This is a genomic window from Corynebacterium sp. MSK297 (genome assembly GCF_030232885.1).
In the GTDB taxonomy this organism is placed as follows: domain Bacteria; phylum Actinomycetota; class Actinomycetes; order Mycobacteriales; family Mycobacteriaceae; genus Corynebacterium.
Genome location: NZ_JASPGD010000014.1, coordinates 1 through 44,801, shown reverse-complemented (window position 1 = coordinate 44,801; position 44,801 = coordinate 1). Strand labels below are relative to the sequence as shown.

Below are 44,801 nucleotides of genomic sequence, written 5' to 3'. Positions count from 1 at the left end.
ATCGGCCCTATAAAATTATGATCATCACCACCAGACAAACAAGAAACACAACCACCAGAACCAACATCCTGTGAAGTCATTTTCCCTGTCAGCCCCTCGCGGCGACTTGGATAAGCTTAAGCGATAACAAAAGTTAACGCAAATCGATTGTTCAACGCTTTCGTTAGTGCCGGTCAAGAGCTTATTTTCCCGATGCCATCACTTCGACTTAACCGACTTATAAGTCGCTTATAACCGCGCCTATACCCGGTGTTTAAATCTTAATTCCAACTAAACCTTGCTACGCGTCTTTCCTGCGCAACCTTCCTACGCGCTACTGTGTTCCACGCCCCACTCACGGCACCTCTACGCCAGATTTTCTCAGTGTCTTACTGGCTTTCTCCTTGAATGTCCCTGTTAACGGACCGGTTTAATCGACTCATTGCCCGTATTCAGGCAAACTAGGTAGAGAAACTTATTTAGATCTATTCGAGAAACGGACTTAGGAGACATGCTTGAACGCACAGTTGTGTACGTCGATACCTCTTATTTGCTTGCGAGCTTTTATAACTCGTGGGAGATCGGCGCCCGCGCTCAATTAGAAATCGATTTACCTGAGGTTGTCGCCATCCTTGATGGCATGATCTCCAACCAGCTAGGCCAACGCGTCCACCGTCAGAACTGGTACGACGGCATCCCCGATACCGGGCCGCACCGCTACCAACGTGCCTTAAGAACCTGCGAAGGGGTGCAGCTTCGCACCGGCCAATTAATCGAATGGGGAGAACGACGCACGCAAAAAGCCGTCGACACGCGCTTAGTAGCAGACATGGTGACCACCGCCTGCAAACAACAATTCACCGATATAGTGCTGGTTTCTGGCGACGCCGACATGATCCCAGGCGTACAGGAAGCAACCAACGCCGGAATCCGGGTGCACCTCTACGGCTTTGGCTGGGATTCTATGTCCGCCGCCCTGCGTCATGCCTGCGACACGACCACGATCTTGGACCCCCGGGAGGATTTCACCGGGGCCATGGAACTTCAGGTGTTGGAAGGTCCCCTGCCGCCTACCGTGCGAGAAACCCAGTGCGCGCCCCCAACAGCAGACAACGCCGAATCAGAAGCTGGCACCGATGCGGAACCAGGTTCTGCACAACCTGCAGTCGACGACACCGAACCGACAACATGTGAATCAACTACACCCGAAACTGGGGGCGCTGGCGCCACTGCCAAAGCCTCCAAACCGGGAACTTCAGATACCGCGACCGACCGCGCTGCATCGATTGCTCCGGGTACCCCGGCTTCCCCTTCCGCTCCGGCGACGAGCGGGTCAACGAAATTGTCTGAAAACAAGCACTCGGCGTCGGCAAGCGGCGCAAAACCCGGCGAAAACCTACGTAAACCAGACAGCGACGAATTCGCCGAGACCGTCGCGCCTGCTCCGAAACCAAGCGAACTGTCCACGACAAAGGACGCACCTGTAGCGTCTGACGATGTGGCGCCAACCCCACCCACTACTCCCGGTGGGGAAAACCCTGCACCAAAAATCATCCCGGCAGCGCCTACTACCAAGCCCGATACTTCGCCAGGCGAACAACTTGACGACGACAACGATCCGTCCGAAGTCGAGGCCGAATTGCATGCGCAGAGCCGCGCAACCCCGGGCACGCACCAGGCTGAATCGCCTGCCGACGCTAAAAACAACGAAGGCTCCCAGCCCGCAGCATCGGCATCCGCCGCGAAACCAGCCACGCCGCGCCCATCCCCATCCATGATGGCGCCGCGCCGCAAACTTCGTTCCCGCTATGTGCCATTGCCGGAAGAAGTCTGGACCTCGGCGGGATTCCAAACCCCTTACGACGTCGGCCAGCAGTACGCTCGTTGGTGGTACGACAACGCAGCGTCGACTGAACAACGCGACCAGGCGCACCTGCTTTCCGGTGGTGGATTACCTCCGGAGGTAGACCGGCCACTTTTGCAGTTCGCGTGCGAAACGCTCCACGAATACACCTTGAGCGAAACCCAACGCGTAAAACTGCGTGACGGGTTCCACTCCGGAATCCGCGGTGTCTTGCTCAACGCTGCGCGCGATAACTAAAGGGGCAGAGACGACCGGATAAACAGTCGATATCCGCGAAACACAAAGCGCGGGCCACCTCAACGTGGTCCGCGCTTTTCGTTGTGCAAAAGCGCAGAAGCTGGCCTTGACGGCTGATAACCGTCGGCTACTCGATTACGACTGCGAACAAGAACCGGCATACTCTTGCCGATCTGAGCCTGCTTACTGCTGCCGATCTGAACTTGCGAACTAGTTACCGACAAGCGTCTGCGGATTTGCCATCGTCTGTGGAATCAGCGCTGTCAACGTCGCCGTTGCCGCCAGCGTTGTCAGCAGCAGAGTCAATAGCTTTGTTGTGCGATCCCGCACCAGCACCCATCGAGGCGCGAATCTCGTCTAATTTCGCACTGGCCTTGATATCACGGGTCGAAGTTCCAGAAGAGATTTCCGCCATGGCATCGCTGGCAGAACTACGTGAAAGTTCCTGCGCTCCCAGCGCATTCGCATAACGACGCTCGATCTTATCGCGAACCCCATCCAACGTTGGGGCGGAATCATTACTGCCGATCTGTTCATTCATCGAGTCCATCGCCGCGCTGGTCTTTTCCTGCATCTTGGTCTGATCGACCTGCTGCTCCAGGCGACGAACTTCATTGAGCTGTTCTTCTAACCGCGCCTCGGATTTTTGCAGCTCCGCTTTCGCCTGTTCCGAAGAACGTTTCGCGGAACTATACATTTCCTTGGTCTGTTCCAGCTCTTTTTCCACGCCGACTAACTGGGAAGCGATCAGCTCTGCAGTCTCAGTGAATCGCTGGGCCTTCGCTGTTTCACCGTCGCGCTCAGCCTTATCTGCCGCCTGCAAAGCTTCTCGAGCTTGTGACTGATATTCCTCTTGGCTTTGCAACAAGCGGTTCAGCTGCATCTCCAGCTGTTTCTGGTTACCAATCACCTTGGATGCTTGCTCAGAAATTTCCCGGTGCTGTTGTTTCGCAGCGTCGGCTGCTTGCTTGATCTGTACCTTCGGGTCTGCGTGCTCGTCGATCTTGTTGTCAAACGACGCCATAAGGTATTTCCAGCCCTTGCTAATCGGGTTAGCCATGTTCGCTTCACTCCTTGGTTGCAACAATCTGCTTTGCAATAGGCTGCTTTGCAATAGCATTCGCTGCGTAGCTTAATTGCATTCTTGCAGCCCATAATACGGAATCTGTGTGCGAGGCTCCGGAATGCGCAGACAGACAAAACCGGCCCGCCGATCCAGATTCTGTGGATCAGCGGGCCGGTAACCGCAAGCTTATGCGTTCTACCCTGCATCACTGGCCAGCCAGCGTCAAAGCTGCCTGACAGTGACGGCAGGATTTAGGCACCAATGATTTCGCGCATCAGGTTGGCAGCATCGGTTGGAGTCTTGCCGACCTTGACGCCAGCAGCTTCCAAAGCTTGCTTCTTAGCTTCTGCGGTTCCGGAAGAACCAGAAACAATAGCGCCAGCATGGCCCATGGTCTTGCCTTCTGGAGCGGTGAAGCCCGCGATATAACCGACAACTGGCTTGGTGACGTTTTCCTTGATGTATTCCGCTGCGTTTTCCTCAGCGTCGCCACCGATCTCACCGATCATAATGATGGCTTCAGTCTCAGGATCATTCTCGAATGCCTCAATAGCATCGATATGCGTAGTACCAATAACTGGGTCACCACCGATACCAACGCACGAGGTGAATCCGATGTCACGCAACTCGTACATCATCTGGTAGGTCAAGGTACCGGATTTAGAAACCAAGCCGATCTTGCCTGGGTTTGGAGCAGTCTCTGCCGGAATGATGCCTGCATTGGACTTGCCTGGGGAGATCAAACCAGGGCAGTTTGGTCCAATAATGCGGGTCTTGCCGCTCTTTTGTGCAGCAGCGTGGAATTCCGCGGTGTCCTTCACTGGTACACCTTCGGTGATCACGACGACGAGTGGCATCTCGGCATCAATGGCTTCTTCCGCAGCGGCCTTGGTGAACTTCGCTGGAACGAAAAGTACAGAGACGTTAGCTCCGGTCTCGTTCTTAGCATCTTCCACGGAGCCAAACACTGGGACGGTCTTACCGCCCTCGAATTCCACCTGTTCGCCGGCTTTCTTTGGGTTGACACCACCAACGATATTGGCACCCGAGTGCAGCATGCGCTGGGTGTGCTTCATACCTTCAGAGCCGGTCATGCCCTGAACGATGATCTTCGAATCTGAGTCGAGAAAAATAGACACTGTTTTTATGCCCCTTCCTTAAGCCTGGTCAGCCAGTTCGGCTGCACGGCGTGCTGCTTCGTCCATGGTGGTTACCTGTTCAACGTGTGCCAAGCCAGCCTCGCTGAGGATCTTGCGTCCTAACTCTGCATTGTTGCCGTCCAAACGGACGACCATTGGCTTCGCCTGCACGCCCTGATCAGCCAGGATCTTGTTGGCCTGCACAATGCCATTCGCTACTTCGTCACAAGCGGTGATACCACCGAAAACATTAACGAATACGGATTTCACCTGTTCATCGCTGAAGATGACCTCGAGGCCATTAGCCATGACAGAGGCATTGGCACCGCCACCGATGTCCAGGAAGTTCGCTGGCTTTGGCTTCGAGCCGAATTCTTCACCGGCGTAAGCGGTAACGTCCAGCGTGGACATAACCAGACCAGCACCGTTACCAATCACACCGACGCTGCCGTCGAGCTTGACGTAGTTCAGATCCAGTTCCTTGGCGCGACGCTCCAAAGGATCAGCCGCGGCGGCGTCCTCCAGGTTCGCGTGGTCTTCATGACGGAACACTGCGTTGTCGTCGAGAGACACCTTGCCGTCGAGAGCAATGATGCGACCGTCATCGGTCTTGACCAGCGGGTTAACCTCAACCAACTGGGCGTCTTCCTGCTCATAAACCTCGTAAAGTTTACGGAAAACAGGAACCAGCTGCTCAGTTTCCTCGTCGCTAAAGCCGGCTTCCTTGGCGATATCCCGAGCGATATCCTCGGTCAACCCCTCCAGTGGCGAGAAGTTCTTGCGCACCAGCTTTTCTGGCTGCTCTGCGGCGAGCGTTTCAATCTCCACGCCGCCTTCTTTGGAGCACATGGCCAGGTAGCGGCGCTTGGTGCGGTCCAGCAGGATCGAGAAATAGTACTCTTCTGCGATGTCTGCACCCTCGGCAACCATGATGGTCTTAACGGTGTGGCCCTTAATATCCAAGCCGAGGATTTCCTCAGCTTTTTCCGCAACCTCTGCTGGGCTCTTGGCCAGCTTGACGCCACCGGCTTTACCACGGCCACCGGTTTTCACCTGTGCTTTAACCACGAAAAGATCGGAGTTGATCTTCTCGGCTGCCTGCTTTGCCTGCTCTGGGTTCGTTGCGACAATGCCCTGCAGCACAGGGACATCGTGTGCGCTGAACAAGTCACGAGCTTGGTACTCGTATAGATCCACGTTTGCTCCATTCCGAAATCGAATTTCGTCTATCGCCGTACTCCAAAAATAATACGGAATTCTGGGCGGCTTTTCAGTGATCTATTGCATAGTAGCCAGGCACGGGCGCTTCTGTGCCGTCTCATGTCGGCATTATGTCGGCATTGCTGTGTCCGCCGACCCAGAAAGATATCGCTGAATCCGCTGCAAAACCCCAGGAATGGACAAAACCGGCGAAATAAACGGAACGTCGCATTGGCTTCGTTCTATTTATTCCACCGGTCGAAATCCGGGCAAGAATCACACAAGAAACTCGTAGAGATCTAGGGCCGAAATCTAGGAATTGTCCTGCTGCGCGTTCTGTTCTGCAAGCTGCTTGCGTACATCATCCATGTCAAGCCCCTTCACCTGCTGAATAACATCTTCCAGCGCTGCAGGTGGCAAAGCACCGGCCTCACGGAAGACCATGATCGAATCACGGAAGATCATCAGAGTAGGGATCGACTGAATGTGCAATGCTGCAGCAATGCCCTGGTTGTTATCAACGTCCAACTTGGCATGCACGACGTCGTCATGCTTTTCCGATGACTTTTCGAAAGTAGGCGCAAACTGGCGGCAAGGACCGCACCAGTCAGCCCAGGAGTCAACGATAACGATGTCGTTATCCGCGACAGTGCTTTCGAAGGTGTCTTCAGTAATGTCCACGGTTGCCATGGTGGCATTCTCCTCTAATTGATCGCATAGGGTCTACGTGCTTTTATCGACAGCTTCCCACGGTACGCGCACATGCTCGCCTTCGCGTCGACGGGCTGCCTAGACGCCGTAGCGATGCGCACCGAAAATATGCCGCACATATGACACAACAACTAACTTGCCGACGCTATTCCATCGGTTGTTTCCCAGTTGATTATCTCGGCTGATTAGCTAGGGAGAAGGGACCAACCCCGCGCTTCTTGCTCCTGGATTCAGACCTGCTGCATGGCCCAAATCTGTTATACGGTCTAAATGCTCTGCACGTAGTTGTCGAAACGCGAAAAACGCAACCGGTGTGCCACGGTAACGGTATCGATCGGGCCGCCACGGTGTTTCGCAAGAATAATATCGGCCTCACCCGCACGTGAATCGTCGCGGTCTTGCGAATCCGGCCGGTACAACAGCATGACCATATCCGCGTCCTGCTCCAACGAACCCGACTCACGTAGGTCCGCCAGCTGTGGCTTCTTATCCGTACGAGCTTCCGGGCCACGGTTCAGCTGGGAAATAGCTACCACGGGTACCTCCAGTTCTTTCGCCAACAGCTTCAGCTGCCGCGAAAACTCCGACACTTCCTGTTGCCGCGACTCAACTCGTTTACCGGAGCTCATCAACTGCAAATAGTCCAACACCAGCAAATCTAAACCATGCTGCTGTTTCAACTTGCGGGCTTTCGACCGAATCTCCATCATCGTCAAGTTTGGCGAGTCATCGATGAAGATCGGCGCGTTTTGCACCGTGTTGAGTTTGTCAGTGAGTTTTTCCCACGCCCGCTCATCCATCTTTCCGGCACGCATATCCGTCAGCTGAATTTCTGCCTCGGCCGAAAGCAAACGCATCACGATCTCCGAAGCAGACATCTCGAGTGAGAAAATCACCGAAGTCTTGCCGTTCTCAATCGAACACGAGCGCATGAAATCCATCGCAAGCGTCGATTTACCCACGCCCGGACGGGCCGCGACAATAATCATCTGGCCTGAATGCAAACCATTGGTGATCTTGTCGAGGTCGATAAATCCCGTCGGCACTCCGGATTCCAAACCACCCACGCGCTCCAACGCCGCCAACTCGTCGACCGTCGGCTTAATCAGGTCACTCAACGCCTGATAATCTTCTGTTTTGCGCTTTTGCGCAACCGCGAATACTTCCTGCTGGGCACGGTCGATCACCGACGCAACCTCCGCGTCTTCCGTTCCGGAATACCCCAACTGCACCACCCGGGTACCGGCGTCGACAAGCTTGCGCAATACGGCCTTCTCCGCGACAATTTCCGCGTAATACAACGCATTCGCGGCCGTGGGAACCGTCGAAATCAGGGTGTGCAAATATACCGGACCGCCGGCCCGCTCCTGATTGTTGAACCTGTTGAGCCGATCGGAAACGATCACCGGGTCAATATTTTCGCCATTGGCATACAGATCCAGCATGGCCTCATAAATCAGGCTGTGCGCAGGGTAATAGAAATCCTCGGGATCTAATTCCTCGATGACTTCCATCACGGTGTTCGGGCTCATTAGCATCGCTCCCAGCACACCTTGCTCTGCGTCGCGGTCGTGCGGCGGCTGACGCAATTCCGCATACTCATCGCCCTGATCCTGGCGGAATTTACCGCGCCTGCCTCTGTTCCGGGAGCGGAACTGCGCGTCATTACCGGAGAAAGTATTTGCGGAAAAACTGCTGTCGGAGACGCTGAAGCCCGCATCGTGCGGATCAGGAACCGCGAAGTTATCGAAGCTTGGCTCCTCCGGCGGTGGTTCCGGAAGCTGATAGTCGTCGTCGAAGTTCGCATTGGCTTCCGGACTCATGGGGTCTCCTTAACGTGGTGGGTTATTCTGTGGAGTTTATTTTAACGACCCGACCGCAACCACAGCCACGACCGCAACCAAAAGTTATCCACAGGCTTATCCACATGCGTTGCGGGAGGTCCGTGGAGACTGCCACCGTGAGTGATTGCGACCTGCTAGTTTTCCGTAGCTTGTGAAATTCTTGTGGATAACCGTGCAAGTATTTTTGCCAATCTTTGCAAAACCCCAGCTCGACGGTGGTATAGAGAATTGAACAGCTTGTGCACAAACTCTGAATAATCGTTGTACCAGCAAAAAGTTCTCTGCCCACAATGTTGGATTGTTCGCAAATCGCACATCACCAGCACCATCGGACGCGGAAAAATTCTCACAAATCCCACAAGTTATCCACAAGCACGCTCGTCACTGTGTGCAGCTCTGGCGCGAGAGTGTGGTGCAGAGGTGTGGTTTGCGCGGGGTGTGGTGTTCGCCGAAAGAGTTGTCTGTGTGGTCGGAGCGGAGGTTTCGGGGGCAGATGGTGTCATACTGGGAGGCAGGTCGGCGTGCATTGTCCACTTTTACAAATAAGCACCGATTTAGGCCCTGTTTTGAGCCACTATTTGTAAAAAAGCGCCACTTTGCCCTTCCCTCCCCAAACGCCCCTGGAATCCAAGCAGCTAAGTAATCGTCATCGGTGCAACGACCCTTAGAATCCAAGAGCAGGCATAGCTACGACAAAACTCCCCGCCCAGGTGGTCCCCTCACAGACCACCCGAACAGGGAGTGTTATTAATGCTGTTGTCGTTAACTTAAAGAGCTTCTCTAGGACTCTCTAGGAAGCAGAGACGACAGAGAAGTTGATCTTGCCCTTGATATCGGAGTGCAATTCAACCTCAGCCTGGTAGTTACCAGTCTTTTTCACCAAGGCCTTTGGCAGGTCAATGATGCGCTTGTCCAACTTCGGACCGCCGGCTTTAGCAACGGCCTGGGCGACGTCTTCTGCGGTAACCGAACCGAAGAGCTTACCCTTCGAGGAGGTTTTAACCTTGACGACGACGTCGTTCAGGGACAGCTTGTCCAGAGCTTCGCGGACCTCAACAGCGTGATCCAGGTCGCGGATCTCGCGCTGTTGCTGAGCACGGCGAATGCCTTCGATGTTCTTCTCTGCTCCGGCGGTGGCTGGGATAGCCAGGCCACGCGGCAGCAAGTAATTGCGTCCGTAGCCGTTTTTAACCTCTACGACTTCGCCTGCGGCGCCGAGGTTCTCAACGGCAGCGGTGAGGATCAGTTTCATGATCCCTGCCTTTCGTTGTTTGTGTGCTTTGGCCCCGCCAGTGATATGGGTAATATGGCGCGGTGTAGCAGTTTTGCGGTGAATAAACGAGCTAAATCTTAGAACGGAGGTTCGCTGTCTCCGCCGAATCCACCAGCAGGTGGGGCAGAATTCCACGGGTCGTTATCCGGGCCGTTGTTGTTCGACTGACTGGATTGGTTTCCACCAAATTCGCCCTGAGAACCGCCAGCAGGTGCGCCTCCGCTGAAACCGCCCTGATTGGACTGGTTGTTTCCGCCACCGCCGAAGTTACCGGACCCGCCCTCACGCGAGTTGCGGTTCACTTGTGCGGAAGCGTATTTCAGCGATGGGCCTACTTCATCCACTTCGATTTCAAAGACAGTGCGGTTTTCGCCTTCTTTGGTTTGGAAGGAACGCTGGCGCAACCGGCCGGTCACGATCAGCCGCATGCCCTTGGACACTGATTCTGCAACGTTTTCGGCCATGTTGCGCCATGCGTTGCAGGTCAAAAACAGGGCCTCACCGTCTTCCCACTGCTGCGTTTGCGCGTTGTAGCGCCGCGGCGTGGAAGCGATGCGGAAGTTAGCCACCGCTGCACCCGAGGGGGTGAAGCGCAATTCCGGGTCCGCAACCGCGTTGCCGACCACCGTGATGTTGGTATCTCCCTGTGCCATGTTTTCTCCTCAGTACTTTCCGGGATGCAGGTTCGTGGTCTACGACCTCCAGTATCCGGATTTAGCTGTCGGTACGCAGAACCTTGGTACGCAGTACGGTATCGGAAAGGTTCAAACGCCGATCAAGCTCTTTAACCGAATCCGGTTCGCATTCCAGGTTGATGACGGCGTAGATGCCTTCGGAACTCTTCTTGATTGGGTAAGCCAAGCTGCGCTTGCCCACCACATCAACGTTTTCCACCTTGCCGTTATCCTTGCGGACAGTTTCCAGGAACTTATCCAGGGATGGGGCAACGGTGCGTTCATCCTGCTTAGCATCCAGAATGATCATTACTTCGTAGCGACGCACGGACCTCATCACCTCCTATGGTCTTGTTGTTTCGGCCATATCACCTTCGCGGATATGGCAGGAGGGTTCGTTGCGTCAAGCAACCCTCAAAGACTAGCGCACCCAGGGTCTTTCCGCAATCATCCGAGGCGCCGCCGTGGCAGACACCGCACAACCACATCGGGTGTCGGCGGCAACTGTGACTATCCGGCGTTGGTGGTGGCGAAAAATATTGCCAGCACTGTCGGGATCACGGTCAAAAACAGCAGCGCAACTAGCCCGAGTACCACAGCCGGGCGCCGCGTAGGTTTGCGATGGATTGCCCAATACGCAGCACCTATGCAGGACAGCCCGATAATGATAGAGATAACTCCGAGGATCACGATGACGTTCATGCAGTCTCCTTAGCTGGGTGTCCTTGCCTGGTTTCAGGGGCTTGTTGTTCGCCTACGTGTTGTCCGCCTGCGTGTTGTGCGGCTATGCGCTGTCCGCGCCTGCGCGGTGTTCGCCTATGTGTTGTGCGGCTTTCACGGGTGGCACTTGCAACGGCCCCGCCAGTGGGTCATACCCATTATGTGCACGGTAAACGGGATCTGCTTGATTCCGGTCTCCCGATATCTGTTTCCCCGCTAGATTTTTTCCGAGCATTTGCCGCACCACGCATACCACCAGCACGACGAGCAATCCGGTGCGGGTGAGCACAACGACATCCAAAAATTCTGAAGGCAAGCCGTTGTTATCCGCGCCGTGCATATGCCACATGAGCACCGGCCAGACCAGCATGTCGACGGCCATCCAGGTCAGCAGCAGCCGCCACCGTGGCAACGCAAGTACCGCTGGAATAACCAGCCACAACGAATATTGCGGCGACCAGACCTTATTAAACAGCAAAAATGCGGCAATAATCAGGAATACTAGTTCCGCGATACGTGGTTGCCGCTTGACGACGAGCCCGAGGACCGCAATCGCGACGCAACTGGCGATAAACAGTGCTAGGCTCACCATATTCAGAATCTGTGGCACCTCCACACCGTCCGGGTCAAAGCCGTCGAAAAGCGTCAACCGTGCGGCCACTGCATAAATGGTGGTCCATTCCCAGCTGCGGGTGCTGTTTAAACGACTGAACTCGTTCCAGGCTTCGGGGTATGCCAGCATCACTGGCAAGTTGACTACAAGCCACGTCACCGCGGTGGTCACTGCCACGATGATGAGCGCGCGGAATCTACGCAGACGCAGCGCTAAGACGATAATCGCGCCCAGCAAAAATAGCGGCCAGAGTTTCGCCGCCGTGCCCAAGCCAATGGCGACGCCCGCCCACGCGGGCCGACCGCGAGCAAACAGCAGCAACCCAGCGACCGCAAAAAAGATCGCCAGAATATCCCAGTTGGTAAATGCGTGCACCAGCACCAACGGGCTGGCGGCAACCAACATGATGTCCCAGATTCGTCGTCCAGCAAGGGCGCACGCCATGCGCACGGTTGCTACCCAGAACAGGGAAAGCACCAGGACGGTCAGTATGAAATACCAGCCAGCCAGAGGCACTGGTACCAGATATTTGCTCACAGCCTCCACTGGCGTATAGCTAACCCGGGCTAACCATCCCATGATTCCTTGGAAATAGCCGGTGAGCACGGGATATTCCAGGTAGCGCGTGAGGTCGTCTTCTTGCCAAGAGTAGGCATACGGAAATCCCCCGGTATCCAGCCCGCGCCCGGCAAACAAGGGAACTATATCGTTGTAGCAAGCAGAAACATATGCCCGGTTACCGGACCAGTCCAGATCGATCGCGCCGGTATCGGGGTTGATGCTGCCCCTGGTGCAGTGTGCTTTGGTGAGAAATCCACCAGCCAAAAACAGCATCGCCACCGAGACGATCGCCTGCACTGGGTTGAACCACCGCGACTGCGCCAACCTGCCGTGCTTGTCGACGGGACCGCCCAGGAAATCGATGAATTTCCGGGCCGCCGGTTCGGTCTCAGCAGGCGCGACCCAGCCAGCCCGGTTGGTCATTACAGCAGGTCCTCCAGTTCGTTGATGGCGTCTTCGATAACCTCACCAGGCGCTGGTGCCGCAGGTGGGGCCTGTCCGCCGCCTTGTTGACCGCCCTGACCACCCTGCTGGCCGCTTTGTTGACCACCTTGGCCGCCTTGTTGTCCTCCCTGGCTGCCCTGCTGACCGCTCTGTTGTCCACCCCGGCCACCGCCTTGAACGCCTTGGCCGCCCTGTCCACCTGGGCGTCCGCTCGGCGCTGATGTTTCGTCGCCCTCGTTTGGCTCGCCGTCGTCCTCATTTTCCGGCGTTTCTGGGCTCTCAGATGGGGTTGCAGCACCGCTCTGCGAACCTCCACTGGAACGTCCCGAACCACTGGATGCCGGTGGAACGTAGCTTTCGATCAGGTTGGAGCCGCTGCCGCCGTAGGTTCGCCAGCGCACCGGAGCTGCGCTTTCGAAGGACCTCTGCTCGCGGCCTTCCAGCGCGCGGTCCAGGGAATCCTTCCAGATCGATCCCGGTGTGTTAGCGCCGTACATATTGCCGCCGTATTGGTTGAAGATCGCGGAGGTGTTATCAGCGGTACCGACCCACACTGCGGTGGACAATTCTGGGGTGCCGCCAACCATCCAAGCATCCTTGTTCAATCCGGTATCACCCAATTGCGCGGTGCCGGTCTTGCTTGCCGACGGGCGTCCGCCGGCGAGCACCTGACCAGCGTGGGCTGCCACCGGTTGCATGGCCTGGATGACGTTGTCTGCCACGGTTTCGGAAACGCGTCGTTCCGGCTTGCGGTCGTTGTGCTCGTAGAGCACCTCGCCGCGAGAGGTTTCTACGCGGGAGACGAAGTGCGGTTGGTTGTAGACGCCGTGGTTGGTCAGGGTGGCCATCACGGTTGCCATATCGATCACGCGCGACTGGTACTGGCCCAGCACGATGCCTTCATAAGGTTGTTCGCCGTGTTCGGTCAGGGTTTTTTCCACCCCTGGGAATGACTTGGCGACGCCGAGCGCATGCCCCATATCGGCGGTGTCTTGTGTGCCGTTGACCAAATCGTCCTGCAGCCGGATGAACGACGTGTTGTAGGAGTATTCCAATGCAGTGGCGATCGAACACACACCGCAGCCGTTGCCGTCCCAGTTGGTGACTTCAATGCCACCTGGCAGCGTTACTGGTGTCGATGCGTAGTTCGCGCCCAGCGGGATGCCCTGTTGCAGGGCGGCGGCCAGTCCGACGATCTTGAAGGTCGAACCGGTTTGCAGCCCGGCGGAAGCGTAATCCCAGCCGGAGGCCTCGTCGCCGCCGTAGTAACCACGCACGGCGCCCGTGCTCGGCTCGATGGTGGCCACGGCAGAGCGCGCGTCTTCCTGCAGCCCGGCCATGTTTTCTTCTACCGATTGCAGCACGGAATCCTGCACATGCTGGTCAATGGTGGTGGTGATCTGTAGGCCGCGGTTGGTCACATCATCTTCGGTAATACCCAAGGTTTCAAGCTCTTCGATGACCTTGTTTTTGATGTGCCCGTTCGGCCCGGTTGCCTCGGTGTATGCCGAGTATTCTGCCGGGTCGCGGGTTTCTGGGTAGACCATTCCGGCGCGTTGTTCGCCGGGCAGCAATTCCATTTCCACCATGCCGTCCAGCACGTAATTCCAGCGGCCTTCGGCTTGCTCTGGGTTATTCCACGGATCCAGCTGGTTCGGTACCTGGATAGTCGCGGCCAGCACGGCTGCTTCTTCAATGGTCAGCTCGGTGGCCGGTTTGTTGAAGTACGCAGTCGAGGCGGCTTCAATGCCATAAGCGTTGCGCCCGAAATACACGGTGTTGAGGTAGGACTCCAGGATCTGCGCCTTGTCCCACTCATTGGTCATTTTGATGGAGTGGACAAGTTCATTCCATTTGCGGGCATAGGAGTGATCGTCACCCACGATGACGTTTTTCACGTACTGCTGGGTGATCGTAGAACCACCACCCGCGCTGGTGTTGCCGGTGACTTGCCCCCAGGCAGCACGCAAAAACCCAGACAAGGAGAATCCGCTGTTGTCCCAGAAGTCGCGGTCCTCGGCAGCTAGTACTGCATTAGAGACGTAGTCCGGGAGATCATCTAATGAGACGAATGTGCGGTTGCCTTCCGGTGGCACCAACCGTGCCAGTTCTGTAGTGCCATCGGCGGCATAAATATGGGACACCTGTGCGGTGGTGACCTCCCCGGGTTCTGGGGTATCAGCTCGCACATAGGCGACCGCAAAAATCATGCCGGGGATCGCCAACATGGCCACGAAGATGATCGCGAGCGTGATCCATATCTTCTGCCGCCGTGTGCGCGGCTGCCGGGCATCATCGGTGCGGGAATCGTCGGTGTCAATCTGGGATTTCTGAGTCACCGTCAAACCTCTGTCATTGCCTTGTAGAAATATCTCCTCAAAGAATACGGGGTGTGTCCAATTCGGGGAAACCACCGCGGGCCCCTGATGGTCGATCTTGATCGATTCACCTGGTTCTTCTTGATCGATACACCATCCATCGGGTGCGGTTTCTGCGTCCTGCCGGATTTATGCTGGGCTGGCTAACGAAAGGAGCTCACCATAATGTCTAAAGTTCGTGTGGCCATCGCCGGTGTCGGTAACTGCGCTACTTCCCTGGTGCAAGGCGTGGAGTTTTACCGCGATGCCGCCGTCGACAAGAAAATCCCAGGCCTGATGCACACCCAGTTGGGTGATTATCACGTCGGCGATGTGGAATTCGTCGCGGCGTTTGATGTGGATGCTGCAAAGGTCGGCACTGATCTTGCCGACGCCCTCGACGCTTCGCTAAACTGCACGATCCGCATCGCTGATGTCCCGCACACCGGGGTGACCGTGCAGCGCGGGCCGACTTTGGATGGTTTGGGTATGCATTATCTTGCCTCTATCAAGGAATCTGCGGAAGAGCCTGTTGATGTCGCCCAAGCGCTGCGTGATGCCGAAGTTGATGTATTGGTTTCTTATCTGCCGGTTGGCTCGGAAGAAGCCGATAAGTTTTACGCGCAGGCCGCTATAGATGCTGGCTGTGCTTTTGTTAACGCGCTACCGGTGTTTATCGCATCCGATCCTGAGTGGGCACAGAAATTCGTCGATGCCGGACTACCGATTGTCGGCGACGATATTAAATCACAGGTGGGAGCCACAATCACCCACCGTGTGATGGCGAAGCTCTTTGAGGATCGTGGCGTACGTTTGGACCGCACTATGCAGTTGAACGTCGGTGGAAACATGGATTTCAAAAACATGCTGGACCGCGACCGTTTGGAATCGAAGAAGTTATCCAAGACGCAAGCGGTAACCTCGAATCTGCACAATGGCCCGTTGGCGGGTTTGAAATCCGGCCGCGACGTGCACATCGGACCATCGGATTATGTCGAATGGCTCGATGACCGCAAGTGGGCGTATGTTCGTTTGGAAGGTTCCGCGTTTGGCGAGGTTCCGCTGAATCTGGAGTACAAGCTTGAGGTCTGGGATTCACCCAATTCTGCGGGTATCATCATCGACGCCGTACGTGTGGCCAAAATCGCTTTGGATAGGAAAGTAGCTGGTCCCGTGGATTCCGCGTCATCCTATCTCATGAAATCACCACCGATTCAGCTTTCCGACGACGAAGCTTCGGCCAAGCTAGAAGCATTCATTACAAAAGGTGACTAAGCTATCAGTCATGAGCAAAACAGCGGAAGAAGCGGCAGCGAAACTCCAGGAACCAATGACTCGCTTGCGAGTATTATACGACCGCATCGCTAGTCACTATTCGTTGACCCCCGCACAGATGACCATCATGGAGTTTCTGTACAAAAATGGCGCTAGCCGTATTAGTGCAGTCTCTGAAGCCGAAGGCATCCGGATGCCCACCGCGTCCAATGCCTTGGTGCAGTTGGAGCGCCGGGAGTTAATTCGTCGTGTACGCGACAGCGTTGATCGTCGTGGAGTGAAAGTCGCCCTGACTAACTTGGGCAAGACTGAATATGAAGAAGCGCGCGAGGCACGCCGAAAGACGTTGGCGCAGCTTCTGGATACTTTGGATGAAGATACTTTAACCAACGCGCTTGAGCTTGCCGACGTCATCGTCGAGTTAGCGGAGCGTTATACCCCCGCGAAACACAACGAACTACACTAGGGTTCATGGCCCCTGATTCTGCCGGCGCTGTCTCGTCGACAAGCACGCGCCAACCCGCACGTATCCTCGTCGCTTGGAACCCCTCTTCTTCTGGGCACGAGGCCATTGCTTATGCCGCCTGGCTCACCCGCGCCATGCCCGTCAGAATCCGGATCGTATCCATTCTGTTACGCCCATGGCCAGCGACTTCTTTGGCGAAACTCGGTGGGAAATACAAAAAGTCCTTCAAAAAAGAAGCCAAAGCGTGCAGGGAAGCCGTCGAACAAGTTTTGTCTGAGGCTGGGGTGGACCAGCAGTACTGGGATGATGAAGTCTCGGTGCTTGTCGACGGCTCGTCGCCTGCCCCGATCCTGACCGACGCAGCGAAAGAATTTAACGCTGACCTCGTGATCGTCGGATCGAGCACGTCCACACCCAAGGGCCGTTTCAATACGTCCTCGACAACATCCGCGCTGCTGCACTCGTCGCCAAGCCCACTGGGGTTGGCGCCGCGGGCAACGAAGCTGTCGAAAAACGGCATCACCCGCCTGAATTACGCGTTCTTAGAATCCGGTGAAGACACCTCACAGGCAGGTTTGTTATATGCCGCGAATTTAGCGGACAAGCTGTCGGTTCCTCTGCGCATCATGGCATTTTCCCCGACCGGGCTGGTGGATATCCCGGTGATGATCAAGAAATCTTTGGTGCAAGACCTCACTGATCAGTGGCACGAAAATGCGCTGGCGATGCTGGATCGGGCGCGCGATCGCATCATGGACTGCTTCCCCGACATCACAGTAGAAACGGGCATCGGTTCCGGCGACGGTTGGAGTGGTGCCATTGATGCCTTGAAGTGGAAGAAAGGCGATCTGTTGTGCCTGGATTCCAGCAACGCCGGCCCTGCCCCTCGGGTGTTTATTGGCTCCCCGACTTCCGAGTTCTTGCAGCATATCCGGGTTCCCACCGTTGTGCTGCCTGTGGATTACCAGCAGCCAGAATTCACACACCCCGAATCCGTTGCACCGCAGCAGCATTAGGCCGACAACATTAGGTCGACAGCATTAGGCTGAGAGAATCCGGCTGGGCAAAAGTGTGGCCGGGCGATGTGTGACCGGACGAATATGGTCACGGCCAAATTAGTCCCAGGCCCCTAGACTGGTGACATGTCTGCTACACCGAATTTTTCGCACCCAGAAAACGATCTCTATGATGACGATCCGTCTCGGTTGACGCAGAATCCCCGCAGCCTCGACGAGCTCGCTCACAGCCCAGACCCGTATATGCGGGCGGGCAAAGACGAAGAATCCTCCCGGCAGGCCTTGCGTTTTCTCATTTGGGCGATGGCGGGATCGTTCATCGTCGGTCTGGGTTCGCTGGTGATCATCCGGCTGCTGGGCGGCAAGTTGTGCGAATCTGGCGAAGCGGCCTGGTTATGTACCGAAGCCTCGCACATCTGGTGGCCGATCCTCGCGTGGACGATTCCATTTTTCAGCATGGTGATCTGCGCGATCATCATGGTGCGCAAACTCCGCGCCGGTGTACGGTGGCGCACCTGGATGGGCGTGTTTTGGGTGCTAGTACCCAACGCCATGTTTTGGGGTCTCGGCGCCGTGCAGATTTTAGCGCTATAAAACTACAGAAGCTACGCGCCCTGCTTTTGCGCGTCTGCTTTTTGTGCTTCCTCTTTTTGCGCGATAGCTTCGGCAACTTCCTGGCAGTCCTCGCGTCCACAATGCGCGGTGCGAGGGTTGGCGTAGCAGTCATCACAAATCAGCACTTGCCTGCGGCAGGTGTCTTCATTAATGCAGTTATTGAACTTATTATTGCCCACTCCACAGTGGATGCAGTGCCCTAATTGCACAAAATTGGGATCATTGTCCTGCCCAAATTCCATGTGCATGCGCTCATCAAACACGTACAACGAGCCTTCCCACAGGCCCTTGTTGCCATATTTTTCGCCGTAGCGCACGATGCCGCCGTCGACCTGATAGACCTCGTTGAAGCCGCGGTTCTTCATCAACGAAGACAAAATTTCGCAGCGGATGCCGCCAGTGCAATAGGAAATCACCGGCTTGTCCTTCATCCAGTCATACTTGCCGGATTCGATTTCTTTGATGAAGTCATGCGTGGTTTCCACATCCGGCACCACCGCATTTTTAAACTTGCCGATCTCGGCTTCCATGGCGTTGCGGCCATCGAAGAAGACCACGTCGTCGCCACGCTCTTCGACGAGTTTATTCACTTCTTCCGGTTTCAGGTGCACGCCGCCGCCGATCACGCCGTTGTCATCAACCTTCAACTCATCAGCAGCGTTGAAAGCAACAACTTCATCGCGGACTTTCACCGACAAGCGCGGGAAATCGTCAGCGCTGCCATTGGACCATTTGAAGGACATGGAATGGAAGCCATCATATTCGCGGGTGCGCTTGCGATACTGCTTACAGGCAGCGACCGTGCCGCCGACGGTGCCGTTGATGCCATGCTTGGAAATGAGAATGCGGCCCTTCAGCCCCAGCGATTCACACAAAGCCTTTTGCCACAGCATCACCGCCTGCGGGTCTGCGATAGGGGTGAACTGGTAATACAGCAGGATTTTGGATTCAAGCGATTCGCTGCGGCTAGTCATAAGCCGCATTGTAATAACCAGCTGGAAGTTTTCCTAAACGCTCGTGTTTCTACCCCATACATCTATACCTTGCAGGGCTGGGGCCGAAGTACCGGGCACGCCGGGGCCGGTGCTAAAACACCGGGCACGCCAGGGCTGGGTGGAAGAAGCCGCAGGCTTAAACCTTGTGGTACAAGCCTTTACGCCAGAACACCGGATCGCTGCTCACGCGCACGCCAAGGTTGCGGAAAATGCCTTCGTCGACTGGTCCCAGAATCGTGGTGGTGTGCACGTCACAATCGCGCAGGTTCTTCAACTCCGCCAGTGCCGCGCGGGCATCGGCGGAATTCGCCGCGGACACCGACAACGCAATCAATACTTCATCGGTGTGCAAACGCGGGTTCTTCGAACCCAAGTGCTGGGTTTTCAACGTTTGGATCGGTTCGATGGCTTCCGGAGCCAGCAACAAGACGTCGTCAGGAATACCAGCCAAGTGCTTCAAAGCATTCAACAGCATTGCCGCCGAACAGCCCAGCAGGCTGGAGGTTTTTCCGGTGATCATGGTGCCGTCGGCAAGCTCAATGGCCGAACCCGGCTGCCCACTTTCCTCAGCCACCCGGCGCGCCGGAGCAAGTACCGCGCGATCGTCGACGGCAACACCGGCTTTGTTCAGCACCACGGCCACGCGCCCAGATAACGTGCTGTCGAGTTCCTCGGTGCGCTCGGTAACCAGGGCTTTGAAATAACGGCGGATGATTTCCTGGCGGGCGGCTTCCTGGCAGGCTTCATCGTCGCTGATGCAGTAGCCGACCATGTTCACGCCCATGTCTGTTGGCGACTGATACGGCGATTCCCCCACCAGCTTTTCCAACAGGCGCTTGAGCAGCGGGAAGGCTTCGACGTCGCGGTTGTAATTCGAGGCCTTTTTGTCATAGGCCGACAGGTGGTATGGGTCGATGACGTTGGCGTCGTCCAGATCTGCGGTGGCTGCCTCATAGGCCAGGTTGACGGGGTGCTCGAGCGGCAGGTTCCAAATGGGGAAGGTTTCAAATTTTGCGTAACCAGCGTTCACGCCGCGCTGGTGTTCGTGGTAAATCTGCGATAGGCAGGTCGCCATCTTGCCGGAACCCGGCCCCGGCGCGGTCATGATGATCAGATCGCGGGAGGTTTCTGCAAAATCATTGCGACCAAATCCATCTTCGGACACGATGCGGTCGGCATCCGTGGGGTATCCCGGGATCGTGCGGTGGCGAGAAACCTTCAGCCCCATGCGGTGCAGACGCTGGATGAAGGCTTCTGCCTGGTGGTTGCCGTCTTCCAGCTGGGTGATAACGATGTTTTCTACCAAAAATCCCCGTTCACGGAAGACGTCGACAAGCCGCAGCACGTCGTCTTCGTAGGTAATGCCGAGGTCCGCACGAATTTTATTGCGCAGCAGGTCCTTGGAGTTCACGCAGATCATGATCTCCAGGTCATCTTTCAACTGTTCCAGCATCGCGATTTTATTATCCGGGGTAAATCCCGGCAGGACGCGTGATGCGTGCAGGTCGTCGAAAAGCTTGCCCCCCATTTCGAGATAAAGCTTGCCGCCGATTTCTTTCCGTCGCGCGTTGATGTGCTCCGATTGGAGTTGAATGTATTTCTCGCGATCAAACCCGATCTTATGCGCCATTGTGCCTTACTTTCTCTCGCGAGGATCCCCGCGTGCAGCCTCGAAAAATCTATGACGCATGACTATTATACGCGTCCAGCACGAACACAGCGCAAGCACAGCGCTAGGCTAGAGACATGCCTGAAGGACACGTCATCCACCGTCTTGCCGACGAATTCACCCGCATTTTTGGCACCCAGCGCCTGCATATCACCAGCCCACAGGGCCGTTTTGCCACGGAAGCAGCGCTTGTCGACGGCTCCCGGCTCGAGCGCGCGGAAGCTTTTGGCAAACACTTATTTTTGCACTTCGACGCCGCGTCCGACGAGCACATCATCTATATCCACTTGGGCCTGATTGGGCACTTGCGTTTTGAGGATCGCGAGAAGGTCTGGGGGCAGATCCGATTGCGCATCGAAGCACTTGCCGACGACAGTGCGAGTGATTCTGGCACCAAAACCAGAAGCAGCTCTGCCGCCGAAAACAACTCTGCCACCGAAGGCAGCTCCGACAGCAGGAACTCGCACCACCTGGCGGCGAATCTGCGCGGCCCGCAGTGGTGTCGGCTGATCACGGACGAGGAATACGCCATCGCCGTCGGCAAGATCGGGGAAGATCCTATCCGCGATGATGCCGATCCGAAGCAGGTGTGGACGAAGGTGCAGCGTTCGAAGCGCAGCATCGGCTCGTTGTTGATGGACCAGAAACTGTTTGCGGGGGTGGGCAATATTTATCGCGCGGAGGTATTGTTCCGGCATCAGCAGTCGCCGTTTACTCCGGGGAATGCGATTGATCGCAGCGTGTTTTTCGCTATGTGGGAAGACCTGGTGGCTCTGATGCGCCAGGGCGTGGTCGACGGCGAGATTAATACGGTGCGCGACGAGCACACCCCAGAGGTGATGCACCGCCCGGCGCGTGACGACGAGCACGGCGGCGAAGTCTATGTTTACCGGCGCGCGGGAGATGATTGTTATGTCTGCGGTTCAGATATTGCGATGAAAGCTTACGAGGGGCGCAATCTGTTTTGGTGCCCGACTTGCCAGGCTTGATCATTGGGGCGTAGCTTGCCACCACAGGCTTAGGCCGGGGTGGTTAAGCTGGGTTTATGTTCGCTTATTCTGCTGATCAGATCCGCGCTGCGGAAAAAGCACTCCTGGCCCATGAGGTGGCCGACGACGAGATGATGAAGCTCGCCGCCGCTGCCGTGGCCGATACCGCCCTGGATATGTTGCGGGCGCAATCTCGGCGCACCCCCGCGCACCAGGAAACGGCTAAGCAGGCTACAGGCGGGCGCGACATGCAAGCGCCGGGGACGGCAGACGTCGTGGTTGCAGTCGGCCCCGGCGGTAATGGCGGCGATGGTCTGTTTGCCGCCACGCATTTGTTGTTGGCGGGTTACCGAGTGCAGGCAGTGCCGGTAGCTACGCGTGCCGACGGCTCCCCGAAGGTGCACTCCGCTGCGTGGCAGGCCTTTTGCGCCGCCGGTGGTGAGCAGGTAAGTGCCCGGGAACTAGTTGCCGCGGCGAAGGCGGCAGCTGCAGCGACGACACCGGGAGCTGTGACAGCGCCGGGGGCAGCGACAGCACCAGCACTGATTATCGACGCGATCGCTGGTTTATCTGCAGGCCGCGGCCTTGACGGCGAACTCGCCGAGTTCTTTTCCGCGCAGCGGCGCGCAGGCACCGATGTTCTTGCCATTGATGTACCTACCGGGGTGCACTGCGATACTGGCGCCACTGCTCCGGAAGCACCAGCAGGTGAGCGCCGCTCTGGCGATAGCTATGTGCGTGCGACGGTCACGATCTCCTTTGGTGCTGGCCGCTTAGCGCACGCAGTAGCACCGGCGTGCGGGAAAGTCGTGATCGCCGATCTGCGATTGCCGCAGGGTCCGCGTTCGTTTTCAGAAGAACTTGCACACCAAAACCTTGCAGAAAACAACAGCGCCGGTGCCAGCACAGGCACCAGCACCAGCTTCAAGCAGGGCACCGTCGAGTTTTTCCAGGTTCCAGCAATCGCAACCAAGGTTCGGGCGTCGGCAAGCGGCAGCGCAGCGGAACCACCACAAGCACCAGGTGTGCCGGAATTCCAGCATGGCACGGTCGGCGTCGGCAACGGCCCCGGAAACCTAGAACCGCAGCCAGCTGGGGACAAATATTCCTCGGGCGTGGTTGGTCTGTGCGCTGGCTCGGCGGCGTATCCCGGCGCGGGCATTTTATCTGCGGCCGGTGCAATCGCCGCTACGCCATCGATGGTGCGGGTGCTTGGGCCTGCTGAACTCACGCGTGATGTGGTGCGCGCGCACCCGGAAGCAGTCACACATACCAGTGTGCGCACCGCCGGGCGGGTGCAAGCATTGGTTGTTGGGCCGGGGCGTGGAACAGATATTTCCGCAGCGTTGGAATTGGAATATGCGTTGCGGGGCGCTCAGCCTCTGGTGTTGGATGCCGACGCCATCACGTTGTTAGCGACCAGCGCGCAGTTGCGGGAGCTCCTGCGCGACCGGGCAAGCGCTAGCCCGGTGCTGCTGACCCCGCATGATGGAGAGTTCCAGCGTTTAGCAGGCGTGCTGCCTGCGCCGGATCAGGATGCTTCTACAGCCGACGCCACTACGGCTAGTACCGCTGGCACCTCTGGTTTTTCTGGCACCACCGACCGTTTGCACACTACCCGCGCCCTGGCGGCACAACTCAATGCGTGGGTGCTGCGAAAAGGGCGGATCACTCTGATTGCCAGCCCTGACGGCAGGTTGGTGTCGGTGAATACGGGTTCTTCGTGGGCTGCCACGCCTGGTTCCGGTGATGTGCTCTCCGGAATTCTGGGAGCTTTCCTCGCCGAGTGGAATGCACCAGCAGCCGCTCCGGAGACTAAACACAACGAGGCAGCCCAAGCGGGTCTTGCCGACGTTTTCCGGCGCGCTGTCGTCGTGCATTCTTGGGCCGCGCAGCTTGCTGCACAAACAGAATTTGGGATGGCGCCGACGTCGGCAAGCGCGATTGCTACCACGATACCCCGGGCGCTGGCATACTTCTCCAGGAAGTAAGACCAGTAAGGCGAGTAAGGCGAAAACAAGCACCGCTCCCTGCAGGGGCTGGGGCAATCACCGCTGCACCGGTGGCCTTGTTAGCCCAGGATCAACAGTGTGACCACCGCCGGGGCATCGGCATGCAAGGCGTGAATTTTGCCTTCGTCGACGTGTACGGCTTTACCCGGAGCGAGTGTGATTTCATCGACGGGTTCACCAGCATCCGCGTCACCGATGGTGAACGTGACTGAACCCGTTTGCCCCAGCACCAGGATCGGGCGCGGGGCCTTGTGGTTCGCCATAGTGTCACCGGCACGGAAGGATAACCGCACCACGGTGGCGCCTTCTAGCTCGGCGACCTTGGTTACTTGTGGCACCGCACGGGCTTGGCGCGACTGCGCATGGGTGGAGTCCGCACCCTCCTGGTATGGCAGATTGAGACCTTCTACCAGTTCCCATTCGTGCTCATTAATGCGCATGACAGTTCCTTTGCTTACGAGGGGCATTTAGCACCAGTTTACTGCGAAAAATGACTGCCCCGATTTTCCGGAAGTTATGATCAGATTAACTTAAATTATGAAAGGTAGGGCCAGTATGGTGGCTAGTTCGCAGGTAAATCTTGCCGACTGGACGCAGAAGGCTAAAGACTACGTCGATTCAAAACAGCACCTTCTACTCCCTGGAATAAAACAAAGCACCCCGTGGAGCCAAGAATCATTAAAGGCCTGCGAAAAATGGTTCCTTGCGAACGCAAAAACGATTCCTGTCCCTCGCCGAATTGAATACGAGATGTTCCTTGGAGAAGGTCTACGCAGGCAGTTTTCAGGGCAATGGGCGCATGCTTGTATCTTGGACAAGAAAATTAGCCATGAGCATAACCTACTTGGAATTTATTATCCTCAGCTAGAGCAATTTGATGTAACCGGATCCCTGCTTGCTAATGCGCTTGCCGCAAAAACAGGAGTTTTCTGGGCCTCAGTTTTCCAATTAAACGAAAGCCTTCGTTTGGCGGGCCTTGCAAATAGTGGTGAATAGTGGCTCTGCGCATACGCCACACCACACACTGAAGTGTCCTGGGTTTTTCCTAAGAATCTACTTTGATTTCGATTATTTTCCTAGGACTCATCTTGTTGCCACAAGGCGTCTTCGACCTCGGCCGGGCTCAGTATCCCAAGCTTTGATGGAGCTGATAACTTTTTGAGCTGCCAAGTCTTCTTCGGTACCAGTAGCGCTGCCTTCCCAGCAGGCTTGTAAAACCCATTAGCGGGCGGTGTGCCTTGAGCCCCCGAGCTTTGGGTCTACTACCTGACGACCCATTACAGATCGCTAGGCAGTGCAATTTTAGACAAGACCAACTCGCCAAAGTCACACGTCTCGTCCCAGAAGACCTCAACAAAACCGACCTAGAAACAGGACGACCAGCCCTCTACGACAACGCTATCTCAACCGAATGCTCACACTGCATGGGAATCAGAAGAGGCTCATGAAATAGCAACAGTGCCCAACCAGCGACACGCCGATCAGACGGGTTGCGCCCTTTAGTGTGGTGTATCTGTAGCCCGCAGTAAGTCTCGTGCCGGTGCATAATGTCAAAGTGGGCATAGTCCCTTTGGTGAGCAGACCAGCGTGGCAATGCAGGCACTTAGCGGCGGCATGACGGACGCCGCCCACTACTCCCTTCTTGCTGCGACCGCATTCCTGGCGTTGGGGTTTATTGGTGCGCTACAGGTTCACCGGGCCGCAGAAAATCAAGAACAGGCCGAGCATAGTCTCGAATTGGTCATTCAAGGACCAAGGCGAGCAGCTGCAGCGTAAGACGAAGACTCAGAACGGAGAACTAATGGTCGCCCCTCGCCCTGAAACCTGTAACGATATTGAGTCCGTCCACCGGGGGATTGAAGTGGTCTTTCGCCCGGTCAAGCATTCGGATCGTACGGAACAAGATATTGTCGCTAGACTGCGCGATGATAACGCACTAACCGTGTCCCTAGTAGCAGAGAAGAATAATCAAGTCATAGGCCATATCGCGGCGCCCCAGTCACGGTTAGTTCCACGGCTGGATGGTTCGGCCTTGACCCTGTATCAGCACTGCAGGATCAGCAGGGAAATGGCATCAGCAGTGCGCTCATCAAAGCCGCTCTAAACCAGTTAAAAAGGCTGGTGCTGCCGGCGCAGTTGCTTTAGGGGATCCGGAATTACTGCCGCTTCGGCTTCAAGCAAGTACCAGGAGTATATTTTCCAGGCGCGTCGGCGGAGTATTTTACTTTCCTGCCTTTTGGCCAAGCGGCCCCCACGGGGCCGCTCGCTATCATGACGCGTTTGGTTAGCGTGAAAAAATTGCGCGCTGAAAGTATTGATGCGCAAAGAAGACGATGCTTCGGGGATTTCGGAAAACTCTCTGGCTACTATCAACGCGGACAGGTTCTATATCTACTTAGCTCCAAATTAATCCTAGCCGGTGCCCACAAGCCGCGCTCAAGCAGCGGAAACCGAAACGACCGCCGCCACGGAAACCCGCTCCGCCCGCCGCTGCGAAACCCAGAGCGGCACGCCGCGCCGGAGCGAGTCCACGAATCGTCTGTAGAACCGTTTACCCCAACCCGGCCCCTGCCCGTCACTCAACCCACAGTTTCGAACTGCCGACTGAGTGGGTAACGTCTGCTGGCATGAAGAAAACTATTGCCGCCCTCGCGTCGTGCTCCGGCACGGAACCAGGCACTTCCCAGCCGCATAAAACGACATAAGCCGGTTACAAGGTTGGCAACTTTGTGATCACTGTCGTGGACGTCGCCGACCGGTCTATCGTCACGGAAGTCGAAATGCCGGACCACGAAGGCCGCGAGCAGGTCTCCATTACGGCAGAAGTGACGAATAACTCCTCAGAAGGCGTTGACCTAGCATGCAGTATAGACCTTGGCATCCAGATCGTCTCCAATGGCTCTGCGTGGGGCAACGTCGGCTACCTAGAACGCGTACCCGGCAACCGGCAGTGCGGTGACCTGATCACTTCCGGCGAGATGAAGCAGATGGTTTGGGGCTCACTCATGCCGGAAAAAGCCCAGCCGACGGACTTGTTGGTTCAACTTGCCTCCGACCCGAATTTCTTCGAGGAAGTTCCGCTCCGGTAGCAGGGGCGGGGGTGCGGTGCTCGCCTCGCACTGCAAGGATCCTTTCTGCTGCTCGGAACTCAGATCAAGTACTTGCAGCTAGGGCAAGCGCTGGATTTTATAGAATCGGAACATCTACGTGACCGCGCGCAATTAGATTTCCATCTTTGATGGCGTAGCTCTCGACATAGTGATGACCTTTGAACAGGGTGGATTCTCTGTGTTTCCCTTTCCCGGAATCTTTGAAGATTTGGCCGCGGATTTGGTTCCGCCGCTTAGCCTCGTCCCCGCGGTTGAGGACTTTCCACCAGAGTTCAGTATTGGGCGGTAGTGATCTCGTGTCCACCTCAAAGTCAAGTTGCTTGTCGGGACGCAGGAAATTGTAGTTTCTTAGTATTCGGCTCAAAGATTCAGGCCGAAACCCCCTCTGCGTTACCTTGCACTCCACACTTAATTCGCTGACGGAAGCTGCCCGCGGAAACCGCTCTTCGATGAACTGTTCTGTGTCAATATAATTGGAGGCTTCCAACCGGGCGGCCCGTGCTTGATCGCGTGTGTCGAGGGGAACACACGTTCCGAAAATGGCTCGCCATTTTTGATTCATCGTTGACTTCGTATTGGCCGCGATTGCGTCCTCACAAAGCGAAAGTGCCTTTTTAGCTTTGCTCTGGAAGTTCGATTCGTTAGTTATCTTCTGCCCGCTGCCGAGCGCATACCAGGTGTCCTGCTTTGGGAGTTCAGATAGGTAAGCGAAGAAATCTTTTACCAGCACAGGAAGCGTCGGAAGAACTGCATCATCAGCCTGCTGCGAGGTTATGTAGCGATGCACAAGCGTGTCGATGAGGAGGCCGTTAATCGGGACGGTGTGTTGCTTCTTCCACGCGCGTGTTAGCCGGCAGAGCTTTCGGGCTTTACCTCCTGTTGATCCATCAAGTTCACTGATAGCTTTAATTTCTTCTCGTGGCTTTGTTATTCTCCATCGGTCTTTGAGGGTATCGGGGTATTCGAAATGACCATCGTCGGTTTCGAAAACCGGCTGCACTTCGAACTTGAAATCGCCAAACTGGACCTTAACGACTAGTCTGTCCACGCGAATTAAGGTTTTAGGATAACGACGGTTTAGAGCTGTTCGAACCTGGTTTAGAGCCTTGTAAGCGCCTTCAGTCGTGACGAACTTATCCTTGATAGTCGCGGGTAGACGGTAAAGCATGTCGAGGTCGGAGATACCACGGATAGCGGTGTGACGGCCCCAAGACCCGACCATTAACCGGTTGGCTGAGTTGGATTCTGAACCGGTAAATTCTTTGTTCAGGGACTTGGTGATTTCATCGCGACGCTGCTCGATGATACCCGCATTGTCGATCTTCAGGTTGTTTAATGTTTCACTGAGAAGTTCGTTCTGGTCCAATTTGGTTACTTCCTCCGCCATAGCGTGCGTGCGTCGATTTCCTTTTGCGTGGATTGCGGTTTTTCGTTACCTTTAATCGCCTCATCAGCCTCGTTGTAATCACCTCTTGTTGTGCGCGGTGATGTCGAAAGCAGTTTCCTTTCGTCCCTTTCCAGTTCGTCTCTTTTGACTAGAGCATCCTCAAAAGAGATTGCATCGTTTTCAATATCCCAGGTGAGTGACTCGTACCGATTGTGAATGGCGCGTAGGTCCACTGCTGCCGCCCTATGGGCTTCTACAGACATCTTCCAGTCAACAGACTCTCCCAAAAATGTAAGCATCGTGGCCAACGCTGCCGCTCCGGAAACCAGAGCTGCGTTCACCTCGGGATCGAAAAACAGGCCCCCCAAGCTCGCGAGAAAAGCACCCGCAGTTAAGGCTGTCAAAATGATCGAAGTGGTCTTGCGACATTTTTCCCATTGCTGATAGCGGTCAGCCGCCTTCTCTTGAGTACGGTATGTGTAGAGCATCCGGTCTCTCCTCGCGTCGAGAAGTTCGGTTAGCGCTGCTACCGAATCTGGATTTCGCCTTTTGTCCAAGCCTTTAGACCTTCCTTCATCCAAAATCTTTCGCTATCTATCGCCCTACAAGCCAGGATTTGACTTCCGCTTCAAGTCCTCCCACGACTCGGAGGATCGAATATCGGACTCGTAGGCAATGACGTAGCCCCATTTCTGGCCAACGAAATCCTCTTCACCGAGCAGTTCCCGGACGAGCACCCGGGCCGCGGCTCGTTTCGCCTGTACCGTTTCGTCGTCTCGGCCCTTGTCGGCCTTGCCCTCGATAATCCACATCGTGCCGTCGGAGTCCTGGGCGACAAAGTCGGGGTAGTAGGTGTCTCGGGTGGTGTACATGATCGACGCGCCATCGGCTGAGTAGAGGCGCTTCCACCACACGATGTCCGAGGTGTAGTTCAGCAAAAGCGCGAGGAGGTACTCGCCGCCCCACGAGTCGAAACTCGCTGCGGGGAACAGGCCGCGATTCCAGCCGTCGTAGAACTCGCGGGGCTTGAACTTCGCCTGTTGGTCTTTAGAGAGCTGCTGGAGCACTTCTTTGCCAAACGGCAAGGTCACGACCTGGTCAATTGGCAGTTCGACCGGAACGATAGTCGTTTCGGTTTGCAGGCTGCTGGCGTGTTCCTTGGCCTTGTCGTTGACTAAAGCGACGAGCTCGTCCACCGCAGACTGCTTGGCCTTTTCGGTCCAGTGGTCGATACCGGCGTTCGCCATGAATGTCGGAAGGACGTATTGGGCTAGTCTGATCGCGTTCTTTTTGTCCTGGGTAACAACCCCGAGACCGAATACGCGGCGTGTGAGTTCGCCGATCACGGCGTCTTCCGCTACGGGAGCCGATTCGACTTCCGCGTCGGTGGTGCGTTTCGTGTCGAGCTTGGTTTTTCGCACCACGATTTCTTCGCGGGTGAGCGCTTCCTTTGAGTCGGCGACGCGGCGTGCTGCCCGGACAATGTCTTCTTCGTCAATGTGGGTGAGAAGGAACGGTGTGGTTGATTTCGCCATGACCGTGGACGGAAACAGGAAGGTCTTTCCGGCGAACTGTTCGTTAACCCTGATTTCCGTTGCCGGAATGTAGTCGACCCGCTGCATGATCTCGTTGTCACCGACTCGTCGGAATGAGACACCTCCGGTGTGCCCACCAGTGACCTGGGTAGTTTCGCCGGCCTTGGTGCCGATGTCGCTCGAGCCGTCCGTCGCTTCGCCTGCCGAAGTGCTAGACCACGCGGTCGAGGCGGAAACCGAACTCGTATCAGCCTCAGACGAAAGATCGTTCGTGTTTGGCTGCACCTGCCCTTCGCCCTGGCGGAAGCTTTCTTCGACGTCCATGCCCGAGATTGCGCCCTCAGCGGCATCTGAGAGACCGAAGGAGCGGAGCACGTCCTCGTCCTTGAGGAGGGACTTGAACGACTTGTGGCTCAAGATGTCGAGTTGGTCAAGTTCGGCTACGCCAGTACGCGCCCCAAAGGGCAGGCGCAGGCCACGGCCCATGGTCTGCTGGGTGAGAATGTCCGACGACATGGCGCGCAGCGCACACATCACCGCGACTCGTTTGGTGTCCCAACCTTCTTTGAGTCGGTCAACAGAGACAATGGCACGAACCATCGAGGCTGGGCTGTCGAGTTCATCGAGGCGGCGCAGCGTGACCGCGTCGTTGTGTTTGTTATCGAACTGGAGTACCGCCTCAGGGGCACCGAAATAGCCCGGCCCCTGGAGGATCTTGGTGACGTCTCCTGCATGTGCGACGCTTTCGCAAACGACAAACAGAAGCGGCTTCGTCCGCTTTTTCTCGCCTGCTTCTCCAGGGAAGTTCGCCTGGCCGAAAGCGGCGTAGGCCGCCTCTTTGTTTCGCAACAGCGAGACCGCGTCGAGCAGTTGCCTTTCCTCGGCTGAGTCCTTGGGGTAGCCGTTCTCGCGGTAGACCAGCATTGGCGACTTCACGTAGCCATCCTCGATGGCGCTGTACAGCGGGTAGTGGAAGATGACGTGGTCCGTATCGGATGCCGAAGCGGTCAGCCCAATCGTTGCTGCGGGACGCAAGTCCTTTAGCGCCTTGTTAAAGGCCTTGGCTGACGCCCCGAACAGGTGAGATTCGTCTGCGATAACCACGAGATCATCGAGGTTGACCAGGTAGTCGTAAAGCGAGCCAGACTCCTCCTGGTGGTCTCGAATCTTGCGACGCATGCCGTCATCGGATTCTGCGCTTGCATTTGCACGTTTCGGCTCGATGAGCTGGGAAACGTTGAAGACGTAGACCATCGGGCCGTCTGCGGCATTGCGGAACAGCTCCGGCTGGCCGGCACGCCACGCGCCGTAGTTGCCAGGCGAAACCACCTGGGGAGCGGAGGAGAAGCCGTCGACGTAGCGACGCGAACCCTGAGTGAAGTTTTGGACGGTCTTGTTCTCCAGCACCGTCGAAGGCGGGACGACCACCATGACGTTTTTCACCCCGAAGCGCGACAGATACTCAATTAACGCCGCCATGAGGTAGGTCTTGCCCGCGCCGGTGGCCATGTGCATGACCATGGGCTCTAACGGGTCAAAGTCTCCAGTGAGGTGGTAGATGAGCTTGCGCAGCGCACGCTTATTGGGGCCTCGTAGCTGGAACTCTGTCGCAATGCTGTCGATGAGTCCTTGGTCAAGTGCGATCGGAAGTGCCATGTCTACTTGCCCTCCTGCGTAGCCGAGTAAGTGAAAATGTCGTTCGGGATGTGGACAATCTGACACGGCTTGTCCGTTGTCCTCGCGAACTGCCTAATTCCCGGTTCGAGTTCCGGCGCGGCGAGCGTGACGCCTTCCCCTTCATTGAGGTGGGCGAGAAGCTCTTAGGCCTTGTCTCTGTCGAGTCGGCCTTAGACCACTTTGAGGAACATAGAGCCTCGTTTGCCGTCGAAATGGCGGCTTTCCGGGATAAGCGAGAAATTCAGGTTCGCGGCGACAGAGTTGACGAACGTCGCGCCGGTTGCCGCTTCGGTAAGCGTGACGAGGCCCAATTCGGGGACGTAGTCGAAACACTGCGGTGCAAGGTGGGCGACTGTAAAACCGCCGCCTCCGCGCCAGTTGACGACGCCTTTCTGGTTCTTGGTCTTCGTCGCAGTCTTGAGCGCTTTGACTACCGCTTCGGTTTTCAATTCGGCGTTCGCTGCGAGCACCTTATTGAGAGCGCTGTTGAACTTCTGGGCGTCTTCCGGTGAGAGCCCCTCGGGCAGACCTTCCTCGGTCGCGTCAACGCGCTCTTGCTTCTGGATGGTGATTCCGCCCTGGTCTTCGTTATTGATGACCTTCTCTAGACGTGGACGAGTGAAGCGGTTGAACGTGTCCTCCACGAGCTCGCACGTCACCCAGCGACGTCCCATCTTCTGGGCTACCGCGGCGGTCGTTCCCGAACCGGCGAACACATCGAGGACGATGTCGCCGGGTTTCGTGGCAAGTCGAATCACGCGCTCCAACAGGCGCTCCGGTTTAGGAGTAGAAAAAGGCGATTCTCCGGGGAAAAGAGTCTTGATTTCACTGTTGGCCTCGCGCGTCCCTCCGACTTCATCTTGCAGCCAAACGTCTTCAGGAGTTCGGCCTGGTTGGTCCGCAAGATAGATCTTCCGGATGATTCGTGTTTGGTCGTCGCTGAAAATAATTTCACCTGAGGCAATTTTCTGCTGGAGTGTCTCCTGACTCCATCTCCAGCCGTTTTCGGGCGGTTCGATGATATGACCCGATGGTGTTTCCAGTGGATACTTAAGTGTTGGCCGGTAACCGGGGTTGCGAACGTCACCACTCCTCCAGGGTCCCTTGGGGTCACCATCCGGATTGCGGTACGCGCGGTTATGCCAGTCCTCTCTAGGTAAATGCAGTTTCGGTATCTGGGATTTGCTTCGTGCATACACCGTAATGGTGTTGTGGTTATTCGAGATTAGGGACGTGTTGTTAGTGGCCTGTGCGGTGTGCTTCCACATGACCTCCGCCACAAAGTTCCCACTCCCAAACACCTCGTCCATGAGCGCTCGCATGCGGTGGTTTTCAACATCATCAAGATGGACCCAAATCGACCCGTCATCGCTAAGAAGCTTGCGTAGGTGAACGAGGCGGTCACGCATCATGGTGAGCCATACAGAGTGTTCGAGGTTGTCCTCGTAGTTGGCGAAGGTTTGTGCGGTGTTAAACGGCGGGTCAATGTAAATGCACTTCACCTTGCCGAGGTACTTCTCGCGCAACTCCGGTACACGAGTAAGGGCTTCGAGCACGTCGCCGGACTCACCGAGGATGAGCAGGTTTTCATCGGTCGGGTCCAGGTCTGCCCGCTCTGAGTATTTCGTGTCTTGGTCCTTTGACGATTTTTTGCCGGTGACCACTTCGTCAATAACGAGCGCCCGAGTCTCGCAATACCGAGGGTCTTTCGGGTCGACCCATTCGTATGCGTAGCGTCCCTCTTCACTAGGAATGAGCGCCTTGTCTTTGTTGAACCAGGTCAATTCAAGTAGTTGTTTCGCGCCGGCCACCGTCTCGCTGCCTCGTTTCGTCTGTCGGGGCTTTCAAATAATGCACACTTTATGGTAGCCGAGACAGCGACAGGCACGGAAGAAAAAACACCCCGAGGGAAACGCGTATTTGGTTTGCGAGTAGGGTGGGCGCGCCAGTGCTCGTAACGGTGTACCGGATTATTTCGCTAAAGCGGTCTAAGGCGACTCGCCGTCCCGTTACGATGCAGTGAATTAACCCACTATTTTCTACTGGTGTTTGTTCCCTCCCGCGACACGGTGGAGATTTGCAAAACGAACTACGTATCCCGTCGGGTGGTCTTTACCCCCGTCCACAGGCAAACGCTGAGGCCAGCTTCGAATTTGGCCATGGTCTCCAACGTCGGCAACGAGTTTCCAGTAAGGTCGCCCGAGATAGTCGAAGAGCGACCCCCGATTTTCCGGCAACCTTGGATTCTAGAGGTCGACGCAACGATGACGGTTACTTTGGTTCGATGCTCCAGTTTGTTTCAGTGCGTTAGTCATAACTTCGGCTTGGGTACGCCAGTTAAGTGCTTGCGTGGTTTGTTGAAGTGCCCCAGGTTCTGTTCCGTCTGACTAGGTGGCAAAATCTGAGCACGTCAGATAGCCAAGAATGCCATGCTAGGAATTACGCTAAAGAACACTGAATACCCCCTGCCGAACCACTTCCACTAAATTGGTTGTCATGACAACACAAGCTGTGCTTTACGACGGCGCCGTCCACCCACTACCCGACGACCTGCAACAGGCCCTAGTCCACGAAAATCTCGCAGAACTGTGGAACGGACTCACCCTACTAGCTCGCAATGAATTCATCTGCTGGGTATCAGATGCGAAAAAGGAAGGAACCCGCGCCCGCCGCATCCGACGCACCTGCGAAGAACTCCACGAAGGCAAACGTCGCCCGTGCTGTTGGCCCGGATGCACACACCGCGAGAGAAATGGCAAATAAAGAATAATTGGTATGCGCAGATTCGGCTTTAAGAATCCGCGAACTTGTCAAGGTCATTGATCCGCCCGGCAGCAATCACTAGGTCACCGGAGCGGAGCACGTAACCAGCAGGTGGAGTAGAAAAGTGCGCATCTGCCGAGCGTACTGCAACAATGGCGATCCCCTGCGGGGTCTGTTCTACTTTCCGCCCATGCATCCACAGCGGTGGGGCTAGCTTAGCCATGGCGAAATCGGAATCGAACTCGATATATTCCTGCACGTGCCCAGCGATCAAGTGTGCCACGCGTCGGCCAGTATCCCGCTCTGGGCGCACAACGTGGTGCACGCCAATTTGTGTCAGGATCTTGGCCTGTTGCTGGTTGTCTGCTTTCGCCCAAACATTAGGCACACCCAGGTCCATCACGGCAGATGCCGTTAGTAGCGACGCCCCCATATCGGATCCGATGCCGATCACCACTCGGTGTGCATCGTGTACACCGAGTTGGCGTAGTGCTTCTTGGTCGGTGGTTTCGGCGACGACGGCGTGTGTGAGTAGCGAGGCGGCTTTGGTTACTACCGCTTCGTCTACATCGATGCCCAGTACTTCTACACCGGATTGGACTAGTTCCTCACCCAACGCCATGCCAAATCGGCCAAGGCCAATGATGACGACGGGTTGTTTAGCGTGGTGGAATGGCAGCTTAGCCAATGAAAGGCCTTTCTACGGGGAATGAATAGCGGCGTTGGTTGGTGCGGGCAGCTAGGGCGGCGACAACCGTGATCGGGCCGATACGCCCGGCATACATCAGCACTACCAGCCATACACGCGCGAATTCCGGCAGATCCGGAGTAATACCGGTGGTCAGACCAACGGTAGCGAATGCAGAGATGGTTTCAAAGGTGATCTGGTGGGAGTTGAACTGCGGTAGCAGCATTTGTAGCCCCATGATGGAGCCAGCAATCAGAATGAAAGCCATCATGAATACTGCCATCGACTGACGCACGATACGCCCGGGTATGCGCCGACCAGCAACCAGTAGTTCGTCGTCACCGCGCACTTCGGCGATCAACACTGCCACTAGTACGGCAGCGGTGGTTACTTTCACTCCGCCTGCGGTACCGCCGGATCCGCCACCGATGAACATCAAAAAATCCGTCAACATCAGCGAAGAAGGCCGCAGGTTCGATAGATCAACCGAGTTGAATCCGGCAGTGCGGGTGGATACAGAATGAAAAAATGCCGCTTGCACCGCCGACCACGGGCTCAGCTCGCGCAAGCTGTTCGTCCATTCCATGATCCCAAACCCGATGGTGCCGATAATCAGCAAAATCGCGGTGCCAACCAGGGTAAACAACAAAGTCAACGACCGCGGGCGTTGAACTTTCGAACAACGCCGCTCCTTGATCTCTAGCAGTACCGGAAACCCCAAACCACCGACGATCACGCCCGCGGCGACCGGCAAGATAATTCCAGAATCGTTGACGTAGGGAATCAAGTTGTTGGACTGAAGTCCGAATCCTGCATTGTTGAATGCAGAAATGGCGTGAAAGGCCCCCTGCCATACTGCGGGCAGGAAGGCATGTCCGTATGTCGTGGCAAAACGGATAGTGAGTACTACGGTGATCACGAATTCCACGGCTAAGGAAAAACCAATTGTGCCGAGGATGACGGTGCGCACCTCACCGAGGTTTCTTCCGCGTTGTTCTGCAACGGCACGAAGCCGCCCCTTGACGCCCATCTGCCCGGCCAGCACAAAACTCACCACCGTGGCCAAGGTCATGATGCCAAGACCACCGATCTGGACAAGCACCAAGATGATTATCTGTCCGAAATGAGACCAGTACGTCGCTGTATCTACAACTGTTAAGCCGGTGAGGCACACCGCGGACGTAGCGGTGAATAGTGCAGTGGTGAACTCCGGGTTGTCCACCCCACTGCGGGATACGGGCAGCAACAAAAGGACTGTGCCCGCGAGAATGAGCAGCAGGAAGCTCACGGAGACCAGCTGCGCGGGGCTAAAACCCCGTCGGTGGCGTGCGCCTGAATGGAAAATCACAAATCGATACTTTAAACCTCGTGCGGCTATCAGCGATACCCATATGTGAAATTTTTACTTGATTTTGCCATCAATTACTTCCACCACTTCATCCACGTATTTCAGCATTCCCCGGTCATGGGTGACAACGCACGTAGCGATCCCCAAATCGCGTGATACCTGCTGCAATAGTTGCATGATCTCTTGCGACAATTCCTGATCCAGCGCGGAAGTAGGTTCGTCGGCAAGCAAAACATCCGGATCATTCATCACTGCGCGTGCAATATTCACCCGCTGCCGTTGACCACCGGATAGCTTGCCGACGCTGCGGCTGCCAAGCCCCTCCAAACCCACCTTAACCAACAGCTCTTCTGCCCGCTCCCGGCGCGGGGTGTGTCCACGCAGATGGTCGGTGATCAGCAACTGCTCGGCAACAGACAACGATTCCAACAAGTTCGGCTGTTGGAAAATCATCCCGATGTGTTGGCGCCGTAATTCGCTGCGCTTTTCCTCCGAGCCGACGCTCATCAGTTCACCGGCGATACGCACCTCACCTTCCGTGGGCTGCAACAACCCCGCCATAGATGAAAGCAAAGTGGATTTGCCGGATCCTGATTCGCCCACGATGGCGGTCACCGTCCCCGGAAGAACCTGCAAGGACACCTGATCCAAAGCGCGCACGGTGCCGGTGCCATCTGGGAAATCAACGGTGACGTTGTGGCAAGCGACCACTGGATTTTTATTTTCTAGGTTTTTATTTTCACCATTTTTAACTTGCGCGTTTTTATATTCAGTATTCATTAGGATTTGCCCTCCAAAGCCGATGCCGGATCAATCTTTTTCACTCGTCGGGTTGCTACCAATGCGCCACACATACCGAGCACCCAGATGCCCGCGGCGGGCACCACGATGGTGGTCCACCGCAAATCAAACGGGACAGAGTTGCCAGCCCACACGCCTGCTGCCCAGCCGACGCCGGCGCCAAGCACAACGCCGATGCCAACCACCACAGCGGCTTGTCCCAGCGCATCCTTCCACACATACGCCGGGCTGGCACCGAGTGCGCGGAGCACAGAAAGATCGCGGCTGCGCTGGATTGTCCACACGCTCAAAAACGCCACGGTCACCAAAGCACTAATGGCATACAACAACACCTGAATCAACTGGAGCGATGCCTGCTCCGACTGGTAGGCAGCCAAGCCAGAAGAAGAATCCTCGACTGTTGCAACACTATCCCCAGTCTGGTTTTCGGCATCCTGCCATTCCTCATCGCGCAAGGCACCTGCGTGCCGGTCCCGGGTATCCACCGCCAGGACAGTGCCGACGACGTCGTCATGCGCGCGCGAAATCTGCTGCCACACCTGTGTGCTTGCCCAGACGACGGGCTGGTGCGAATAGTGCTCGTCTTCTACGACGGCAGTCACGGGCTGTTCGGCGCCACCGATTTCTACCATCTCACCTGGTTGCACACCGGCTTCGCTAACAATTTCGCGGCTAAGGACAATCCCGTCTTCGCCTAGCACCGCCTCCTGCGCCTCCTGCTGCTCCTGCGAGGCGGCCGAATCTGCTTCTGCTGCTGCATCTGCGGCTGTGGCACCAGCTATTTCTGATCCTGCGGCACCCGCACCGGATACCACAGGCGCCGGAACCTTAGTCCCCGCAGGCAGGCCCAGCACGGCAACACCCATCGCAGAACCAGCTTCCAACCGAGTTTGCACGGTACCAAGCGGGATAACCTGGCTATCGGCGTCGACAAGCTCCTGCCATTCCTGCACATCAGAGGTGGTGACTTGTGATTCCTGAAAAGACGGCTCGTCACTAGTGAACACGTATCGCTCAGGGGCCAGGGCCTCCAAAGCAGAGGTGTTGTGCTTAGCCAACCCACCGGTCAGGCCAGTGAGCATCACCAACAGTACGGTTATCAGCCCGACGACGAAGCTAATCAAGCTGAAGCGTCCGCGGGCGGAGACGATATCTCTGAGTGCCAAAAACATAATACCTATTGTTGTTTTTGCAGCTCAGTGCGGCATCGGGGTGCTAGTTGATTCTGCTATCAACCAGATGGTTGATCGCGGCCACTCAGCCTTCCGCACTAACCTAGGCTGGGTGACTACGCCGAGAAATCTCGCCGCTTCTGCCGCATCCAGCCCCGCAAACACAACAAGCCCTGCGAGCCCAGCAGGCCCCGGCCTGTCCACGGTATTGCGCAACCTGCGGGTGGGTTTACACGTGATGTTTTGCGCGCTGCTCATTCTTGGGGCAGTGCGGGTCTGGCTTGCCGACGACGCAGCGCACGCCCAGCTTCCGGTCGTTTTGCTGGTCGCGGCCGCGCTAGGGCTGGTTTATGCGGGTGGCATCGTTGTGGAATACCGAGCCCGGCGCGGTGTGGGCAGTTTTTCCAGCCCGACTGTGAATCAGCAACGGAGCGCGCGCTGGTGGTGGGCCGCCGTCGTCGTGCTGTGGCTGGGTGCACTCGTGTTGGCGAATGATTTTCTTTGGGTGTTGTTCCCGCTGGTTTTTGTCACGCTTGCCGTATTGCCCCGTTCGGCGAACTTGCTGGCCGCTGCGGTGTTGTGGGCTGCTGGGGTGGTCGTGGTTGCATGGTTGCACCCGCAGCATTGGCATATTGCGGTGGCGATTGGCCCGGGCATCGGCACGGTTTTTGCCGTAGCGATTTATGTGAGTTATCGCGCGTTGCACCGTGAGGCACTGACCCAGCGGCGTATCGCGGAAGAATTAGCCGCAACCCAGCGGGAACTAGCAGCCACCGAGCACCAGGCCGGGCGTTTGGAAGAGCGTGAGCGCCTGGCCCGCGATATTCACGACACGCTCGCGCAGGGGTTGAGTTCCATCGTGTTGTTGGCGCGTGCTGGACGGGCGAGCGCTAGCACCGGGGATGCGGAATCTGCTGAATCCCATAATGAGTCCCACAATAAGTCCAAAAATGCAGCAACGGACGTGTTTTCTACCATCGAGGACACCGCCCGTGACAACCTGGCGGAGGCACGCCGTTTCGTGCAGGATCTGACCGCACCATCTGCGCAAGCAGATCTGCCAGATGCCATCACTGAGATTCTCCAGCGCATGCGTCGCCGCGGTAGCGGCTTGGGCGAATCCACCGAATTCCGGGCGAATTTCTCTGGTGATACACACCGTCGGCTGCCCGAGTCCGTGGTCACCGCGGTGGTGCGATGCGTGCAAGAGGCATTGAATAACGTCGCCAAGCATGCCCATGCTGATCATGCGGTGGTGTCGGTCGCGGTGCTTGGCGATGAATTAACCGTCGATATTTTTGACGACGGCCGTGGTTTTGACCCGACGCAAGCACCCCAGCAAGAGTCCAGCCACGGCTACGGGCTTGGTGGTATTCAGCAACGCATTGCTGCATTATCTGGCACAGTAAATATTGAATCGGCCCCGGGTGAAGGCACGGTTGTTGCGGCCCGCATCCCGCTGACTTCGCAGCACACACCAGCTAGCTAGTTCCAGGAGACCACCATGATCCGCGTTATGCTTCTCGACGACCACCCCGTTGTCCGCGCTGGCCTGCGCGCAATCCTGAATAGCTTCGACGGGGTGCAGGTCACCCACGAGGCCGCCGATGGTAGCGCGGTGGATGGGCTTGTCGACGGCAGCATCACTGATGTGGATGTGGTGGTATGCGATATCCAGATGCCAGGGGTTGATGGCATCACCGCGACCAGCAAATTAGCGAAGGCAGGCGGTCCACCAGTGTTGATCTTGACGACGTACGACACCGAAGCCGATATCGTCGCTGCTCTTGAGGCCGGTGCGTTGGGTTATCTGCTGAAGGATTCGCCGGAGACAAGTTTATTCGACGCCATCATCGCCACCCATGAACGCAAGCGCACGTTGTCGCCGGATGTGGCGGCAGCACTGGCGCAGCGGACTTCACAACCGCAGCAGAGCCTTTCGCAGCGTGAAATTGAAATTCTGCGGGAACTCGCCACCGGTGCGAGCAATAAGGCCTTGGCAAAGAAGCTTTTTATTTCTGAGGCGACAGTGAAAACGCACCTGATTCATATTTTTCAGAAATTGGGTGCGGAATCGCGCACCGCCGCCGTCACCGCTGCCCGGGATCGCCGATTAATTTAGACCGCCCCGGGGCGCCGTAGTCGAAATCTGGGGCACTTCACTTAGGCAAGAGATTCCTTTTCGGCTATTTCCTCGATCCCAAAGCGGCTTGGATCTCTTTGCCCTTTACACCCGAGAATCCCAGATACAGGAGCGGCACAAAAATCATGACGAGAATAAACACAGATATTAGTGGCTGCCAATACAACTCACTCAACATTTCAATCAAACTGATATTCCAGACGAACATCATGAGTAGTCCCAGAAAAAACACACAAGCAAGCACTAACGCCTGCGCCGAAAAAGCTATTGAAGCAAGTGTGAGCAGTAATGCGAAATGGTATTCACGACGCATAATCCCTAGTTTGAGGAATTTATGGAGACTACGGTTGAGCAATTGGCTAAGTATGAGACTTGCGGAGATAATCGCTAGTAGCGTAAAGGCTAGAGGAACGGCCATGAGGACCCAGAAATCCCACTGCGCAATACCGCCTTCTCCCATGGCGCGGGCTTGCATACCAGATGCGCTGAAAAGTAACGCAGGGATGCTTGCAATGAGGAACAGGAATAACGAGATGCCTGAAAAACGTGACCGATATTCGGAAGTCACAGATTTACTCAAAACGGGGCTGGGACGGTACGAGGATAACCTTGCAACGAGTGTCGTAAGATTGAGTGCAATACGCGGAGCCGCCTGGGGAACAAGAGTAGAACCAACAAGCAGTATCCCTACCGTAAAGAGAATTCCACCTTGTTGTCCGTTTTCATAAACTATTCCGAATATAATTAATGCGGTCCCGCCTAAAGCGAAAATCCCTCGCAAGAGCCAGCGTTTGATGGAGCGTAACCTTCTGAAGCTATTGTTCACCCTCGTCACTAAATTCGTGCTCAAAAACAATACCGAGATGGTTAGTGGAATGAAGAGGCTGATTATTGCGAGAACAATGCCGAAAAAAGTAGGAACGCCAAATCCACTGACCCTGATTAATGAAGTTCCATTATCATCAGGAAGCCATTCTAAGAGTGCAGAAAATGGTAAATAAAGCACGACTGCGAGGAGTAAGGCGCCGAGGAACGGCTTCCACATTTGCCCAAGCATTACGCGGATAAAGTGACGCCGACCTAGTCCAAAGCGTATAAGCGTTATGGATTGTTCCCGAAGGAGTAAAGAACCGAGAACTGCAAGCGGAATGTTCATGGCGATGGCGACAAATGTCGCCCAAAAGAGCATATTGCCACCAATAAACTTGAATTGGTCATCCGGAAACTCGTCAATCAATCGCGACCAGACTGAACCTAAAACAAGAACAAAGCTGGTGGTGATTCCGAGGGCTAGTGCGAGGACAAAGAAATATATTTTGGCCTCGCCGACGATCGACGCCCCAATTTTTTGCAAATTCTTATTCATGGTTTGCATCGTCCTTTTCCATAGTGATTACAGAATCAACGAAGCTTTCGACGACTGGGTCGTGTGACACCATGAGAACTCCCGTTCCCTCGTGCACCGCATCGTCAACGACACTGAATAAGTTGTCCCGCGAGTCGCTATCTAATGCACTGCTCGGCTCATCAAGTAGCAGTAATTTAGGTTGTCGTATGAGTCCACCAGTGATCATGACTCTCTGTAATTGCCCCTTTGAAAGTTCGGTCAGCATCTGGTTTACAGTGTGTTCTACACCTAATGATTCGAGAATTCCGATATACAACCCTGAGCTCACTTTTTTCTTGCAAACTTGTAAATTGAATTCTAAATACTCTTTTACCGTAAGGCCTGGGAAAGCTACTAGTTCTTGGCCGACGTAGGAAATATCGCTTCGGAGTAATTTTTGGCGGGTCGATACTGAGGTCTTAGATATGTTGAACTCGCCAAGTAGCACTACGTTTCCTTCGTGTAGGGGGTGTAAGCCTACGATTGCGTTCAGGAATGTAGTCTTGCCACATCCGGAAGGACCTGATAACAATGCTTTTTGCCCGTGAGTAAGCTCAAAATCTAGTGGCAACGCTAAAGGGGCGCTGTGCTTTGGGGTCGCCTTGACGGCAACTGCTTGAACTTCTAGTACGGGGCTAATGGTTCTCATGGAAATGACTTTCTAATTGGGGGGGGGCAGCCCCTGGAAAGTGGCCCGAGTATGGGTATTGTTTTAGTCCAACACCCTCTTTTAACGTAACATAAGTAATTAACTAGACGAGGAATGTAGCAAGTCACTTTTTCACGAGGACGAAATTAGCCGGAGCGATTAAAGTAAACCGAGGAAGACCGAACCTCGTTAAGTGCACAACGGATCCCTAGCCGACTTCAGTCTTTTTGCCTTTCGCCAAGGGATCCCAGAGTGTACAAATCCTTGCAAGTCTTACGATCGTTTAGGTTTCAATAGATTTTCCCACACTCAGCAAGCTATTAATTTAGACTTGCAATATGACTTACATAACATCTGAGACGTCGTCGCAAAGCAGTCCCACAGAGACACCCACAGACTCGTCCACCGCCCCCATAGTCATCGTCGGCTCCGGCTTGGCGGGCATGGTTGCAGCCTACGAGGCATTACAAGGCGGGAAACAGGTCGTAATCCTCGACCAAGAAAACCGCAATAACTTGGGCGGCCAAGCTTTCTGGTCGCTGGGTGGTTTGTTTTATGTGGGAAGCCCGGAGCAAAAATTGATGCGGGTGAGCGATTCTTATGAGCTCGCCTGGCGCGATTGGGAAAACAGCGCGGATTACGACGACGCTCCCCATGATCGCTGGCCGAAGGCCTGGGGCCAGGCATACGTGCAGTTCGCGGCCGGTGAAAAACGCGAATATTTAAAAAAGCTGGGGCTCAATGTCTTGCCGACGATTGGCTGGGCCGAGCGTGGTAGCGGCGATGCCAGTGGCCATGGCAATTCCGTTCCACGATTCCACCTCACCTGGGGCACCGGCCCAGAAGTGGTGCGGGTTTTCCGCGAACCACTCGAACGGGCAGAAGCAACCGGACAACTCACCTGGCGCTTCCGCCACCGCGTGGAAGGCCTGCTACAAGACGAGTCCGGCCGAGTCACCGGTGTACGTGGAGTGGAATTAGCAGCCGATGATGCGCTACCCCGTGGCCAGGCCTCAAGCAGAAAAGCCGTGCGCAAATTTCAACTGAATGCAGCATCCGTGGTCATCGCCACCGGCGGTATCGGAGGTAATCTAGCAAAAGTACGCGCCAGCTGGCCAAGCGATCGCTGGGGCCCGTGTCCCGACGATCTAGTAGCTGGCGTTCCGGCGCACGTGGACGGCAGCGGCATCGACGTCGCCAAGCACGCCGGCGCAAACCTAGTGAATACGGACAGAATGTGGCATTACCCAGAGGGAATGCACAACTGGGACAGCATCTGGCCGCACCATGGCATCCGCATTATTCCCGGGCCGTGGTCGTTGTGGCTGGATGCTACCGGCAAGCGCTTGCCCACGAATCTGTTTCCGGGCTCCGATAACCTCGCTGCATTGAGCCATATTGGTAAAACAGGCCACGGCTATTCCTGGTTTTTGTTGAACTCCACCATCGCGGATAAGGAATTCATCTTTTCTGGTTCCGAACAAAACCCAGATTTAACACAGAAAACAATCCGGCAACTGGCCAGTAAGCTTGGGCCGAAAACACACCCGGCCGTGCAGGCTTTCAAAGACCATGGCGTGGATTGGGTGATCGCCGATAACCTCGATGAGTTAACCGCAAAAATGGCCACGCTTGCCGACGACGGCCTGCTGGACCGCGAGCGTGTCGCACGCACCGTTGCTGATCGGGATTCCCAGCTGGATAACCCGTTTTCCAAGGATGCCCAGGTGAATTATCTGCGCACGGCCCGGAAATTTCTGGGCGATAAGATCGTGCGCGCTGCCGCACCGCACAAACTCGCAGATGCGAAACATGGGCAGCTCATTGCTGTACGGCTGCAGGTATTAACCCGCAAAACACTAGGCGGGCTAGAAACAGACCTTTCCGGGCGCTGCCTCGATTCAGACGGTAATATCATCCCTGGCTTGTTTGCCTGCGGGGAGGCAGCTGGTTTCGGCGGTGGCGGCATGCACGGGAAGAATGCGCTGGAAGGCACCTTCTTAGGCGGCTGCATCCATTCCGGCAAACGCGTGGGAGAAGCGCTCGCTATAGACAAGTAATATAATCTATCTCACTTAGTCTATTGACTATGCTGCAATATACAGATAAGATCGAAATCACCAACAATTCGGCACCGGCCACAACAAGAGGCATTGCACAACAGTCAAGAAATACCGTCCGAGTGGAGCTTATAGACTAAGTGGAGAAGTCATTTAAATAACAGAGAATTACGCACCAACTTTATGGAAACGATTAATACTTTTACTTTCTTCTGTGAGTTTGTCTGCCACCCAGATCAACTCACAGTGAAGTGTACTAGGTTTTGTTCCTAGGCATTTACGTTGTTTTCCATTAGTTCCCGGGACCCATCTTGTTCCCACAACGCGTCTTCAACCTCGACCGGGGTACGGTACCCCAAGCT

The 44,801-nt window shown here is 55.9% G+C and carries 37 protein-coding genes and 1 pseudogene; 14 read left to right on the top strand and 24 right to left on the bottom strand.

Going from position 1 to position 44,801, the window contains the following annotated elements:
• Positions 1-490: 490 nt before the first annotated feature.
• Positions 491-2,080 carry an NYN domain-containing protein gene (locus tag QP888_RS10485; RefSeq protein ID WP_284813514.1) on the top strand — a complete coding sequence of 530 codons (1,590 nt, stop codon included), beginning with the start codon at positions 491-493 and terminating at the stop codon, positions 2,078-2,080.
• A gap of 214 nt (positions 2,081-2,294) precedes the next feature.
• On the opposite strand, the gene QP888_RS10480 is transcribed toward QP888_RS10485, so the two are convergent.
• The 11 genes from QP888_RS10480 to QP888_RS10430 form a co-directional block, all read right to left on the bottom strand.
• Complete coding sequence (locus QP888_RS10480; protein ID WP_284813513.1) at positions 2,295-3,140, bottom strand: PspA/IM30 family protein; 846 nt, start codon at positions 3,138-3,140, stop codon at positions 2,295-2,297.
• A gap of 257 nt (positions 3,141-3,397) precedes the next feature.
• Entirely contained in the window at positions 3,398-4,285 is an 888-nt protein-coding gene (gene sucD, locus QP888_RS10475; protein WP_284813512.1) for a succinate--CoA ligase subunit alpha, read from the bottom strand.
• Positions 4,286-4,303: 18 nt separating this feature from the next.
• On the bottom strand, positions 4,304-5,482 hold the full coding sequence (gene sucC / locus QP888_RS10470; protein ID WP_284813511.1) for an ADP-forming succinate--CoA ligase subunit beta: 1,179 nt from the start codon (positions 5,480-5,482) through the stop codon (positions 4,304-4,306).
• 315 nt (positions 5,483-5,797) lie between these two features.
• On the bottom strand, positions 5,798-6,175 hold the full coding sequence (gene trxA / locus QP888_RS10465; RefSeq protein ID WP_284813510.1) for a thioredoxin: 378 nt from the start codon (positions 6,173-6,175) through the stop codon (positions 5,798-5,800).
• Between the two features lie 287 nt (positions 6,176-6,462).
• Entirely contained in the window at positions 6,463-8,019 is a 1,557-nt protein-coding gene (gene dnaB, locus QP888_RS10460) for a replicative DNA helicase (protein ID WP_284813509.1), read from the bottom strand.
• A gap of 811 nt (positions 8,020-8,830) precedes the next feature.
• Entirely contained in the window at positions 8,831-9,292 is a 462-nt protein-coding gene (rplI, locus tag QP888_RS10455) for a 50S ribosomal protein L9 (protein ID WP_018120546.1), read from the bottom strand.
• A gap of 98 nt (positions 9,293-9,390) precedes the next feature.
• Positions 9,391-9,966, bottom strand: a complete 576-nt coding sequence (locus QP888_RS10450) for a single-stranded DNA-binding protein (RefSeq protein ID WP_284813508.1) — start codon at positions 9,964-9,966, stop codon at positions 9,391-9,393.
• A 61-nt stretch (positions 9,967-10,027) separates the two neighbouring features.
• Complete coding sequence (gene rpsF / locus QP888_RS10445; protein WP_023018753.1) at positions 10,028-10,315, bottom strand: 30S ribosomal protein S6; 288 nt, start codon at positions 10,313-10,315, stop codon at positions 10,028-10,030.
• Between the two features lie 182 nt (positions 10,316-10,497).
• Positions 10,498-10,689, bottom strand: coding sequence for a hypothetical protein (locus QP888_RS10440; protein ID WP_018120549.1), 192 nt, complete (start codon positions 10,687-10,689; stop codon positions 10,498-10,500).
• Positions 10,690-10,771: 82 nt separating this feature from the next.
• Positions 10,772-12,304, bottom strand: a complete 1,533-nt coding sequence (locus QP888_RS10435; RefSeq protein WP_284813507.1) for a glycosyltransferase family 87 protein — start codon at positions 12,302-12,304, stop codon at positions 10,772-10,774.
• Positions 12,304-14,664 carry a transglycosylase domain-containing protein gene (locus QP888_RS10430; protein WP_284813506.1) on the bottom strand — a complete coding sequence of 787 codons (2,361 nt, stop codon included), beginning with the start codon at positions 14,662-14,664 and terminating at the stop codon, positions 12,304-12,306. The genes QP888_RS10435 and QP888_RS10430 overlap by 1 nt, the downstream gene beginning before the upstream one ends.
• 204 nt (positions 14,665-14,868) lie before the next feature.
• Here QP888_RS10430 and QP888_RS10425 point away from each other — a divergent pair, with 204 nt between their 5' ends.
• The 4 genes from QP888_RS10425 to QP888_RS10410 all read left to right on the top strand — a co-directional run bounded on the left by QP888_RS10425 (position 14,869) and on the right by QP888_RS10410 (position 18,033).
• On the top strand, positions 14,869-15,957 hold the full coding sequence (locus tag QP888_RS10425) for an inositol-3-phosphate synthase (RefSeq protein ID WP_284813505.1): 1,089 nt from the start codon (positions 14,869-14,871) through the stop codon (positions 15,955-15,957).
• A gap of 10 nt (positions 15,958-15,967) precedes the next feature.
• Positions 15,968-16,423: a MarR family winged helix-turn-helix transcriptional regulator gene (locus QP888_RS10420; RefSeq protein ID WP_284813504.1), complete on the top strand. Its 456-nt coding sequence runs from the start codon at positions 15,968-15,970 to the stop codon at positions 16,421-16,423.
• A 5-nt stretch (positions 16,424-16,428) separates the two neighbouring features.
• Positions 16,429-17,439, top strand: coding sequence for a universal stress protein (locus QP888_RS10415; RefSeq protein WP_284813503.1), 1,011 nt, complete (start codon positions 16,429-16,431; stop codon positions 17,437-17,439).
• Between the two features lie 126 nt (positions 17,440-17,565).
• Positions 17,566-18,033 (top strand): hypothetical protein, encoded by a 468-nt coding sequence (locus QP888_RS10410; RefSeq protein ID WP_284813502.1) that lies wholly within the window; start codon positions 17,566-17,568, stop codon positions 18,031-18,033.
• Between the two features lie 11 nt (positions 18,034-18,044).
• Here the strand turns inward: QP888_RS10410 and trhO are convergent, their stop codons facing one another.
• Both trhO and QP888_RS10400 read right to left on the bottom strand, forming a co-directional pair.
• Positions 18,045-19,028: an oxygen-dependent tRNA uridine(34) hydroxylase TrhO gene (gene trhO, locus QP888_RS10405; RefSeq protein ID WP_284813501.1), complete on the bottom strand. Its 984-nt coding sequence runs from the start codon at positions 19,026-19,028 to the stop codon at positions 18,045-18,047.
• Positions 19,029-19,185: 157 nt separating this feature from the next.
• Positions 19,186-20,679 (bottom strand): DUF1846 domain-containing protein, encoded by a 1,494-nt coding sequence (locus QP888_RS10400; protein ID WP_284813500.1) that lies wholly within the window; start codon positions 20,677-20,679, stop codon positions 19,186-19,188.
• A gap of 116 nt (positions 20,680-20,795) precedes the next feature.
• On the opposite strand from QP888_RS10400, the gene QP888_RS10395 reads away from it, so the two are divergent.
• Entirely contained in the window at positions 20,796-21,707 is a 912-nt protein-coding gene (locus tag QP888_RS10395; RefSeq protein ID WP_284813499.1) for an Fpg/Nei family DNA glycosylase, read from the top strand.
• Between the two features lie 56 nt (positions 21,708-21,763).
• On the top strand, positions 21,764-23,698 hold the full coding sequence (locus QP888_RS10390) for a bifunctional ADP-dependent NAD(P)H-hydrate dehydratase/NAD(P)H-hydrate epimerase (protein ID WP_284813498.1): 1,935 nt from the start codon (positions 21,764-21,766) through the stop codon (positions 23,696-23,698).
• Between the two features lie 80 nt (positions 23,699-23,778).
• Here QP888_RS10390 and QP888_RS10385 read toward each other — a convergent pair whose 3' ends face one another.
• Positions 23,779-24,186, bottom strand: coding sequence for a cupin domain-containing protein (locus QP888_RS10385; RefSeq protein ID WP_284813497.1), 408 nt, complete (start codon positions 24,184-24,186; stop codon positions 23,779-23,781).
• Between the two features lie 88 nt (positions 24,187-24,274).
• On the opposite strand from QP888_RS10385, the gene QP888_RS10380 reads away from it, so the two are divergent.
• The 3 genes and pseudogenes from QP888_RS10380 (at position 24,275) to QP888_RS10370 (ending at position 26,808) form a co-directional block, all read left to right on the top strand.
• Positions 24,275-24,715 (top strand): hypothetical protein, encoded by a 441-nt coding sequence (locus QP888_RS10380; RefSeq protein ID WP_284813496.1) that lies wholly within the window; start codon positions 24,275-24,277, stop codon positions 24,713-24,715.
• Between the two features lie 266 nt (positions 24,716-24,981).
• Positions 24,982-25,167 (top strand): annotated as a pseudogene (locus QP888_RS10375) (IS1249 family transposase); the annotation flags it as partial.
• A gap of 1,281 nt (positions 25,168-26,448) precedes the next feature.
• A complete protein-coding gene (locus QP888_RS10370; RefSeq protein WP_284813495.1) occupies positions 26,449-26,808 on the top strand; it encodes a hypothetical protein in 360 nt (119 codons plus the stop codon).
• A gap of 97 nt (positions 26,809-26,905) precedes the next feature.
• Here the strand turns inward: QP888_RS10370 and QP888_RS10365 are convergent, their stop codons facing one another.
• From QP888_RS10365 to QP888_RS10350, 4 genes are all read right to left on the bottom strand, one after another.
• Entirely contained in the window at positions 26,906-28,195 is a 1,290-nt protein-coding gene (locus QP888_RS10365) for an SMODS domain-containing nucleotidyltransferase (protein ID WP_284813494.1), read from the bottom strand.
• Between the two features lie 5 nt (positions 28,196-28,200).
• Positions 28,201-28,773, bottom strand: a complete 573-nt coding sequence (locus QP888_RS10360) for an SLATT domain-containing protein (RefSeq protein ID WP_284813493.1) — start codon at positions 28,771-28,773, stop codon at positions 28,201-28,203.
• A gap of 45 nt (positions 28,774-28,818) precedes the next feature.
• The gene (locus QP888_RS10355; protein ID WP_284813492.1) at positions 28,819-31,407 is read right to left on the bottom strand and encodes a DEAD/DEAH box helicase; all 2,589 of its coding nucleotides are present in this window, start codon (positions 31,405-31,407) and stop codon (positions 28,819-28,821) included.
• A 191-nt stretch (positions 31,408-31,598) separates the two neighbouring features.
• Entirely contained in the window at positions 31,599-33,239 is a 1,641-nt protein-coding gene (locus QP888_RS10350) for a site-specific DNA-methyltransferase (RefSeq protein ID WP_502869177.1), read from the bottom strand.
• A 685-nt stretch (positions 33,240-33,924) separates the two neighbouring features.
• Here QP888_RS10350 and QP888_RS10345 point away from each other — a divergent pair.
• Positions 33,925-34,191 (top strand): YdeI/OmpD-associated family protein, encoded by a 267-nt coding sequence (locus QP888_RS10345; RefSeq protein ID WP_272698141.1) that lies wholly within the window; start codon positions 33,925-33,927, stop codon positions 34,189-34,191.
• Positions 34,192-34,219: 28 nt separating this feature from the next.
• Here the strand turns inward: QP888_RS10345 and QP888_RS10340 are convergent, their stop codons facing one another.
• The 4 genes from QP888_RS10340 to QP888_RS10325 are packed head-to-tail and all read right to left on the bottom strand — an operon-like array spanning position 34,220 to position 38,200.
• A complete protein-coding gene (locus QP888_RS10340; RefSeq protein ID WP_272698142.1) occupies positions 34,220-34,879 on the bottom strand; it encodes a potassium channel family protein in 660 nt (219 codons plus the stop codon).
• Positions 34,872-36,227 carry a TrkH family potassium uptake protein gene (locus tag QP888_RS10335; protein ID WP_272698143.1) on the bottom strand — a complete coding sequence of 452 codons (1,356 nt, stop codon included), beginning with the start codon at positions 36,225-36,227 and terminating at the stop codon, positions 34,872-34,874. Before QP888_RS10335 ends, QP888_RS10340 begins: the two co-directional genes overlap by 8 nt.
• A 54-nt stretch (positions 36,228-36,281) precedes the next feature.
• On the bottom strand, positions 36,282-37,007 hold the full coding sequence (locus QP888_RS10330) for an ABC transporter ATP-binding protein (protein ID WP_284813491.1): 726 nt from the start codon (positions 37,005-37,007) through the stop codon (positions 36,282-36,284).
• Positions 37,007-38,200 carry an ABC transporter permease gene (locus QP888_RS10325; RefSeq protein ID WP_284813490.1) on the bottom strand — a complete coding sequence of 398 codons (1,194 nt, stop codon included), beginning with the start codon at positions 38,198-38,200 and terminating at the stop codon, positions 37,007-37,009. The genes QP888_RS10330 and QP888_RS10325 overlap by 1 nt, the downstream gene beginning before the upstream one ends.
• A gap of 112 nt (positions 38,201-38,312) precedes the next feature.
• Between QP888_RS10325 and QP888_RS10320 the strand changes: the two genes are divergently transcribed.
• Both QP888_RS10320 and QP888_RS10315 read left to right on the top strand, forming a co-directional pair.
• A complete protein-coding gene (locus QP888_RS10320) occupies positions 38,313-39,689 on the top strand; it encodes an ATP-binding protein (protein ID WP_284813489.1) in 1,377 nt (458 codons plus the stop codon).
• A gap of 15 nt (positions 39,690-39,704) precedes the next feature.
• Positions 39,705-40,322, top strand: coding sequence for a response regulator (locus QP888_RS10315; protein WP_239265816.1), 618 nt, complete (start codon positions 39,705-39,707; stop codon positions 40,320-40,322).
• A gap of 64 nt (positions 40,323-40,386) precedes the next feature.
• Here the strand turns inward: QP888_RS10315 and QP888_RS10310 are convergent, their stop codons facing one another.
• Both QP888_RS10310 and QP888_RS10305 read right to left on the bottom strand, forming a co-directional pair.
• Entirely contained in the window at positions 40,387-41,709 is a 1,323-nt protein-coding gene (locus tag QP888_RS10310) for a hypothetical protein (RefSeq protein ID WP_155896250.1), read from the bottom strand.
• Positions 41,702-42,379 (bottom strand): ABC transporter ATP-binding protein, encoded by a 678-nt coding sequence (locus tag QP888_RS10305; protein ID WP_027018102.1) that lies wholly within the window; start codon positions 42,377-42,379, stop codon positions 41,702-41,704. The genes QP888_RS10310 and QP888_RS10305 overlap by 8 nt, the downstream gene beginning before the upstream one ends.
• Positions 42,380-42,822: 443 nt before the next feature.
• On the opposite strand from QP888_RS10305, the gene QP888_RS10300 reads away from it, so the two are divergent.
• The gene (locus QP888_RS10300; protein WP_502869178.1) at positions 42,823-44,439 is read left to right on the top strand and encodes an FAD-binding dehydrogenase; all 1,617 of its coding nucleotides are present in this window, start codon (positions 42,823-42,825) and stop codon (positions 44,437-44,439) included.
• The last annotated feature ends 362 nt before the right edge of the window (positions 44,440-44,801 follow it).

Bases quoted from the DNA above. Each gene is read 5' to 3' on its own strand.
- QP888_RS10315 (WP_239265816.1), top strand. From the start codon at position 39,705: ATGATCCGCGTTATGCTTCTCGACGACCACCCCGTTGTCCGCGCTGGC.
- QP888_RS10380 (WP_284813496.1), top strand. From the start codon at position 24,275: ATGGTGGCTAGTTCGCAGGTAAATCTTGCCGACTGGACGCAGAAGGCT.
- QP888_RS10330 (WP_284813491.1), bottom strand. From the start codon at position 37,007: ATGAATACTGAATATAAAAACGCGCAAGTTAAAAATGGTGAAAATAAA.
- QP888_RS10415 (WP_284813503.1), top strand. From the start codon at position 16,429: ATGGCCCCTGATTCTGCCGGCGCTGTCTCGTCGACAAGCACGCGCCAA.
- trhO (WP_284813501.1), bottom strand. From the start codon at position 19,028: ATGACTAGCCGCAGCGAATCGCTTGAATCCAAAATCCTGCTGTATTAC.
- QP888_RS10300 (WP_502869178.1), top strand. From the start codon at position 42,823: ATGGTTGCAGCCTACGAGGCATTACAAGGCGGGAAACAGGTCGTAATC.
- QP888_RS10425 (WP_284813505.1), top strand. From the start codon at position 14,869: ATGTCTAAAGTTCGTGTGGCCATCGCCGGTGTCGGTAACTGCGCTACT.
- QP888_RS10450 (WP_284813508.1), bottom strand. From the start codon at position 9,966: ATGGCACAGGGAGATACCAACATCACGGTGGTCGGCAACGCGGTTGCG.
- QP888_RS10385 (WP_284813497.1), bottom strand. From the start codon at position 24,186: ATGCCCCTCGTAAGCAAAGGAACTGTCATGCGCATTAATGAGCACGAA.
- QP888_RS10325 (WP_284813490.1), bottom strand. From the start codon at position 38,200: ATGTTTTTGGCACTCAGAGATATCGTCTCCGCCCGCGGACGCTTCAGC.
- QP888_RS10485 (WP_284813514.1), top strand. From the start codon at position 491: ATGCTTGAACGCACAGTTGTGTACGTCGATACCTCTTATTTGCTTGCG.
- QP888_RS10310 (WP_155896250.1), bottom strand. From the start codon at position 41,709: ATGAATAAGAATTTGCAAAAAATTGGGGCGTCGATCGTCGGCGAGGCC.
- dnaB (WP_284813509.1), bottom strand. From the start codon at position 8,019: ATGAGTCCGGAAGCCAATGCGAACTTCGACGACGACTATCAGCTTCCG.
- QP888_RS10305 (WP_027018102.1), bottom strand. From the start codon at position 42,379: ATGAGAACCATTAGCCCCGTACTAGAAGTTCAAGCAGTTGCCGTCAAG.
- QP888_RS10435 (WP_284813507.1), bottom strand. From the start codon at position 12,304: ATGACCAACCGGGCTGGCTGGGTCGCGCCTGCTGAGACCGAACCGGCG.
- QP888_RS10420 (WP_284813504.1), top strand. From the start codon at position 15,968: ATGAGCAAAACAGCGGAAGAAGCGGCAGCGAAACTCCAGGAACCAATG.
- QP888_RS10440 (WP_018120549.1), bottom strand. From the start codon at position 10,689: ATGAACGTCATCGTGATCCTCGGAGTTATCTCTATCATTATCGGGCTG.
- QP888_RS10395 (WP_284813499.1), top strand. From the start codon at position 20,796: ATGCCTGAAGGACACGTCATCCACCGTCTTGCCGACGAATTCACCCGC.
- rplI (WP_018120546.1), bottom strand. From the start codon at position 9,292: ATGAAACTGATCCTCACCGCTGCCGTTGAGAACCTCGGCGCCGCAGGC.
- QP888_RS10345 (WP_272698141.1), top strand. From the start codon at position 33,925: ATGACAACACAAGCTGTGCTTTACGACGGCGCCGTCCACCCACTACCC.
- QP888_RS10410 (WP_284813502.1), top strand. From the start codon at position 17,566: ATGTCTGCTACACCGAATTTTTCGCACCCAGAAAACGATCTCTATGAT.
- QP888_RS10355 (WP_284813492.1), bottom strand. From the start codon at position 31,407: ATGGCACTTCCGATCGCACTTGACCAAGGACTCATCGACAGCATTGCG.
- QP888_RS10390 (WP_284813498.1), top strand. From the start codon at position 21,764: ATGTTCGCTTATTCTGCTGATCAGATCCGCGCTGCGGAAAAAGCACTC.
- QP888_RS10400 (WP_284813500.1), bottom strand. From the start codon at position 20,679: ATGGCGCATAAGATCGGGTTTGATCGCGAGAAATACATTCAACTCCAA.
- QP888_RS10480 (WP_284813513.1), bottom strand. From the start codon at position 3,140: ATGGCTAACCCGATTAGCAAGGGCTGGAAATACCTTATGGCGTCGTTT.
- trxA (WP_284813510.1), bottom strand. From the start codon at position 6,175: ATGGCAACCGTGGACATTACTGAAGACACCTTCGAAAGCACTGTCGCG.